This is a genomic window from Chryseobacterium sp. SSA4.19 (assembly GCF_022601875.1).
GTDB lineage: Bacteria > Bacteroidota > Bacteroidia > Flavobacteriales > Weeksellaceae > Chryseobacterium.
In genome coordinates this window covers 1-57,671 of sequence record NZ_JAKVIP010000001.1, presented here as the reverse complement: position 1 = coordinate 57,671, position 57,671 = coordinate 1, and the positions used below count along the sequence as shown (strand labels likewise).

Annotated in this window: 49 protein-coding genes and 1 pseudogene; 30 read left to right on the top strand and 20 right to left on the bottom strand. The window is 37.4% G+C overall.

Annotation, left to right across the window (positions count from 1 at the left end; all coding sequences use genetic code 11):
• Positions 1–110: 110 nt before the first annotated feature.
• Together MKJ01_RS00250 and MKJ01_RS00245 are read right to left on the bottom strand one after the other, a co-directional pair.
• Positions 111–461 carry a hypothetical protein gene (locus tag MKJ01_RS00250; RefSeq protein ID WP_241610829.1) on the bottom strand — a complete coding sequence of 117 codons (351 nt, stop codon included), beginning with the start codon at positions 459–461 and terminating at the stop codon, positions 111–113.
• A 238-nt stretch (positions 462–699) separates the two neighbouring features.
• Positions 700–1,143, bottom strand: coding sequence for a hypothetical protein (locus tag MKJ01_RS00245; protein WP_241610828.1), 444 nt, complete (start codon positions 1,141–1,143; stop codon positions 700–702).
• Positions 1,144–1,401: 258 nt separating this feature from the next.
• Between MKJ01_RS00245 and MKJ01_RS00240 the strand changes: the two genes are divergently transcribed.
• From MKJ01_RS00240 to MKJ01_RS00210, 7 genes are all read left to right on the top strand, one after another.
• Positions 1,402–1,941 carry a YMGG-like glycine zipper-containing protein gene (locus tag MKJ01_RS00240; protein ID WP_241610827.1) on the top strand — a complete coding sequence of 180 codons (540 nt, stop codon included), beginning with the start codon at positions 1,402–1,404 and terminating at the stop codon, positions 1,939–1,941.
• Between the two features lie 268 nt (positions 1,942–2,209).
• Positions 2,210–3,280, top strand: coding sequence for a chorismate synthase (gene aroC, locus MKJ01_RS00235; RefSeq protein ID WP_241610826.1), 1,071 nt, complete (start codon positions 2,210–2,212; stop codon positions 3,278–3,280).
• An 18-nt stretch (positions 3,281–3,298) separates the two neighbouring features.
• Positions 3,299–3,862 (top strand): thioredoxin family protein, encoded by a 564-nt coding sequence (locus MKJ01_RS00230; protein ID WP_241610825.1) that lies wholly within the window; start codon positions 3,299–3,301, stop codon positions 3,860–3,862.
• Positions 3,863–3,879: 17 nt separating this feature from the next.
• Positions 3,880–4,419 (top strand): TlpA disulfide reductase family protein, encoded by a 540-nt coding sequence (locus MKJ01_RS00225; protein ID WP_241610823.1) that lies wholly within the window; start codon positions 3,880–3,882, stop codon positions 4,417–4,419.
• A gap of 81 nt (positions 4,420–4,500) precedes the next feature.
• Complete coding sequence (locus MKJ01_RS00220) at positions 4,501–4,848, top strand: YkvA family protein (protein ID WP_241610821.1); 348 nt, start codon at positions 4,501–4,503, stop codon at positions 4,846–4,848.
• 174 nt (positions 4,849–5,022) lie between these two features.
• Entirely contained in the window at positions 5,023–6,381 is a 1,359-nt protein-coding gene (gene pyrF, locus MKJ01_RS00215; RefSeq protein WP_241610819.1) for an orotidine-5'-phosphate decarboxylase, read from the top strand.
• Positions 6,382–6,489: 108 nt separating this feature from the next.
• Positions 6,490–9,273, top strand: coding sequence for a hypothetical protein (locus MKJ01_RS00210; RefSeq protein WP_241610817.1), 2,784 nt, complete (start codon positions 6,490–6,492; stop codon positions 9,271–9,273).
• A gap of 9 nt (positions 9,274–9,282) precedes the next feature.
• Here the strand turns inward: MKJ01_RS00210 and MKJ01_RS00205 are convergent, their stop codons facing one another.
• Both MKJ01_RS00205 and MKJ01_RS00200 read right to left on the bottom strand, forming a co-directional pair.
• Positions 9,283–10,152: a lamin tail domain-containing protein gene (locus tag MKJ01_RS00205; protein ID WP_241610815.1), complete on the bottom strand. Its 870-nt coding sequence runs from the start codon at positions 10,150–10,152 to the stop codon at positions 9,283–9,285.
• Between the two features lie 147 nt (positions 10,153–10,299).
• Positions 10,300–11,079, bottom strand: coding sequence for a T9SS type A sorting domain-containing protein (locus tag MKJ01_RS00200; RefSeq protein WP_241610813.1), 780 nt, complete (start codon positions 11,077–11,079; stop codon positions 10,300–10,302).
• Positions 11,080–11,251: 172 nt separating this feature from the next.
• Here MKJ01_RS00200 and MKJ01_RS00195 point away from each other — a divergent pair, with 172 nt between their 5' ends.
• Together MKJ01_RS00195 and dusB are read left to right on the top strand one after the other, a co-directional pair.
• Positions 11,252–14,476: a hypothetical protein gene (locus MKJ01_RS00195; RefSeq protein WP_241610811.1), complete on the top strand. Its 3,225-nt coding sequence runs from the start codon at positions 11,252–11,254 to the stop codon at positions 14,474–14,476.
• Positions 14,477–14,583: 107 nt separating this feature from the next.
• Positions 14,584–15,585, top strand: coding sequence for a tRNA dihydrouridine synthase DusB (gene dusB, locus MKJ01_RS00190; RefSeq protein ID WP_241610809.1), 1,002 nt, complete (start codon positions 14,584–14,586; stop codon positions 15,583–15,585).
• 52 nt (positions 15,586–15,637) lie between these two features.
• Here dusB and deoC read toward each other — a convergent pair whose 3' ends face one another.
• The 5 genes from deoC to MKJ01_RS00165 form a co-directional block, all read right to left on the bottom strand.
• A complete protein-coding gene (gene deoC / locus MKJ01_RS00185) occupies positions 15,638–16,381 on the bottom strand; it encodes a deoxyribose-phosphate aldolase (RefSeq protein ID WP_241610806.1) in 744 nt (247 codons plus the stop codon).
• 4 nt (positions 16,382–16,385) lie between these two features.
• On the bottom strand, positions 16,386–16,856 hold the full coding sequence (locus MKJ01_RS00180; RefSeq protein WP_241610805.1) for an Lrp/AsnC ligand binding domain-containing protein: 471 nt from the start codon (positions 16,854–16,856) through the stop codon (positions 16,386–16,388).
• 26 nt (positions 16,857–16,882) lie between these two features.
• Positions 16,883–17,818: a hypothetical protein gene (locus tag MKJ01_RS00175; RefSeq protein WP_241610804.1), complete on the bottom strand. Its 936-nt coding sequence runs from the start codon at positions 17,816–17,818 to the stop codon at positions 16,883–16,885.
• Positions 17,819–18,192: 374 nt separating this feature from the next.
• The gene (gene trmD, locus MKJ01_RS00170) at positions 18,193–18,864 is read right to left on the bottom strand and encodes a tRNA (guanosine(37)-N1)-methyltransferase TrmD (RefSeq protein ID WP_241610803.1); all 672 of its coding nucleotides are present in this window, start codon (positions 18,862–18,864) and stop codon (positions 18,193–18,195) included.
• Positions 18,861–20,123: an NAD(P)/FAD-dependent oxidoreductase gene (locus tag MKJ01_RS00165; RefSeq protein ID WP_241610802.1), complete on the bottom strand. Its 1,263-nt coding sequence runs from the start codon at positions 20,121–20,123 to the stop codon at positions 18,861–18,863. Before MKJ01_RS00165 ends, trmD begins: the two co-directional genes overlap by 4 nt.
• Positions 20,124–20,188: 65 nt before the next feature.
• Here MKJ01_RS00165 and MKJ01_RS00160 point away from each other — a divergent pair, with 65 nt between their 5' ends.
• A complete protein-coding gene (locus tag MKJ01_RS00160) occupies positions 20,189–21,052 on the top strand; it encodes a glycoside hydrolase family 25 protein (RefSeq protein WP_241610801.1) in 864 nt (287 codons plus the stop codon).
• Here the strand turns inward: MKJ01_RS00160 and MKJ01_RS00155 are convergent.
• Positions 21,049–22,695: an alpha/beta fold hydrolase gene (locus MKJ01_RS00155; protein WP_241610800.1), complete on the bottom strand. Its 1,647-nt coding sequence runs from the start codon at positions 22,693–22,695 to the stop codon at positions 21,049–21,051. The genes MKJ01_RS00160 and MKJ01_RS00155 overlap by 4 nt on opposite strands.
• A gap of 122 nt (positions 22,696–22,817) precedes the next feature.
• On the bottom strand, positions 22,818–23,954 hold the full coding sequence (locus tag MKJ01_RS00150) for an 8-amino-7-oxononanoate synthase (RefSeq protein WP_241632401.1): 1,137 nt from the start codon (positions 23,952–23,954) through the stop codon (positions 22,818–22,820).
• A gap of 150 nt (positions 23,955–24,104) precedes the next feature.
• Between MKJ01_RS00150 and MKJ01_RS00145 the strand changes: the two genes are divergently transcribed.
• The gene (locus tag MKJ01_RS00145) at positions 24,105–26,006 is read left to right on the top strand and encodes an ABC-F family ATP-binding cassette domain-containing protein (protein ID WP_241610798.1); all 1,902 of its coding nucleotides are present in this window, start codon (positions 24,105–24,107) and stop codon (positions 26,004–26,006) included.
• 70 nt (positions 26,007–26,076) lie between these two features.
• On the opposite strand, the gene MKJ01_RS00140 is transcribed toward MKJ01_RS00145, so the two are convergent.
• Entirely contained in the window at positions 26,077–27,135 is a 1,059-nt protein-coding gene (locus MKJ01_RS00140) for a Gfo/Idh/MocA family oxidoreductase (protein ID WP_241610796.1), read from the bottom strand.
• A 165-nt stretch (positions 27,136–27,300) separates the two neighbouring features.
• On the opposite strand from MKJ01_RS00140, the gene MKJ01_RS00135 reads away from it, so the two are divergent.
• The 3 genes from MKJ01_RS00135 (at position 27,301) to MKJ01_RS00125 (ending at position 30,826) form a co-directional block, all read left to right on the top strand.
• Positions 27,301–29,481: a TonB-dependent siderophore receptor gene (locus MKJ01_RS00135; RefSeq protein WP_241610794.1), complete on the top strand. Its 2,181-nt coding sequence runs from the start codon at positions 27,301–27,303 to the stop codon at positions 29,479–29,481.
• A gap of 85 nt (positions 29,482–29,566) precedes the next feature.
• Positions 29,567–30,082, top strand: coding sequence for a PepSY domain-containing protein (locus MKJ01_RS00130; protein WP_241610792.1), 516 nt, complete (start codon positions 29,567–29,569; stop codon positions 30,080–30,082).
• 150 nt (positions 30,083–30,232) lie between these two features.
• Positions 30,233–30,826, top strand: coding sequence for a hypothetical protein (locus tag MKJ01_RS00125; protein WP_241610790.1), 594 nt, complete (start codon positions 30,233–30,235; stop codon positions 30,824–30,826).
• A 108-nt stretch (positions 30,827–30,934) separates the two neighbouring features.
• Here MKJ01_RS00125 and MKJ01_RS00120 read toward each other — a convergent pair whose 3' ends face one another.
• Positions 30,935–31,570 carry a peroxiredoxin gene (locus tag MKJ01_RS00120; protein ID WP_241611170.1) on the bottom strand — a complete coding sequence of 212 codons (636 nt, stop codon included), beginning with the start codon at positions 31,568–31,570 and terminating at the stop codon, positions 30,935–30,937.
• 98 nt (positions 31,571–31,668) lie between these two features.
• Between MKJ01_RS00120 and MKJ01_RS00115 the strand changes: the two genes are divergently transcribed.
• Positions 31,669–32,553 carry a mechanosensitive ion channel family protein gene (locus tag MKJ01_RS00115; protein ID WP_241610787.1) on the top strand — a complete coding sequence of 295 codons (885 nt, stop codon included), beginning with the start codon at positions 31,669–31,671 and terminating at the stop codon, positions 32,551–32,553.
• A gap of 66 nt (positions 32,554–32,619) precedes the next feature.
• Here the strand turns inward: MKJ01_RS00115 and MKJ01_RS00110 are convergent, their stop codons facing one another.
• The 3 genes from MKJ01_RS00110 to MKJ01_RS00100 form a co-directional block, all read right to left on the bottom strand.
• Positions 32,620–33,135 (bottom strand): hypothetical protein, encoded by a 516-nt coding sequence (locus tag MKJ01_RS00110; RefSeq protein ID WP_241610786.1) that lies wholly within the window; start codon positions 33,133–33,135, stop codon positions 32,620–32,622.
• 185 nt (positions 33,136–33,320) lie between these two features.
• Positions 33,321–34,511, bottom strand: coding sequence for an ADP-forming succinate--CoA ligase subunit beta (gene sucC / locus MKJ01_RS00105; RefSeq protein ID WP_241610784.1), 1,191 nt, complete (start codon positions 34,509–34,511; stop codon positions 33,321–33,323).
• Between the two features lie 171 nt (positions 34,512–34,682).
• The gene (locus tag MKJ01_RS00100; RefSeq protein ID WP_241610782.1) at positions 34,683–35,963 is read right to left on the bottom strand and encodes a chloride channel protein; all 1,281 of its coding nucleotides are present in this window, start codon (positions 35,961–35,963) and stop codon (positions 34,683–34,685) included.
• A gap of 312 nt (positions 35,964–36,275) precedes the next feature.
• Here MKJ01_RS00100 and MKJ01_RS00095 point away from each other — a divergent pair, with 312 nt between their 5' ends.
• Genes MKJ01_RS00095 through MKJ01_RS00080 form a run of 4 tightly spaced genes read left to right on the top strand, consistent with a single transcriptional unit; the run spans position 36,276 to position 41,348 of the window.
• Positions 36,276–36,953, top strand: coding sequence for a TetR/AcrR family transcriptional regulator (locus MKJ01_RS00095; RefSeq protein WP_241610780.1), 678 nt, complete (start codon positions 36,276–36,278; stop codon positions 36,951–36,953).
• 10 nt (positions 36,954–36,963) lie between these two features.
• Entirely contained in the window at positions 36,964–38,637 is a 1,674-nt protein-coding gene (locus MKJ01_RS00090; protein ID WP_241610778.1) for a peptidase domain-containing ABC transporter, read from the top strand.
• Between the two features lie 4 nt (positions 38,638–38,641).
• Complete coding sequence (locus tag MKJ01_RS00085) at positions 38,642–39,961, top strand: HlyD family secretion protein (RefSeq protein ID WP_241610776.1); 1,320 nt, start codon at positions 38,642–38,644, stop codon at positions 39,959–39,961.
• Entirely contained in the window at positions 39,942–41,348 is a 1,407-nt protein-coding gene (locus MKJ01_RS00080; RefSeq protein WP_241610774.1) for a TolC family protein, read from the top strand. The genes MKJ01_RS00085 and MKJ01_RS00080 overlap by 20 nt, the downstream gene beginning before the upstream one ends.
• Before the next feature lie 47 nt (positions 41,349–41,395).
• Here MKJ01_RS00080 and MKJ01_RS00075 read toward each other — a convergent pair whose 3' ends face one another.
• The 3 genes from MKJ01_RS00075 to MKJ01_RS00065 all read right to left on the bottom strand — a co-directional run bounded on the left by MKJ01_RS00075 (position 41,396) and on the right by MKJ01_RS00065 (position 43,599).
• Positions 41,396–41,782: a DUF423 domain-containing protein gene (locus MKJ01_RS00075; RefSeq protein WP_241610772.1), complete on the bottom strand. Its 387-nt coding sequence runs from the start codon at positions 41,780–41,782 to the stop codon at positions 41,396–41,398.
• An 81-nt stretch (positions 41,783–41,863) separates the two neighbouring features.
• Positions 41,864–42,232, bottom strand: a complete 369-nt coding sequence (locus MKJ01_RS00070; RefSeq protein WP_241610771.1) for a four helix bundle protein — start codon at positions 42,230–42,232, stop codon at positions 41,864–41,866.
• A gap of 35 nt (positions 42,233–42,267) precedes the next feature.
• Positions 42,268–43,599, bottom strand: a complete 1,332-nt coding sequence (locus MKJ01_RS00065) for a hydroxymethylglutaryl-CoA reductase, degradative (protein WP_241610770.1) — start codon at positions 43,597–43,599, stop codon at positions 42,268–42,270.
• A 146-nt stretch (positions 43,600–43,745) separates the two neighbouring features.
• Here MKJ01_RS00065 and MKJ01_RS00060 point away from each other — a divergent pair, with 146 nt between their 5' ends.
• The 6 genes from MKJ01_RS00060 to MKJ01_RS00035 all read left to right on the top strand — a co-directional run bounded on the left by MKJ01_RS00060 (position 43,746) and on the right by MKJ01_RS00035 (position 49,637).
• Complete coding sequence (locus MKJ01_RS00060; RefSeq protein ID WP_241610769.1) at positions 43,746–45,005, top strand: putative DNA modification/repair radical SAM protein; 1,260 nt, start codon at positions 43,746–43,748, stop codon at positions 45,003–45,005.
• 208 nt (positions 45,006–45,213) lie between these two features.
• A complete protein-coding gene (locus MKJ01_RS00055) occupies positions 45,214–45,972 on the top strand; it encodes a TIGR03915 family putative DNA repair protein (RefSeq protein WP_241610768.1) in 759 nt (252 codons plus the stop codon).
• Positions 45,973–46,114: 142 nt separating this feature from the next.
• Positions 46,115–46,978 carry a DUF4846 domain-containing protein gene (locus tag MKJ01_RS00050; RefSeq protein WP_241610767.1) on the top strand — a complete coding sequence of 288 codons (864 nt, stop codon included), beginning with the start codon at positions 46,115–46,117 and terminating at the stop codon, positions 46,976–46,978.
• An 83-nt stretch (positions 46,979–47,061) separates the two neighbouring features.
• Complete coding sequence (gene pfkA / locus MKJ01_RS00045) at positions 47,062–48,048, top strand: 6-phosphofructokinase (protein WP_241610766.1); 987 nt, start codon at positions 47,062–47,064, stop codon at positions 48,046–48,048.
• A gap of 28 nt (positions 48,049–48,076) precedes the next feature.
• Entirely contained in the window at positions 48,077–49,087 is a 1,011-nt protein-coding gene (gene gap, locus MKJ01_RS00040; protein WP_241610765.1) for a type I glyceraldehyde-3-phosphate dehydrogenase, read from the top strand.
• Between the two features lie 82 nt (positions 49,088–49,169).
• Positions 49,170–49,637 (top strand): hypothetical protein, encoded by a 468-nt coding sequence (locus tag MKJ01_RS00035; protein WP_241610764.1) that lies wholly within the window; start codon positions 49,170–49,172, stop codon positions 49,635–49,637.
• On the opposite strand, the gene MKJ01_RS00030 is transcribed toward MKJ01_RS00035, so the two are convergent.
• Entirely contained in the window at positions 49,634–50,530 is an 897-nt protein-coding gene (locus MKJ01_RS00030; protein ID WP_241610762.1) for a hypothetical protein, read from the bottom strand. The genes MKJ01_RS00035 and MKJ01_RS00030 overlap by 4 nt on opposite strands.
• A 136-nt stretch (positions 50,531–50,666) precedes the next feature.
• Here MKJ01_RS00030 and MKJ01_RS00025 point away from each other — a divergent pair, with 136 nt between their 5' ends.
• The 5 genes and pseudogenes from MKJ01_RS00025 (at position 50,667) to MKJ01_RS00005 (ending at position 57,442) form a co-directional block, all read left to right on the top strand.
• Positions 50,667–51,863 carry an oxygenase MpaB family protein gene (locus MKJ01_RS00025; protein WP_241610760.1) on the top strand — a complete coding sequence of 399 codons (1,197 nt, stop codon included), beginning with the start codon at positions 50,667–50,669 and terminating at the stop codon, positions 51,861–51,863.
• Positions 51,864–52,056: 193 nt separating this feature from the next.
• Positions 52,057–53,064, top strand: a complete 1,008-nt coding sequence (gene recA, locus MKJ01_RS00020; RefSeq protein ID WP_241610759.1) for a recombinase RecA — start codon at positions 52,057–52,059, stop codon at positions 53,062–53,064.
• Positions 53,065–53,132: 68 nt separating this feature from the next.
• On the top strand, positions 53,133–53,846 hold the full coding sequence (locus MKJ01_RS00015; RefSeq protein WP_241610757.1) for a phosphodiester glycosidase family protein: 714 nt from the start codon (positions 53,133–53,135) through the stop codon (positions 53,844–53,846).
• Positions 53,847–53,949: 103 nt separating this feature from the next.
• A complete protein-coding gene (htpG, locus tag MKJ01_RS00010) occupies positions 53,950–55,842 on the top strand; it encodes a molecular chaperone HtpG (protein ID WP_241610755.1) in 1,893 nt (630 codons plus the stop codon).
• Between the two features lie 271 nt (positions 55,843–56,113).
• Positions 56,114–57,442, top strand: a pseudogene (locus MKJ01_RS00005) (serine hydrolase).
• Positions 57,443–57,671 lie beyond the last annotated feature (229 nt).

Sequence of the window (57,671 nt, the reverse complement as noted above, 5' to 3'; positions counted from 1 at the left end):
GAAATTATCTTGGAATGAGTATTGATATTTAGAACTATTTTTTAAATAAAACTCCTCATTGCTGAGGAGTTTTTAAAAAGGGGTATGGGGTCTAAAAAAGTATTCTTGTTTTATCTTGTTGAATTACTTCCTGTACCTGTAGTCCCAGAGCCAGTTCCCGTATTTGTAGCACCGGTACCTGAAGAATTTTGTGCACCTCCTGGATTAGATCCATTGTTCTGGTTCGGAGTTGTTGTCTGATCAGTAGTTCCGGTTCCTGTGCCAGTCCCTTGATTCATTGCACTGTCACGAACACTTGCGGTAGTATCCATTTCTGTTCCCGTTCCGGACATGTCACCGGACATAGGAGCTGAAGTGGAAGCCGAATCACTTATCGTGTTATTTTCATTTTGCGTTTCCTGTTTTTTACAGCTTACTGCAAAAAGACTTATTCCCAGCATTAATAGCATTACTTTTTTCATATAATTATTTTTGATGTCTTATTATTCACAAAATTAGCAACTTAAAAGAGTCTACAATATGAGCCGGATCATAAGATACTGAAAATTATACCCTACATAATAAATGGCCTCTATCAGGGAGCCATTAAGTAAGTGGTAAAATTTTCCATTAATAAGTACAGACATTACTTACCTGAAAAATCTATATGAAACAGATACATTCATTGCATAAGCCGGTAATTAAAACTTCAATCTGGAATTACTCTTCCCAAACAATAGGAACATATACAGTAATGTAGCCATCCTGATCTACCTGTGCATCAGAAACTGCTCCTGTAACAGAACCATATCCTACCCAGCCACCCTGCCCCTGCATAGCAGTAAATGTATACGTTCCGGTAGGAATTCCTTCACTATATTTTGGTAACGACTGGAATCCGCCACCCGCATAAGTTTCAAAAGATTCTCCGGTAATCGTGTTGGTAGCGACAAAACTTCCAATGTCATAACTTCCGGTAAGAGTCTTCGTGCCATTCTGGGAAACAAGACCATATCGGACGGTATAAGTCTTTGTTTTTGAAGTTTCTTTTGCCGGGGTTTGACTGGAAGCATCCTTATCAAGCAAATCTTCATTGGATGAGCACCCTGTCAGAATACCCATCAGTCCTGACATCAACAGGACCTTAAAAACTGAAATTTTCATAATATTGTAATTTGATTTACCGAAGGTAACAAATTCACATCGATCAAACAAAAATGATAGATTAAATAATCATTATTCATAATATATTCACAGATTAACAGATTTATTGATGAGATTAAAGGCCTATAAACTCCGTTAATAGTAATGATTTCTCAATAATCCATAATATTTAACATTACTTAACTTTGTTTGGCTTCATAATTGGAATAATATGTCATCAATGTTATGCTTTTAGCATCTTATATTAAAATTTGAATTATGAAAAGTATAGTGGTAACAGGTTTGGTTTCAGTTTTTTTACTGACTGCCTGTAAAAAAGATGATCAGATTGCTGAAAAATCCCTGGAACAACAAAAAGTTGAATTCCAGATGAGACAGCTTGAAATTGAAAAGCAAAAGTTAGCTATTGAAAAAGAAAAAATGGCTTACGAAGCTCAGAAAAAAGCAGACAGCATTACTGAAGTTCAGAAAGCAAGGACTGCTGCTGCCAATTCTAAGCCGCAGGTAATCAGGGAGACACGTACCGTATATAGAGACAGACCTAGCTCCAGCAGCAATAATGGGACTTATGCAAATAACGGCAGCAGTTCCTCCCAGGGTACTACTCAAAGAAAAGGTATGAGTAAAGCTGCAAAAGGAACTATTATCGGTACAGTAGGTGGAGCAGCAGCCGGAGCTATTATTGCGAAGAAAAACAGAGGACTTGGTGCAGTAATCGGCGGTGTGGTCGGTGGTGCAACAGGATATACTATTGGTAGAGCCGGTGACAGAAAAGACGGAAGGGTTCAGCCAAGATAAAAATATAATTTTAACATATATAGATAGAAAGATTGCTTTTTCAAGCAATCTTTTTTATGCTGTTAGTTTATGGAATTCATTCTATGTTAACTTCCAATTCTCTAAAATTCTAAATCTTAAGGTAAAAGAAAAAACGCAATATCTTGAAATTGATCCGAAAGATGACTCGAAACCGGAGATATAACGATTATCTATCCTGCTAAAAATCATATCTACAGAACAAATCAAGTATTCTTTACATCTGAAGAAAAAGCTGTAAATTTACCTCATGTTAAATACTTTAGGCAATTTACTCAGCCTTACTACATTTGGAGAAAGCCATGGTCTTGCGTATGGCGGAATCATCAATAATTTTCCGGCTGGCTTAACGGTTGATCTTGAAGCTATTCAAAATGAACTGGACCGCAGGAAGCCCGGGCAGTCTGCTATTGTTACCCAGAGAAAGGAAAGCGATACCGTAAAATTTCTTTCAGGTATTTTTGATGGAAAAACAACGGGAACTCCTATTGGTTTTATCATAGAAAACGAAAATCAGAAGTCAAAGGATTATGACCACATTGCAGAATCCTACCGTCCAAGCCATGCAGACTTCACGTATGACAAAAAGTTCGGACTGAGGGATTATCGCGGCGGCGGGAAATCTTCTGCACGGGAAACCATTAACTGGGTAGTTGCCGGTGCCTTGGCAAAACAGCTGTTATCAGACATAGAAATCAATGCCTATGTATCTTCCGTAGGAGAAATCTTTTGTGAAAAACCTTACCAAGCTCTGGATTTTACCAAAACCGAAAGTAACGAAGTACGCTGTCCCGATGCGGAAACTGCCGAAAAAATGATTGCCAGAATCAAAGAAATCAAAAAAGAAGGCAACACGATCGGCGGCACGATTACCGGCGTGATTAAAAATGTTCCCGTAGGAATCGGAGAACCTGTTTTCTCAAAACTTCAGGCAGAATTAGGCAAAGCTATGTTAAATATCAATGCGGCCAAAGGATTTGAATACGGGAGCGGATTTTGCGGGGCAAAAATGACCGGTAAAGAACACAACGATCTTTTTAATGAAGATTTCACCACTAAGTCTAATCTTTCAGGAGGAATTCAGGGAGGAATTTCCAATGGGATGGATATTTATTTCCGCGTAGCTTTTAAACCTATAGCAACCATTTTAAGGCCTCAGGAAAGTATTGACAAATATGGAAATCCTGTTATCGTGGAAGGGAAAGGGCGCCACGATCCCTGTGTCCTTCCAAGAGCAGTTCCTGTTGTGGAAAGCCTGGCAGCTTTTGTGTTGGCAGATTTATTTTTGATCAATAAAACAAGAAACATCAATAATTTTTAATCATAAAAAATTTTAGTAATGGAAAATTACTGGGAGAAAAGTATCTCTTTCGAAGAGTATATGGAAATCGGAAAACAGAGATTGGCCAATCCTGTAACACCACAGGACATTGAATATAAAAAATACTATGGATTAGGTCTTCAGAGAATTGACAGGACCTTAAAGAAATATGTTCCGAATGAAGATCAGTTAAAGGAACTCGAAGCCAGAAATTTTAACGGAAAGATCATGATTATTTCCGAAGTATGGTGTGGCGATGCCAGTGCTACCGTTCCGGCTCTGGTTAAATTTTTTGAAGGTAAAAATGAAGTCAGAATATTCCTCAGGGACAGTGATAAGAGCTTAATTAATCAGTTTTTGACCAACAACACGGAATCTATCCCGAAAGTGATTATTCTCGATCAGGATTTCAAGGTAAAAAATTCTTGGGGGCCACGTCCGCAATACGGTAAAGAACTATTGATGAAGTATAAAGCAGATCCCGAAGCCTATCCAAAGGAAACTTTTTATAATGACCTGCAGTTGTATTATGCCAAAAACAGGGGAAAAGATGCTGTTCAGGAAATTTTGGAATTGCTGTAATCCTATTCAAAAATAAAATGAAAAAAAATATAATTTATCTTATTCTGATTGCCATTATTGGCGTAATCGTCTTTGTTCCGGGAGTGAAGGAAAAATTGCAGGATACCTTTTTTCCGATTGCGACCATTGAGAATGCAGTTCATGTGAGTGATGAAGATTATGATGTTGAACTTCAGGGAATCAATACCCCGAGCACCAATCTTAAAAGTTTCAAAAACAAAGCTGTTTTTCTGAATTTCTGGGGAACATGGTGCCCTCCATGCAGAAAAGAATGGCCTTCGATCCAGAAATTATATGATACCAGAAAAGATCATGTGGATTTTGTCTTAATCGCCATGAACGACCAGGAAGAGGCTGTAAGGAAATTTCTGAAGGACAACAACTACAATGTTCCTGTTTATATCGCACAAAGCCCGATCTCTGAAAAAATCCTCCCGAAAGTATTTCCTACTACTTATCTGCTGGATAAAAACGGAAGGATCATTATCAAAGAAGATGCGTCAAGGGACTGGAACACAGAATCCGTACATCAATTTATTGATAATATTATTAAATAATACTTTAACTAAAATTGTGAGGAGTTGGTACAGAATTTGAGAAACTTACAGTTTTAAAGAATTATTTAATCAACACCAAAAATGAAGTATTCAAAATTGAATCTGGCGAAAGAAGCGATCAGCCATAAGGGATTTGTCAGAAAGATTCCTGACATTTTCAGGATGGTGAGAATGTGGAAGAGAGGACAATATCCGATGAGATCCATTGATATAATCCTGCCTATGTTAGGAATGCTGTATGTGGTCTCTCCTATTGATATTCTTCCGGATTTTGCTTTGCCTGTTTTAGGAATTATGGATGACTTAGCGGTATTATCTTTAGTGATCCCGAAACTGATCAGAGAAGTAGACAAGTTCCTGATATGGGAAACTGAAAGAAAGTACAGTACAGCCGGTACGAAAGTTATCGACGCTGAAATCGTAAAATAATGAACCATCCTTCGGGATGGTTTTTTGTGAACGGTACTAAAGCAATCTGCTTTATTTCACTTTGAATAATAATTGTTTCTATTATTGTTTTATAAAGTAAACTTCATAATTGACATTTGAACCTTTCAGTCTTCACATCAAATCCTTAAATTTGCAACATCTAATAAAAAATTAATGGAAAGTAAAAAAGAATTCTTCCTGGAGTGTTATAAGCTGGGCATCATCAAATTTGGTAGATTTACCTTAAAGAGCGGTATTGAAAGTCCGTTTTATGTAGACCTGAGACCTTTGGCTTCAGATCCTAAAATACTGAAAAACCTGGCTAATTATTTATTGGAAATGCTTCCGTTGGATAATTTTGATCTGATTTGCGGTGTTCCTTATGCTGCACTTCCTATGGCTACCGCCATGTCTCTGGAAAGTTATATTCCGTTAATTATTAAAAGAAAAGAAGCGAAAAATTACGGTACCAAAAAACTGATCGAGGGAATTTACCAGAAAGGACAGAACTGCTTGCTGGTAGAAGATGTTATTACGTCAGGAAAATCTTTGATTGAAACGATTGCTGAAGTGGAGCAGGAAGACCTTAAAGTAGCTGATATCGTAGTTGTTTTAGACAGGGAACAAGGCGGAAAACAACTTCTTGAGAGAAAAGGCTATAAGGTTCATACGCTTTTTAATATTACGGAAGTGTGCGGAATTCTTAAAGAAACCGGTGAATTAACAGATGATGAAGTAAAAAGGATCCAGGACTTTTTACAGGGAAACCATATTAATTTTGAAGAAAAAGTAAGATTTTCTTATGAACAAAAACTGGAAACTGCGCAGCATTCTGTTTCTAAAAAACTGCTGGAAACCGCTTTAGCCAAACAGTCTAACCTGATTGCTTCTGCAGATGTGACAACTACACAGGAACTGCTGGCTCTGGCTGATCAGGTAGGACCGCATATTATTGCTTTAAAAACCCATATCGATATCATCTCCGACTTCGAATACGAAAAAACCATTACTCCACTGAAGGCATTGGCTGCACAGCATAATTTCCTTCTGATGGAAGACCGTAAGTTTGCCGACATCGGCAATACCCAGGAACTTCAGTTCACGAGCGGTGTTTTTAAAATTACAGATTGGGCAGACTTTGTCACGTCCCAGGTAATCGGTGGTTTTGAATCTTTAGACTGCTTTAGGAATGTAGGGGTGGTGGCCATTATAGGAATGTCTTCTAAAGGGGCTTTAACAACTTCAAGTTACCGGGAGGAAGCATTAAAGGTGGCGTTATCACATCCTAATGTAATCGGAGGCGTTTCCCAAAACCCGCTTCCTGAAGAAATGCTTTTGTTTACTCCTGGAGTGAACTTAGCAGATTCAGGCGATGGAAAAGGACAGCAGTACAATACACCTGAACATGTATTCAAAATGCTTCATACCGATTTCATTATTGTAGGAAGAGGCATATACAAATCTGAAAATCCGGCCGAAGCTGCTATCATGTACAAAAATGAAGGCTGGAGCGCATATATTAATTCTTTATGAAAAAAATCAATTCACAGTTGAATGCCGGATTAATTTCTGAAAAATTAAGTTATATTTGATGCTTTATCAGGAATATTGAAAAGGATCAGCATTTGTCTTATTTTGTTTTTGGGCGTAGCAGAAGCTTCTGCCCAGAAAGACAGCATCTCTATTGAAGCCAGACTTTCTTCAGATAAAAAAATACTGGATGTCAGTCAGGAGCTTGTGTATTACAACCATTCCGGAAAAGAACTGGATACGATAAAGCTTTTAAACTGGGTTTCGGCTTATCGCAAAAGAGGAACTTCCCTGGTTTACAGAAAACTGGAAGACCGGAATACAGACCTTCATTTTGCTAAAAAAGATGAGCTTGGAACATTAATACGTTTAGAGGTAAAAAATGCTGATGAGAAAATACCTTTCAGTTCTCTCTCGGATGAAAATCTCCGGCTTCCGCTAAAAGAAGCATTGCCGCCCGGAGAAAGAATAAAGCTTCAGCTGCAGTATCAGGTTCAGCTTCCTGACCGGAAATTTACCGGTTATGGAACATCCGATACTCAGACCGCACTAAAATACTTTTTTATTGTTCCGGATCATTTTGATCCGGACAATAATATTCCGAGAAATTATGTTGATATTGAAGAATCCGTAAATTTCAATACATTCTGGACGGTTCATTTTGATCTTCCGGTAAATTATTTTATTGAAAGCAACCTGCAGCAGGTTCAGATAAATTCCTTTAAAGGATATCTTGATTCAGATCCTGAATTTCTGATTTCACAAAATCAATACCCTTCTGTGCGGATCAATATCGACGGCACTGATACCGAAGTAAAATTCGGATACAGTTTAACGGCTCAGGAAAAGCAGAATCTGGAGTTTTACCTGCCTTTGCAGTTGAGATTCATTAAAGAAAAAATCGGCTTTATTCCGGAAAGGCTTTTTATTTCTGAGAAATTCAGAGCCAAGGAAGACTTTTTCGGGAACAATGATATCTCTGTCTGGAAATTCAGGTTCAGGTTATTTACCGACGCAGAAAAAACCGACCTCGATTATTTCGGGATCATGGCTAAAAAGATTTTAGATGAAAGCATCATCACAGACAAGCAGGATAATCACTGGTTTAAAAACGGATTAAAATCTTATCTTGAAATTCAGTATTTAAAAAAATTCTATCCGCAGACCAAGCTTTTAGGCACCCTGCCTGAAACAAAAATTTTCGGAATAAAACCTTTAAAACTATTTCATGCCTCGAATGTAAAACTGATCGAACGGTACGGTTTGGCTTACCAGTACATCATGGCTCAAAATTTAGATCAGAAAATTGATGAGAAATATGCCGTTCTGAGTAATTTTAACGATATGGCGATCAGTAATTTTGAGACCGGAACCTTATTCAGCTATTCAGCGGATAAAATGGGACATGAAAATTTTGATACCACAGTCCGTGATTTCATTTCAAAGAATACTGACAAACAGCTTAACCCAAGAGATTTTCTAAAAGAATTAGCTGAAAAAGATAAAAGGACGGCTTATCTGGAAGATTTCATCCAGCATAAAAACAGAGTAAATTTTAAACTCAGACGATTCACCAAAGACGGTGATTCCCTGAATGTTAAAATCAGTAAAAATACATTGGCCGATATTCCCGTAAAGCTGGAGACCGAAACAAGAAACGGCGAGAAAAAAGAATACTGGACAAATACCGGCAGCGATTCAAAAACGCAAACGGTATCAATTCCGGCGCTGGATGTTTACAAAATTACACTGAATGATGATTATATCTTTCCGGAAGCTAACTACAGGGACAATTTTCTTTATGCAAAAGGCGTATTTTCAAACATGAGGAAAATCAAACTCAAACTGATCAAGGATATCCCGAACCCTGAATTCAATGAAATCTATATAAATCCGAGAATACGGTTCAATAATACCTATGATAAATTCCTGATCGGATTTAATTTTAAAAATCAGTCGCTTTTCGATCAGAAGTTCCTCTACTCAATTACCCCTACATACAGTACGGGAACCGGGAAGCTGGTAGGTTCAGGAGCGGTAGCCTACTCTTTTCTGCCTGCCGAAAGCATGATCAGAAGTTTAACCTTTGGGATTTCAGGCTCTGTTTTCCATTATGATCACGATCTGGCATACCGAAAAGCCTCAATTTATTCAAATATTAATTTCAGGAAAAATCCAAGAAGTACGGTGAGCCGCGGCATCGGTATCTCTTATAATTATTTTGAAAGAGATCTTAACCAGGAAATGATCCTTAAAAACGATTATGACCATTATAATCTGTGGAGTATAGGATATGGATATTCGGACAATCAGAGTATCCATGAAAAAAGTTTAAGCCTGAGCACACAAGGAATGGAAGATTTCAATAAAATCACGGCAGAAGGCTTCTACCGTTGGGAGTTTGCTCCGAAACAGAAACTGAGCGTAAGACTGTTTGCAGGATATTTCATCAGAAACAATACGAGAAACAATACTTTTAACTATGGAATTTCAAGGGTTTCAGATTATTCTTTTTCTTATAACTTATTAGGACAAAGTGCCACGGGAGGTATTTTATCACAGCAGTATGTGCTGGCAGACGGAGGTTTCAAATCCTTTATCCCCGGAACAGTAAACAAATGGCTGACTTCTGTTAATGTAGACACCAGTGTCTGGAAAATTTTTCATGTCTATGCAGATGCCGGCGTCTATCAAAACAGCGGCCGGCCTACAAAGTTCATCTGGGACAGCGGCATAAAAGTAAGGGTTATTCCGGATTTCCTTGAAATTTACTTTCCCGTACAATCTTCTTTAGGATTTGAACCGGCTTTCAAGGATTATGCAAAACGTATAAGATATACCCTGATTCTTAACCTGAGTTCTATCATTAATGCAGCCAGAAGAGGATGGTATTAATAGTGCTCGTCAGTCTCTGACAATTTTTTGGGAAACCGGTGCGTTATTGATCATTCCCGTTACTGTATATTTTCCTTTGGGTAATTCGGTAAGATCAAGTCCGTGGGAAATCTTGGTTGGCGAAGTCATGACCACTTGTCCGAATTCATCATACACCTTCACATTCTGAACTTCGCCCCCGAAAACAATATCATTATTGTCTTTCACAAAAGGATTGACAATAAAATTAAATTTTGAATAATTCACATCCACATCAGCGATGGTCGTACTGCCGTTTATACTCATTGAATTTACGAGACTTGCAGGTGCAATCACAAAATCAGGTACATTGGAAGGTGTATTTTCCATTCTTTTGAATGAAGTAGCAGCAGTAGGTGTAATTCCCGCTCCTGTACCGGCAAATCGTACAGTACTTCCATAGTTTACAAGATCTATGATCTGAGGATCATTAGGACTGATCACCTGTAATGCATTACCTGCCAGTACTACCCTGCCGGAAATCCTGTCAATGTCCAGACCTTCAGATGAACTTTGTGAGCCGTCGAAATTCATAATGTTTGCTGCCATAAAATCAGGAGCCGGGAGATCCGTGGTTCCTCCTCCGCCTGATCCTTCCTGAATAAGATAACTTTGACCGGGAGATAAAGTAATATCAGGCAGTGTATGATATTGAGCAAAATTTTTATTTGAAGGTGCATACTGTAAAGTAGCTCCTTGTAAAGAAGCAGTTTCAGTACCTATATTTTTAAGGATAATATAATCATTTTTTAAGGTAGAACCCGCATCTCCACCTCCGCCATATATTTCACTGATGATGATCTGGGCTTGAGCCAGTACACTGAATGAAACAAAATCTATAAGAGTAAATATTTTTTTCATAAAAATGCATTTAGTGTATCAAAAATTACAAAAAGGGTACCATGTTTAACAAAAATGCTTCATAAAAGCATAAAAATCAATATGCCTTCAAGCACATAAAAACCTCCGCTTCAATGAAGCGGAGGCTGTATTTATATGCGTTTTATATTAATCTTTTAAGATTTTTTCAGAAACCGGTTTGTTGTTTACTATTCCTGTAACAATGTAATTTCCTTTCTGTAGTTCAGCAATGTTTAATGATTCGTTTTCTTTTACAGAAGCTGTTTTTACGATCTGTCCAACCATGTTATAAATTTTTACATCTTTAACTGGAGCCCCAAAAGAAATCTGTTCAGTAGTGACAAAAGTATTTTTTACAAAACTTCCTTTTTTACCTGCTAAGTCAGAAACTGCTAAAGTTCCGGCGGCAGTCCATGAAACATCATCAATTGTTATTTGCTTATTACCAGATGCAGTACCTGTAGGATAAGATATTCTTATTGTAACAGGTCCGGAAGTATTAACGGTCGTGTTAGAAGTATATACTGTAGGATCAGCACCTGCAGCACCAAATGCAGGAATTACTGTTGTTTGAATTCCATTTATAAAAACAGCTAAAACTCGGTTATTTGTACCTGCTGTAAATGCTTTTCTATATTTGAAGGTAAAAGTACCCACTCCATTTGGGATGACAAATTCTACAGAGCTCGGCTCATCTGATCTTCTTAACAGAATTCCTTTACCATTGATTGAATAATTATCAGAAGTACCTGAACCTTCATCTCTCGAATGTACATAGTTTACAGTAACACCAGAAGTCTGTCCGGCAAAAGAACCGTTTGCATAAGAGCTTGTCAAAGCAGTCTGGGCTTCAAAATTTTCACTTCCCTGTCCGAATGCTGTAGTTGAGAAAACAGCAGCTGCCAATAAAGAATAAATTTTTTTCATGATTTAAAATTTAATATTAATAATTTGTATGGCAAAATTATAGCATTTTTTCAGCTTAACGCAATAAAGAGATTAATTTTTTGTTAATACTACTAAAACCCTTTCCGTTAACATTTTTTGGTTATTTTTACGGATTATTTTAAAAGGCTTGCGAAATTATATCCTGATATTCGTGTTGTTTTTTATAGGCATATTTTCAGGTAATGCCCAGGTATTTACGTGGAAAAATCCCAATCTTCCACAAGACAGCCTAAGGCGTGACAGTATTAACCAGGACAGCATTCTCGCTTTCAGATTCGAGCAGGATATTTTTGCAAAAGATACGCTGGATTTTGTAAAAAACAGCAACAGAATTGTTGTTGACGAAGCCGTTCTTGCCAGAAATGATAAAAAAAGATTTTTAGGAGAATTGAATTCCAAAGGATCCATCATCAAAGGGATTACTTTCGGCAATAACCAGGGACAGTCGGTTCAGAGTTCCATGGACCTTCAGATTTCAGGAAGACTATCTAAGGATGTGACCATTTTAGCCAGTATTTCCGATCACAATCTTCCGATTCAGGCGGACGGATATACCCAGACGCTGGAAGAATTTGACAAAATTTACATGCAGCTTAATATTAAGGATAAATCGATCCTTAGGGCCGGCCACCTTGATTTGGTAGAAGCAAAAAATTATTTTGCCAAATATCAGAGACGCAGTATGGGGCTTGAGTTCCAGACAGAGTTTGGAAAAGAAAATAAAACATTTGTAGATGTTTCTATGGGCGTCGCGCGAAGCGAGTTCCACAGGATCCGTTTCCAGGGAATTGAAGGCAATCAGGGGCCTTACCGTTTAACCGGAAAAAACGGAGAACAGTTTATTACGCTGATCTCAGGTTCTGAACAGGTTTTCATTGACGGTATTTTGATGAAGCGTGGAGAAAATCAGGATTACGTTATTAATTACAATACGGGGGAAGTCACTTTCACCAGTTTCCGTCCGATTTTCCAGCAGAATTTCATTACCATTTCCTATAATTATACCAACAGGAATTACTCAAGATACTTATTTACCGGAAAAGTTGAACACAAGAGAGAAAAACTGAAGCTTGGACTGAACTGGTTCATGGAGAATGATAATAAAAATGCACCGCTTGCCCTGAATCTCTCTGCGGAAGACCAGCAGATTCTTGCCGAAGCGGGAAATAACCCTAACCTCATGTACGCTCCATCCGGCGTTGTTACGGAATATGATGTAAATAAGATCCTCTATCGGATGGTTCAGAGCCCTGGAGGGAATTACTATGAGTTCTCAACGGATTCTTCCCAAACATTGTATACGGTTTCCTATACCTATTTCGGAGCTAATCTCGGAGATTATAAAATTACCCAGACAACCAATAATGGTCGTGTATTCGCCTACGCAGGCCCGAATATGGGTGATTACAGAGCAGTAAGAAAGCTGCCTTCCCCGGAAAAATCCCAGGTATATTCATTGAATTCCGAATATCTGTTAAAAGACGGAAAAATAGGTGCCGATATTTCCTTGAGCAATTATGACCTGAATTTATTTTCCTCAAAGGATTCGGATCAGAATATAGGGTATGCCTGGAGAATTTTCGGAAATAAAACATTCACAAAAAACAATTGGAAAGGAACCCCGAATTTTGAATATCAGTATATCGACCGGCAATTTCATATTTTAGACAGGATCAATGACGTAGAATTCTCTAGAGATTTCAACTTAGCCCAGGAATTCAGTGGCAGGACACAGAACCGGTTTATTTTCAGCTTTCTGAATAAATGGAATAACAAATCAACATTAAACTACAGAATCAATTACCTTGATGAGCAGGATACTTATAAAGGGATCAAGAATGATCTGGATTTCGGATGGATCAGCGGCAAATTTTTCACCAAAGGAAATTTATCTTATCTGAATACAAACGCCGTTTTTCAGGACACCAAATTCATCCGTGGTGGTGCCTCTACCGAATACACCGGTAAAAAAGGAAGCTGGGCAGTAGGCGGAAGTATGGAGCACAATGAAAAAAAATATAATGATACCCAGCTGATGGATGTCACCAGTTTCAGCTGGAAAGAAGTATTTGTCCAAAAGAAAATCGGTGACAGCACAAGGACAAAACTACTGGCGAAAGTGTATATGCGCGATAATGATTCCGTCCGCGATAACAGGCTTCAGAGCATGAATAATATTTTAGGTTTTATGGCGGAAAGCCAGCTCATCAAAACTGAAAAAACAACGTTAAACGCTCTTTTGCATTACAGAAAATTTTTCTATCAGAACCAGGATGCCGATATGTCCAGAAATAATGATTTTGTAGTCGGGAATATTCTTTACAACCAGCAGCTTTTCAGAAACGGGATGCGTCTGCAGGCATTTTATGAACTTGGAAACGGACAGGAAGCCCAGAGGGAATTCCAGTATATTAAAGTGACAGACGGCCAGGGCATTTATAAATGGACAGATTATAACGGTGATGGTGTTCAGCAGCTGGATGAGTTTGAAATTGCAGAATACTCTGATTTGGCACAATATATACGGGTGTATACCAATTCCGTAAGATATATTCCGTCCAACAAAAATAAAATTCAGCTGGCGTTATTTGTTAATCCTTCTGTTGTATTTAATTCTGAAAACAAGTTTTTGAAGCGGTGGAACTTCAACGTTTCATTAAATTCCCAAAACTCATTCTATAAAAAGGATAAGGTGCTTGTGCTGAATCCATTTGAGAAAAGTGATGACCAGATTCTTAAAAACCAGAATATTTTAGCATCAGTTCAGTTCAGCCCGACTGATAAATCCGGATGGAACGGAAACTATCGTTTTATATCCAATGACAACCTCATCAATGCCAATTTCAGCAATGAAGAACGGGAACAGGTTTCTCATTTTCTAAACGTCGGGTATTGGTTCAATAAAGAATTCAGGATTGACTGGGAAAACTCCGTGCACGATATCCAGAACTCCTCTCAATTATTCGCCACGAGAGATTACCGGCTGAATAATTTTGAAACGAAGCCAAAAGCGACGTATAAATTTACGGATGCTATTCAGGCTGAGCTCTCTTCTGCTTTCCGCCAGAAAGACCGTGTGGATGGAGAAGAGCTTCTGAAAGCATTTGATGTGACCGGAACCATCCAGTGGGAGCGCAGGAAGACTTCTATCAGAGGAAACTTTTCATTCATCAACAACAATTTCAACGGGAATAATTTCAGTATTGTCGGAAACCAGATGCTGGACGGTCTGAAACCTGGCAAGAACCAGGTCTGGAGCGTATTTATCCAACAGGCAATTAATTCTTTCCTGCAATTGAATTTAAATTACGAGGGGAGAAACTCCGGAGAACGGACCATCCATATAGGAAGCATGCAGGTGAAAGCGAGTTTCTAATACCAATCCGTTTGAACAGTTAAATATAAATTTTCGCCTTAAATCCATCCATCACATTAATAGATATTATCATATTCTCAAAGTTTATAATTTTGTAAATTTGCACCATGATAAAAATTGGCAATATAGAACTGCCGGAATTTCCGCTTTTATTGGCACCGATGGAGGATGTGAGCGATCCGCCGTTCAGAAGGCTGTGCAAAATGCATGGTGCAGACATGATGTATTCAGAGTTTATCTCTTCTGAAGGCTTGATCCGTGATGCGATGAAGAGCCGAAAAAAGCTTGATATTTTTGACTATGAGAGGCCCGTAGGAATCCAGATTTTCGGAGGTGATGAAGAAGCCATGGCTATGTCTGCAAGAATTGTGGAAACCGTGAACCCTGATCTTGTAGATATCAATTTCGGCTGTCCTGTAAAAAAAGTGGTATGTAAAGGAGCCGGAGCAGGCGTTTTGAAAGATATTGACTTGATGGTCCGCTTAACGAAAGCCGTAGTAAGCTCAACAAGCCTGCCGGTAACCGTAAAAACACGGTTAGGTTGGGACAGCACTTCCATTAATATCGATGAGGTGGCGGAACGTCTTCAGGAAACCGGGATCAAAGCACTGACGATCCATGCAAGAACCCGCGCACAGATGTATAAAGGGGAAGCCGACTGGGAACATATCTCAAGAATTAAGCAAAACCCTAATATCGAAATTCCTATTTTTGGAAACGGTGATATTGATTCTCCTGAAAAAGCGTTGGAATACAAACAGAAATATGCGTGTGACGGAATTATGATCGGCCGTGCCGCAATCGGGTATCCCTGGATCTTTAATGAAATAAAACATTTCTTTAAAACCGGAGAACATTTGCAGGCACCTAAAATTGAAGACCGTTTGCTTGCAGTCCGCCAGCATGCGGAATGGAGCGCGGAATGGAAAGGTGAAAAACTGGGACTGATTGAAATGAGGCAGCATTACAGCAATTATTTCCGTGGTGTGCCACACTTCAAAGATTTCAGAAAGAAATTCCTGGAAGTGTTTACTTTAGAAGAAATGGATGCTCTGATTCACGAAACCCAGGCATTTTATTCAGATTATCTGGCACAGCAGCAGGCATAAAATATAAAACCATCAACATTACCTGATGGTTTTTCACTTTATTATCTGCTTGTTAATATCCGTTTGTTCCTGCCTGGTCTTTTATTAAGGCCAATGCTGAAGAGGTGCCAATTCTTTTCACGCCGAGGCTGATCATTTTTTCCGCGTCTTCAGGGGTTCTTACTCCTCCTGATGCTTTTACAGACAGTTTTCCTGCATGGGCAAGCATTATCTTTATCCCCTCGAATGTAGCTCCGTTTGGCTTTCCATCTGCCGTTTGGTAAAATCCGGTAGATGATTTGACAAAAATTTCCGGAAGATCATCTTCAGAGAAATTGTCTTCTGCCCAATCGGAAATATGCTGCGTAAGATCTGCGATCTGCTCATCGGTAAGTGCTGCGATCTCAATAATCCATTTGGCAACTTTATGATGTCCTAAACAAAGCTGTGTACACTTTATGAATTCTTCCTGGACAATGTGTAAATCTCCCTGCAGATAGGCAGAATAGTTGATAACAAAGTCCAGCTCGTCTGCTTCATCAGCAATCGCTTTGGAGGCTTCTGCAAATTTTTCGTCTAAAGAATACGTGCCTTCATGAAAACCGATAACCGTACCCACCACAACACCGGATTTTTTTTCTTTGATATATTTTTTAATATCTGCCACGTAATCCGGACGGATCATCACGGCAAAAAAATTGTGGTCAATAGCTTCCTGAGTAAGATCTATATCTTTCTGTAACGTTTCCTCATGTGATAGTCCTGACTGTTGAGGAGTTTTCAAATAGGTTGAATCCAAATACTGGGCAATATTCATACTGTTATACTTTCAATTGTCTGTAAATACCTTGTTCCAAAGATATGAAAGTTTCTGTTCTTGTAACTCCTTTCAACTTCTGAAGTTTACTGAGTATCTGCATCAGGTGATCATTGTCTTTACACAGGACTTTCAGGAAAATGGTATAATTTCCTGTGGTATAATGAGCTTCCACCACCTCATTGATATCTTTGAGAGACTTTACCATATCGGGATAATGGCTGGGTTTATCCAGAAAAACACCGATATAAGAAATAACTTTATATCCTATTTTATTAGGATTGAGAAAGGAGATGGAGTTTTCAATAACGCCTGCCTGTTCAAGTTTCTTAATCCTTTGGTGAACGGCAGTAGTTGATATGCCGATATTTTTAGAAATGTGGGCCAAAGATGTTTTGGCATTATCCATCAGCATATAAATAATTTCTTTGTCAATTGAGTCTAACTGATAGCTCATGTCATCTGAATTTTTCATACTTTATTTATGTTTTTTGTATTTTATTATTTGGCTCCGAATTTTACAAAAACCGGGAAATGATCGCTGTATCCGCCTAAATAGCGAGTCCCGGAATAGGTACGGAAAGGCCGGCCTTCAAACTTCCGGTCCCGGCTGCTGATCTGTGGTGGGCTGAATACCTCAGCACTATGAAAAGGCAATATACTGTCAATACTGAAAAATGATTTTGACAAAATGATCTGGTCAAAAAGCAATCCTGATCTGTAATGGAAAGTAGAATATTTTCTTGCTGAGAATAATAGCTGAAAAGGGTTCTCCAGTACTTTCTCGTGCCCTGCATTGTAGAGCATTTGCACCAAATTTTCATCGGTTGGATTTTCATTAAAATCACCGCATAGAATTATATTCTTTTCGTCGTCATTGATGATACTTAAAATCTTCTTCCGTATTTCGTGCAGAATATGGATTCTTTTCGGACCATTAATTTTTTTTTCCCGCTGAGAAGGAAGATGAACCACAAAAACATCGATTTCCTTTTCCTTATATCTCACTTTTGAATAAAGTACATCCCTGGTTGTGCCGTAACTTTCTGAATTTTTATTTTCTGGTTCGAATAAAAAAGTGATGGCTTCTGAATGCTTAACCTCAACTTTATTTTTGTCATACAGCAATGCAACATCCACCTTTCTTTCATCTTTAGAATGGTAATGAACGATTCCATATTCAGAATTAAAAGGCTCGATTTTCACAAGATCATCAAGTACCTGTCTTCCTGAAACTTCCGATAAGCCAATCATAAATGGCAGTATCCCCTTATCTTCTTTTATCAGTCTGAAAACGTGTGATATTTTGGAGAGCTTGCTCTGATATTTTCTCTCATCCCAGTTTCTCAGGCCCGAAACTGTAGGGTCTGATTTATGTTTAGGCTTGGGATCGGGTAAAAATAAATTTTCAACATTGTAAAAACTGAACAGCTCCATTAACACACTTTTGCTAAAATTTAATAAAGACTATTTACTTCTGCATGTAAATTTATTATTTTATTTAATACTCGATTAATATTTTTATGCAATTTTCAGATTAATTTTATATTTAAAATCTAAAAAATACAAGGAAATTTTAAATTAAAACAATTATAAACATTCATTTTTTTTACTTCTTTAAAACAGAAAAGACTAAGGGAAATAAGAAATATTTCTATAGAAAATCATTTTTAACAATCCCTATACTTTAATTTAAAATAATTAATGAATATTTTTAGGTAAAATTTAAATCTTGAAAAATTGTTATTCCGTTTATTTGCATTAGAAAATAAAAATCAAACAATAGAGAATAAAATATCAGTTTTCGCTTTTTATAATAAATCGGGACGCTTTTCCTTCGTAATCCGTACCGCTTCATCATGGCGCCATTCTTCAATTTTAGGAAAATTTCCGCTTAAAAGAATTTTAGGAACTTCCAGCCCCTGATATACTTCAGGACGCGTATAGATTGGCGGTGAAAGAAGATCATCCTGGAAGCTGTCCGTCAAAGCACTTTGCTCATCATTCAGAACGCCGGGAAGCAGGCGGATCACAGAGTCTGCCAGAACGCAGGCAGCCAATTCGCCTCCGGTGAGTACATAATCTCCAATAGAAATTTCTCGGGTAATATGCAGGTCTCTCACACGCTGATCAATCCCTTTATAGTGCCCGCACAGGAAGATCAGGTTATTTTTAATAGAAAGGGTATTGGCAATCTTCTGATTTAAAGTAACACCGTCCGGTGTCAGGTAAATGATATCATCATATTCCCGTTGGGACTTTAGTTCGGTAATGCACTTATCGATAGGTTCTACCATCATCACCATTCCTGCTCCGCCTCCGTAAGGTTCATCATCAATCTGCCGGTGTTTATTAACGGCCCAATCCCTCAGCTGGTGGAAATGCACTTCTGCAAGCCCTTTGTCCATGGCTCTTTTCAAAATAGAAGTTCTGAACGGGCTTTCCATGAGATCAGGGAGCACGCTTATAATATCAATTCTCATTGTACTGTTTCGTTTTTCTTATTCGGTAAAATAATGAGTCGTAAGGAAGAATCTTTGTTAAAATAGCTCCACATCCAGTTAAAAAACACAGCCAGCTTATTTCTTACACTTAAGATCAGCATTAAATGCAGAAACATCCAGAAATACCAGGCAAAAAGGCCCTGAAATTTCACAAAAGGCAAATCAACTACGGCTCTGTGCTTTCCGATGGTGGCTAATGATCCTTTGTCATCATATTCATATTCTTCCCACTCACGAATGCTTTTCTTTAAAAAATTCTTCCCTAATTTTTTTGCCTGATTAATGGCTACATTGGCGACCTGCGGGTGGCCCTGCGGATACTTTGGTGTTTCCATATAAGAAATATCCCCTATGGCAAAAACGTTGTCATATCCTTTTATCCTGTTATACCGGTCCGTTATATATCTGTTCCTTACTAATTTTTCCTGGGGGAATCCATCCACTACATTTCCGGTTACTCCGGCTGCCCAGATGACATTATTAGATGGGATGGTTTTACCGCTTTTCATATAAACCTTGTCTCCGTCATAATCGGTAACATATTCCTGACTGAGGAAAACGACTCCCAGATCTTTCAGATACTCTTCAGATTTTTCCTGGGCTTCTTTGCTCATGACTGCCAAAGGCTTTTCGGTAGAACTCACTAAAATAATCTGCAGATGGTCAAAGTTCATGTACGGATAATCCCGAGGAAGGATTTCTTTTTTCATTTCAGAAAAAGCACCTGCCAGCTCTACGCCTGTCGGTCCGCTTCCAACAATAACAATATTCCAGTTACCGTCGTCACTTCTGCTTTTTTCAATAATCAGTTTTTCAAAAGTCATCAAAACATGGTTTCTGATACTGATGGCTTCCTGGGTATTTTTCATACCAAAAGCCTTTCCTTCAAGGTCTTTATTTCCGAAAAAATTTGTTTTACAGCCTGTCGCAATAACCAGTTTATCATAGCTGAATTCAGCTTCATCGGTAATGACCTTATTATTGGCGGTATCTATTTCCCGGACTTCAGTCAAACGGAACTGGGTATTTCTGGAACGCTGAAAGATTTTCCTGAACGGGAAAGAAATATTGGAAGGTTCGATCCTCCCGCACGCTACCTGATAGAAAAGAGGCTGAAACATATGATGGTTTACCCGGTCTAAAACAAGCACTTTCTTGTTTTTATTATTTAATGTTTTCGCAAGCTGCAGCCCCGCAAAACCTCCTCCTATAATGATGATCTTTTCGCGTGTTTCCATAGTAGACAAATTTACTGATTTTATTTAGCATTTGGCAGGGGAAAAAGTTAGTTTTGCAAAACTTTATGTCCCAAAAGAAATACAGCAAAAAAACCGCCAGAAAGATCCATCAGAACCGCCGGAAAACTTACTTTTTCCGGCGCAAAGTGATATTGGGCATCCTAATTATTGCACTGCTCGGGACAGGTTTCTACCTGAAACAGTCTGTTACTTACTATTATGCACTGTACTTCAATAGAACCGTTCATAAGAAGCTTCGCAACACCGAAAAAGAGTCTCAGAGGATTCAGAAAATTCTTTCAGATAATCTTGACAAAACATACGGATTTGATATTTCCCATTACCAGAATACTGAAGATATCAGCTGGGACAGCCTGAGCATCGGGAATAAAACCATTTCCCTGGAATTTGTGGTAATGCGCGCTACTATGGGAAACCGAAATGCCGATAAACATTTTAATGAATTCTGGGAACAGGCAAAAAAACATGATCTTATCCGGGGAGCTTATCATTTTTACCGTGCTGATGAAGATCCTGTGATCCAGGCCAGGAACTTTCTTGAAAATGTAAAGCTGGAAAGCGGAGACCTTCCTCCTATCCTGGATATTGAAAAAATCCCTAAACGGAAAACCAATCAGAAATTAATTGAAGACCTTAAAGTCTGGTGCAGGATTGTAGAAGAAACATATGGCGAAAAGCCTATCATTTACACGTATTACCATTATTATAAAGACTTCCTGAAAGGTGAATTTGATGACTATCCGTTATGGCTGGCGAACTATAATGATGTTCCGGCTCCTTCTCCTGAGAGTAACTGGAATTTCTGGCAGTTTACGGAAAATGGAATTGTCCACGGAATCAATACCAAAGTAGACCTGGATATATATAATGGCAGCCTATGGTCTTTGAAGGGACTGACTCTGGATTAATTTCTGATAAAATCAATAACGTCTTTATTCATCTCATCTGCAGCTTCGAAAGGAACATAATGTGACGCCTTAGGATAGATTTTAAGTTTTGCTGCAGGCAGTTCCTTGGCTAACATTTCCGTATGCTCTTTTTTAATCACGTCATTTTCACCAGCTATGACAAGGACCGGATTTTTGATCTGATGTAAGGATTTTGCGTTGATATTCGGGTGATTCAGCATTAATTTTAGCAGCCTGTATTCTGTTTTTTGCTCTTTTTCACCGGCAAGCTGTACCATTTCAGCTTTTGTTTTAAATTGTTTCAGGAGGCTTTCATCCACACCCTTAGGAAATGCATTGGCTCCGACTATGATCATCTTATTCAGATTCTGAGGATATTTTAAAGCAAATTCGAGACCTGTATTTCCGCCATCGCTCCAGCCCAGAATGTTAACTTTATTTAATTTCAGGTTGTCCATTAAAGCCTTCAGGTCATCAGCAAAAATTTTATAATTCAGCTCTGCTTCGTTATGATCTGTACTTTTACCCTGTGCTCTCGTGTCAACGGCAACTATTTTAAAATGCTTTGAAATTTCAGGAATCTGTCTGTAAAACTCTTTAATGCTCCCTCCGTTTCCATGAAGCAGGACCAGCGGCTCTCCCTCTCCGTAAATTTCGTAATATATTTCTGCATCTTTCAACCGCAAAGTATTTCCAACCGTATCATTTTTCCCGTAAACTGAATTTTCAGCCTCAATCGTATAACGGCTGATATCAGGTGCCAGCATGGAAGCACGGTCATTACTGTCCTGTGCTTCGTCTGCAACATTTTTCCCGTTTTTATCTACCTTTACATCTATATTAATAGCAGGAGCGGCGATTGTCATTTTTTTCCAGTCCCCGTAAAATTCTCTGATATAGCCGGTTCTGAACAATGCTGCACTGATCGTGATTCGGCCTTCAAACCTCTTTAGGAATTGGATCCCGACGAAAAACTTTCCCTGTACCCAGATGTTCCTGTCATTAACATCTAAAGTAAAAGTTCCGTCTTTGATCATGTCTTTTGTCAGCGCTACTGTAATTTCATCATCTGCTATATTTTTATCCGGAAGACCGTTTTTTTCACTGTAAATACTATAGCGCATCATAACAGGCTGACCAGAATTATAGCTTGCGATATTCAGGTGGATATTTTTGATCTTCGCCCGTTTGTTGGTATTGAATCCTAAGGCTGTTTCGCCCAGGAAATTACTGTTTTCCAAATCAGGGTTTACAGAATACATCACATGTTTTGTTTTTGTATTGACACCCCAGTTTTTATCGACTAATTTTTTCGGAGATATTTTTACCTCCTGAATGTTTTTTACTTTTTCTGTTAGAAAAATTGTTTTTGGATTTTGCTTGATAAAGTCGTTTACGTTTTGGGTAAAGCTGTTATACCCTGCCACCTCTATTTTTATAGTCTGAGAAACATCTGTTTTTGACAAGTCGATGGTGAAATTTCCTTTGTCATCTGAAATGGTACCTGCCGTGGTTTTTTCAACACCAATCTTTGCATAAGGAACCGGGCGGTTTTCTTCCTTGGAAATCACAGTTCCGGAAATGACCTGCGCATTGAAACAAACAGCAGCGTATACAGTAAATAAAACAATAATCTTTTTCATGGTAAAAGTTTGACACAAAAATCAATATTTCACATGATAAATACTCACAAAACCTTATTAAAATTAATCCGGGTTTAGTTAAATTTATTTTAAAAAATCAGAGACAGAATAATTTGGAGAAATTATTTAAAAGGTTTCCTCTGGATCCAATCTGTTTCAGGAGAAACGTAAGGGAATATATTTTTCATAAAGTAATTGATGAGAGGATGGCGATGCTTAATCAGTCCGAAGATTTCAGTAGGTTCCGCTCCTATAGTAGATTTTATTTCCAAGGCCGTCCTTCCGAAAATAATTCTTGAAAACCTGTTATTGATTCCGAATTCCACCATATCCAAAAGCATATTCAGATACAGCTGCTTTTCCTTCTGAAGGAGTTTATCATAACCTAAAAAATAGGTATCGATATCACGGTTATTCAAAATTAATGTATAAAAACCAATAAGCTTTTCTCCTGAAAAATATCCGAAAACCCTGAATTTCTCATTCATATATTCTTTCATAGATTCAAAATGATCCTCTGCCAGAAAGAACGTATTGAAGGATGCATTTTCAGCCACATTCTGATACAGAATATTCATTTCTCTCCGGTAAGCATGGATTTGACGAAGACTTAATTCTGCTTTTTCAATATCTATATTCTTTTTCCTTGCAGATTGAGCCCTGCTTCTGTATTTGGTAGAAAAAGCATTTATATAATCTTCGGAATCCATCCAGTTTTCCTTAAGTCTCAGTATCATATTGGGCTGCACGGAGAACCTGAAATACTTACTATGGCTTTTCCCCTGAAAATATCTGATAAAATCCGGTTGATAATCTTTATAAATAACCATCGCCGTTTTTCTTATTTCTTTTTGCATTTTCTGAACAGCTTCTTCTAGAAGCAGAATAACTTCTTCTACAGTAATTCTGGAAGTATCAAAGTAAAAACCGTTTTGCCCTGTCAGCATATTATTTCCTAAGATCAGGATATCCTTATTAAACCATTTTGTGAAAAAATTCCTGACACTGTACAAAAATCCGCTTTCCTGAAAAGTCTGATGTCCGATAAAATCCAGGTACTGAAACAAAGCACCGCCCACCAGTTCTTTATCACCATCACTGAAAACCGCCATGAAATAACATTTCATATTTTTGGGACAGGAAATTTCAAGAATATTAAAATATTCTCTGGAAAGCATAATGTTATGCTTTCCTATTACTGAGTTCCAGCTCTCCGGCAGTTCAGAAGCTGTACGGTATATTTGTAAATGATATGACATAAAAAGACCAGACAAAAATAGCGTTATCTCTTTGATATCTGACATTAATTTTAAGAGACCAGCCCACCCAACCCATTAGCCGGTTTTTTTATTGTTCCATTTTTGTACTTTTGCAGCTCAATCTAAGTTTCAACCCAATCATCAGTTTCAATGAATTACGTTTCTGCAGATAATCTCACCAAATCATACGGCATCAAAGTTTTGTTTAAAAATATTTCCTTCCATATTAATGAAGGAAACAAAATTGCCATCGTTGCCAAAAACGGAAGCGGAAAATCCACACTCCTGAAAATTTTAATGGGAAAGGAAATTGCAGACAGCGGAACCGTCACTATCAATAAAGATATCCAGGTAGTACTTTTTGACCAGGAGATTGATTTTAATCCGGAATTAACGATTGATGAATTTATGATGGCTCTTGATTCTGCCCCGATCATGGCGTTGAAAAACTATCACCAGTCATTGCATTCTACCGATAACGACTTCATCGAAAAAGCCTTGGCAGATATGGAAGCCCATAAAGCATGGGATCTGGAAAATGAAATGAAGCAGATTCTTTCCCAGCTTAAAATTACAGATCTTGAAGCGAAAATGGGAACACTTTCGGGAGGGCAGATTAAACGGGTTGCGCTGGCTAAATTATTAACGGAAACCAGAGCAGAACATCGCCATACCTTACTGATAATGGATGAGCCGACTAACCACCTTGATGTAGAAATGGTAGAATGGCTGGAAAACTACCTGAGTAAAGCAAAAATCACTTTGTTATTGGTTACACACGACCGCTACTTCCTGGACAGCGTCTGTGATACCATCTGGGAAATGGAAGACAACAATTTGTACGTTCACAACGGCGCATATGCAACATATCTTGAAAATAAGATGATCCGCGAGGACAATATGAATGCAACCATTGATAAAGCCAACAACCTGTACAGAAAGGAGCTGGAATGGATGCGCAGACAGCCGAAAGCGAGAACGACCAAATCAAAATCCAGGATTGACTCTTTTTATGAAACGGAAAAAGTGGCCAAAACCGATACCCGAAAACAAAGCCTGGAATTGGATTTTGAAATGAAAAGGCTGGGAAATAAAGTCCTTGAGCTTAAAAATATTGATAAAAGCTTCGGAAGCAAATTATTACTGAAAGATTTCAGCTACCAGTTCCAGCGTGGAGAAAAAGTAGGTATTGTAGGGAAAAACGGTGCCGGAAAATCTACTTTACTGAATATTATTCAGGGATTTGAAAAAGCTGACAAAGGGGAAATTGAAACCGGCGAAACCATTCATTTCGGATATTTTTCTCAGAAAGGGCTTCAGTATAAAGAGGATGAAAGGGTTATTGATTTCATTAAAGAAGTAGCTGAATATTATCCTTTAGCTAACGGAAAAAGCCTTTCCGCCTCACAGTTTTTAAGGTTATTTTTATTTGATGACCAGACGCAGTACTCTCCTATTTCCAAACTTTCGGGAGGCGAGAAGAGAAGGCTCCATCTGATGTATATCCTTTACCAGAACCCCAATTTTTTGATTTTTGATGAGCCGACCAATGATCTGGATCTTCCGACACTTACCGTTCTGGAAAACTTTTTACAGCAATTCCAGGGCTCTTTAATTATTGTTTCTCACGACAGGTATTTTATGGACCGTATTGTCGATCATGTTCTTGCTTTTGAAGGCGAAGGGAAAATCCGGGATTTTGTAGGAAATTTCTCAGAATACCGTGAAGCAAAAAGTCGTGCAGAATCTTCAGAAAAATCAGTTTCTCAAAAAACAGAAGCTGTAAAAGAAACTGTCTCATCTCAAAGCACCGTTCAAAGTCCTGTAAAGAAGAAAAAACTTTCTTTCAAAGAGCAGAAAGAACTTGAAAACATTGAAAAAGAAATTCCGGAATTGGAGGAAAAGAGAGCAGTCCTGTTAGAACAGCTCAATAATGAAGCTGATTATGAGAAAATTTCAAAACTTTCTGCAGAATTAGAAATCCTTTCAGAAAAGCTTGAAAGCCACGAGATGAGATGGCTGGAGCTTCAGGAAATTTTAGGAGAAGGATAAAAAAGGATAAGCTTGGAGTTATAAGTTATGAATATAAAAAGATTCATAACTTATAACTTATCATTTATAACTAGGTCAACTGAACAATCCGGCTTTCCCTGGAGCTTTCCATAGCTGCATCAATAATCTTCATATTCTGAATAACTTCTCCTCCGGGTGACGGCAAATAATATCCGAAAACAATATGTTCGTAGATATTCTGATAATAATTCATGTAATTTCCCGGTTCGCTGGAAGTTAGAACTCTTTCGGTTTCCGAATGTTCATTTAAAAAATTAAGGATTCCGTCAGCTTCTTTTAAAGGCAGAGTCCAATCCTGTCCGTAAACGGGAATAGCTCCGGCAGCTAATTCATTCTCCTGATTATCGGTTCTTTGCTGAAGAAAACTTCCGTTTTTTCCATGCAAACTATAAGCATAATGCGCTTCTTTGGTAAAAACAGAAGATTTTAGCCGAACCCTAAGCTGATCAGGATAGTATAAGATGATTTCAAAATAATCATTGGCATACGCTCTTCCTTTCATGGAAAATACATCGGCAAAAAGCTTTTCGGGAAACCCGAAATACTGCACTGCCTGATCTACCAGATGCGCACCCAGGTCATGTAATGATCCCGAACCTGTAGCTTCAGGATTTTCCTTATGGTTTTTACCGCTGGGTTCTGTCCGGAACCTGTCAAAACGGATTTCCGCTTCCTTAAGAGTTCCCAGCTTTCCTTCGCTCATAATCTTTTGAACCTGTAAATAATCACGATCGAATCTTCTGTTTTGGTACACACTCAGAAACAAACCTTTTTCTTCAGCGAATTTTACCAATTCTTCTGCTTCAGAAACATTTACCGTAAAAGGCTTTTCAACAATCACATTTTTCCCTGCTTCCAGGGCCATTCTGGTATATTCAAAGTGTGTCTGAACCGGAGTGTTAACGATTACCAGTTCTATATCTGCTTTTTCCAGCATTTCCTCTACTGAAGAGTAAATGGTTGCATCAGGATATTTTTCTTTAGACTCTTCCTTGCTTCTTTCAACAATAGAAGATAAAAAGAATCCCGGATGTTCTTTTAAAAAGGGAGCATGAAATATTTTCCCGCTCATTCCAAAAGCACAAAGCCCTGTTTTGATCAATTGCATACGATTATTTTTAACAAAGTTATTGATAAAGTCTGCAATTCACTGACCAAAACCAAATCGATTATTAGATCAATATGATATATATCAGGAATTAATTTTTATTAATTCTAAATAATAATATATTTTTGCGCTTTATTTAAAACTACTCTAAATAACAGTAAACTCATGAAAAAACAACTGGTAGCCTTAGTTTTATTATTCACAGCCGTATCCTTAAGTGCTCAGATGAAAAATACGGAAGCTGATACCATCAGAATCCAGACCATTGAAGATGTTACCCTTCATAAAACCGGAAACCCCAACCAGGCAAAGCCATTATCCACAAAATCCAATCTTACGGTAATGGAAACACCACAACCCATTGCCATCGTTACTCATGAGATTATTGAACAGCAGCAGGCTAAACAGTTGAGTGATGTGATAAGGAATGTAAACGGACTTTATCTTACCTCAGCAAGAGGTGGATCCCAAGATAGTTTTGGAGGGCGTGGTTTTACATTTGGAAATGATAATATTTTCAAAAATGGAGCAAGAGTCAACAGCGGTGTGTTTCCTGAAGTTTCCGGATTGGAAAGAGTTGAAGTATTAAAAGGTTCCAATGCCATGCTATATGGAAATGTAGGGCCTGGCGGAATTGTAAATCTTATTACAAAAAAGCCGAAATTTGAATTTGGAGGAATGGTAGGCTTCAGTGCAGGGAGCTGGAATTCATACAAACCAACAGTAGATATTTACAGTCCTTTAAGTAAAAATATTGCTGTTAGGGTAAACGGAGCATATGAATATGCAGAAAGTTTCAGAGATCTTGTACAGTCGAAAAAAAACTATTTCAATCCATCACTTTTATTTAATCTAAGCGAGAATACTCAGTTAATTGTGGAAGGAGATTATTTATATCATACTTTCACACCTGATTTTGGGATTGGAAGTGTTACCGATAATGCGACAGGCATTTCAAGATTGGCTACTGAAATTAGCAGGAATCAATTCTTGGGAACCAATTGGCAATATCAAACCAACCAACAGGCGACAACTGATGTTATTTTAAACCATAGAATAAATAATAACTGGTCTTTGAATGCTGTAGCATCCTATCAAAACTATACAAAAGATTATTTTTCCACAGAAAGGGTACAATGGAGCTATGATTCTTCAAAAAACAATTTAAATCCCACATGGATAAGACCGGTTGGTAAAAGTTATACCGAACAGAATTACACTTCTTTACAGATTAATCTAAATGGTGAGTTTAAAACAGGCCGTTTCAATCATAAAATTTTAATCGGGACGGACGGAGATTATTTACAGGCAGATGTCACTTCCTATACTACTTCCAACTTGGGTACTTTACAACTGAATAATCCTTCTACATGGGTAAATGACACCCAGATACCTGATTCTCAATTAACTTACAGAAGGAGAATACCTACAAAAAGATTAGGCGTTTATGTTCAGGATCTTATTGAATTAACAAAATCAGTAAAATTATTGGCAGGACTTCGTTATTCTTATTTAACAAACGGAGAATCTTCGGACCTTTTACTCATGCAGGATCTTAAAATTCCCGCTTTAAGCGCAAAAACTGAGGACAATGCCTTGTCTCCAAAAGTTGGCTTAATCTATAATCCAAATGAAAACCTATCGGTATTTGCAACGTATACCAATTCTTTTGTCCCGAATACAGGATTTGATCTTGATACGCGTGCGGCCTTAAAACCATCTACAGTTGATCAATATGAAATTGGTATTAAAAAGAATTTATGGAACAACGCAATTGCTGTTAATGTATCAGTTTATCAAATCAACAATAATAATACTTATACAACACCCATAATTAACCCGACAGGTGATTCGACACTAAAAATTTATGCGGGGGCAGTGAGAAGTCGTGGTGCAGAATTAGACATTACGGGAAACCCAATGAGCAATTTATCATTAATTGGCGGTGTTTCATACAATAATGCGGTTTACACAAAAACCCCGGATGGCGGCTTTGTGGAAGATCAGAGATTAGTAAGGACCCCTGCTGTTACTGCGAACGCTTCCGCTTTCTATACATTTACAAATTTTGCAAAAGGTTTAAGGGTTGGGGCAACAGCATTCTACACAGGAGACAGAAAAGCGGGCTGGAATGATGTAAAAGGTCAAAAACAGTTGACCAGAATGATCGATGTTGAAGGTTTTACCACTGTTGATTTCAGTTTAGGATACGAATTTAAAAAATTCTTAATACAGGGAAAAGTGGCTAACGTATTTGATGTTCTCAGCTACAATGTTCATGAAAATTATTCCGTAAACCCGATTACTCCAAGAAACTATTATGTTACAGTAACGTACAAGCTTTAAAAAATTTTAATATATTCTTCAATCAAAGTGGGAATTGCATCTTTGCAGTTTCCACTTTTGAAATTTTAAAAACAAACAAAACGATATGGATAAGATCAAAGACACGAGAACTTTCATGAGGATTACCCACCGCTATCTGGGATTTTTCCTTGCTGGTATTATGGCCGTGTATGCAGTCAGCGGTGTTCTGCTGGTATACAGGGATACCGATTTTCTTAAAAAAGAAAAAAAATATGAAAAAACAATCGGCAAAAACCTTTCTGAAAAAAACTTAGGAAAGGAACTGAAAATAAAAAATTTTGAAGTCCAGAAAACTGAAGGTTCTGTCTTAAAATTCAAACAGGGAATATATAACGCCGCTACAGGAGAAGCAAAATATACTAAAAAGGAACTTCCATTTATTTTAGATAAAATGACGAAACTTCATAAATCACAGTCGAAAGATACTTTGTCGCCATTAAATACTTTTTTTGGTTTCGCTTTATTCTTTTTTGTGATCTCCAGTTTCTGGATGTTCAATCCTAAAACCAAAGCTTTCAAGCGCGGAATGATGTTTACCGGTGCCGGACTTGTGGTTGCAATTATTTTACTTTTGATATAGAGGCCTGGTAACTCATACCACAAAATCCCGGAAAACGGCCTTTATTATTGGATTATAAGAATCTGAATTCACTATACTTTGAAGAGTCTGGCACATTTATTGTTTTTCTGATAACACAAATAATAAGCATAAAATATTAAATTATAAATTATGAAAAAATTAATTTTATCAGGAATATTGGCTGTTGCAGGCCTAACTACAACTGCTAATGCTCAGATTCAAAGAGGCAACTGGATGGTTGGAAGCAGTATTTTATCCAGTAACTTTGGATTGAACACAGGTGGTGGATATAACATTGCATTGCAGCCAAAAGCAGCTTACTTCATTGAAGATAATGTAGCTGTCGGTGGTTATGTTAACTTAGGTTTCAGTAAAGTAACTAACGGAAGCCCTACAAGATTTGACTACGCAGTAGGAGGTTTAGGACGTTATTACCTTTCACCTGGAGAAAACGGAGTTGACAATTTATTAAATCACGGACGTTGGTTCTTCGAAGGAAATATCGGAGTTGGAGGATCTTCTGTTGAAAACGGAAATTCTACAAGCGGTTTAGACTTCGGTGTTGGTCCTGGATACTCTTACTTCATTACTCCTAACATTGGTGTAGAAGGTTTAGTTAAATATCAGGGGCAGACAGGATTCGGAAATGAAGGTTTAAACTCTAATATCACTTTCAATGTTGGTTTCACTATTTACATTCCTACCTCCAAAGGAAGAGAAGTAGTAAACGATGTAAAACAATAATCAGAATCACTTCACACAACATATCACGTATTACACGTACATTTGAAATCGCCGCAGAAATTTTCTGCGGCGATTTTGCATACAAATTAAAACTAAAAATCAAATCAATTATATATTGGGCTGAGGCGTATATCTCAGATAAGGTTTTATTTCTTTTACTCCTTTCGGGAATATATTTTTTGCGTCTTCTGTAGAAATAGCAGGCGGCACAATGACATCATCCCCATTCTCCCAATTGGCAGGCGTTGCAATTTTATGGGAATCCGCTAACTGGAGAGCATCCAATACTCTTAAAATTTCATTGAAATTTCTTCCTGTTGAAGCAGGATATGTGATGATCAGCCTTACTTTTTTATCAGGATCAATAATTAACAGCGAACGGACTGTTGCACTAGCAGAAGCATTAGGATGAATAAAATCATAGAGCTCTGAAACTTTCCTGCCTTTATCTGCAATGATCGGAAACAGTACTTCAGTATTTTGAGTTTCATTAATATCCCGGATCCAGTTCTGGTGGTCTTCTACTCCATCTACGCTTAAAGCCAGTACTTTCGTTCCTCTTTTATCAAATTCTACAGTAAGCTTTGATGTATATCCCAGCTCAGTAGTACATACGGGAGTATAATCTGCAGGATGTGAAAACAGAATTCCCCATGAATTTCCCAGATATTCATAAAAATTCAGATCTCCTAAAGACGTTTCTGCAGTAAAGTCAGGTGCTGTATCTCCTAGTTTAATTGACATCATATTTCGTTCTTATTAGTCTACAAATTTAGTAGAGTTTTTGAGACTGGCAAAATTTTTGTTGAAAAATTGTACCTTCAAATAAAAAAATTATATTCATGGAGAAAAAGGGTTTAAGTTATATCGATGTTGTATACAATGTCCTGGAAAACTGGTATCTGAAATTTGCACAGCTTACCCCGAAACTGATCGTAGGTATCGCCGTTTTTTCTTTTTTTCTATTGACCAGTAAATATTTAAGCCTGTTTGCTGTAAAATTATTCCACAAGTTGTTCCCGAAAAGCAAAAAAGAGAGTTCGCTTGTCACACTGATCAGTATTTTCCGGTTTTTGATCATGATCATGGGAAGTTTTATTGCGCTCGAGATTATGGGATTCAGCGGTTTCCTCTGGAAATTCATCGGAAGCCTGGGAGTTGCCGGGGTGATTGCCGGAGTTGCCCTGAAAGACCTTGTATCCAGTATATTTTCCGGACTGCTGATCGGGATTGATAAGGCTTTTAAAGTGGGTGATTATATATCCATAGGAACCAATTCAGGAACAGTTTTAGAAATCGGATTTTTAACTACTAAAATTATTACGGATGACGGAAAAAAAGTATATATCCCGAATCAGGTTATTTTTAATGCTCCTTTTTCAAATATCACAGCCTCACCACAGCGAAGGATTTTTTTAAATTTTGAAATCCCTGCCGACGAAGATATCAATAAAGCCCGCGAAGGCGTGCTGGATGTACTTAAAGACCTTGAGCATGTTGACCGCCTGGACGCTGCCGAAGTTATTTTTACTGATCTGAAACAGGGTGTATTCAATCTTCAGGTAAAATTCTGGATGGAAACAGGAGCGAATATGGGATTCCTGAAAAATGATGCTTTCCTTAAAATAAAACAGCGCCTTGACCGGGACGGAATTCAGCTCGTAACACCAACCAGCATCAATATTTCTGAAGGTACTTTAAATACCCTGATTAACAGTAAGGAATAATAAAGCTGAACAACGTATTTGCAATTAACAGACTTTTCTTACAAAAGCCTATTAAATTCCGGACAGCTATTTCTTAGAAGACTTTTTTTTCAAAGCAGTGCTATCACTTTTGTGAATTTTCGTTATTGAATCATCTTCAAGTATAGGAATTTCACCCATTATGAAATCCTGGTTTTTAAGATTATCCTGCTCTGTATCCGCTACCTTGACTTCTGTTCCTTTGGTTGCTTTTTCTGTGTTTGCTGTACAGGCCTTTTTTTCCTTGGAGCAGCCTATCAAAAACAGGATCAATGAAAATAAAGTCAATAATATCCTGTTATTTTGAAAATTTTGAGGAATATAATCAAAAAACCGAATCTTAAGTTGATCAGATGTACCTGAATTATGTAACTGATGATGATAAAATCTTCCGCATATCTTTTCATTTTTCTTTTCAATAAAAATCTGCTGGATTTCATGTTGCTGCTTCTGGGTAAAATCGATGACACATTTACTGCAGACAGAACAAAATCTTCCTTTTTCCTGAGGAGACATGGTTTCCCATTTTTCTGAACACGGATTTGGTATCTGAATATTTTCCATCACAAATTATTTAAAAATAAAATTAAATAAAAAATATATTACTTCGGTTGTTTTTAAAATGATTAAACTCCGAATGAAATCAATCCCACAACTTTCTAAATATCAAGGTTTTGCCATTTTAAAAATTGAAATAAAAAAACCGTTTCACAAATGAAACGGTTTTTATGTATATGAAAATTTTAGTCTTATGCTAAAACTTCTTTTACTTTATTCGCAGCTTCTTCTAAAGTAATTGCTGAATGTACAGGAAGTCCTGATTCATCAATTAATCTTTTAGCTTCAACAGCATTGGTTCCCTGTAATCTTACGATCAACGGAACAGGAAGGCTTCCCATCGCTTTGTAAGCATCTACAACACCTTGTGCTACTCTGTCGCATCTTACGATACCTCCGAAGATGTTAATCAGGATCGCTTTTACGTTAGGATCTCTTAGGATAATTCCGAAAGCTGTCTGTACTCTGGCAGCATCAGCAGTTCCACCAACGTCAAGGAAGTTGGCAGGATTACCACCTGATAATTTGATGATATCCATGGTCGCCATCGCAAGACCTGCTCCGTTTACCATACACGCAACGTTACCGTCCAATTTTACGAAGTTAAGACCTGCTTCACCCGCTTCAACATCCATCGGATCTTCTTCTCTCGTATCTCTCAATTCAGCTAAATCTTTGTGACGGAACAATGAGTTGTCATCCAAAGTTACTTTAGCGTCAACGGCAATAATTTTATTATCTGAAGTCTTTAAAACAGGATTGATCTCAAAAAGAGAAGCATCAATTCCTGTATACGCATTGTATAAAGATGCGATGAATTTTGTGAATTCTTTAAAAGCATTCCCTTCAAGACCTAAGTTGAAAGCAATTTTTCTTGCCTGAAACCCCTGAAGACCCAACGCAGGATCAATGATTTCTTTATGAATCAAATGAGGCGTTACCTCAGCCACATGCTCAATATCCATACCGCCTTCAGTAGAATACACGATGGTATTTTTACCTTCAGCCCTGTCTAAAAGAATAGAAACATAAAATTCTTTAGTTTCAGTTTCTCCCGGATAATATACATCTTCCGCAACCAAAACAGAATTTACCAATTTGCCTTCAGCAGAAGTCTGAGGAGTGATCAGCTGCATTCCTATGATATTCTGAGCGTTTTCTTTAAGCTTATCCATGTTTGGAGAGAACTTTACACCTCCGCCTTTACCACGTCCACCTGCGTGAATCTGAGCTTTCACTACCCATCCCTGAGCTCCGGTTTCAGCAGTCAGTTTTTCAGCAGCCGCTACAGCTTCGTCTACGTTGTTTGCTACGAAACCGCGTTGGATAGCCACTCCATACTTTGATAAAATCTCTTTTGATTGATACTCGTGAAGATTCATATTATTTTTATTATTTTATTTTAATAGTTAAAGGTTGACAAATTTACTAAAAAGACCCGGAAGTTCAAGTTTATTCCCTTAAAAATTAAAACTGCATTTATATTTTCAAATAATACCTTCTAAAACCATTAGGATATTGAAGGCCCCTCACACAATAAATGATGGTAATGACTATTCTTCATGAGATAATTTTTCCGACTGCGAGCCGATAAACGGAATTTTAGGAGCCAGAAAATACCCGGTCAGGCTGGCAAAAAGAATGGGCACAAAATAAGTAAAACCTGTTAATGTACCCAAAATAATCGTAGTACTCATCGGTGTCCTTGTTACACAGGCATTGATTGCAGCCATGCAGCTTACAATAGCCAACGTTGTATCAACTGACGGGAACAACTGATGGATAATCATTCCTAAAGTGGTGCCTACAAAGAAAAGAGGAATAATAAAACCACCTCTCCATCCCGAAGTTACGGTAACGGCAATGGCAAGTATTTTAAAAATCAGGATAATGATTAAAAAGTTCAATTCAAAATTCCCGTTGATCAGCTGATTGATTTCATTATGCCCGAAATACCTCGTCAGCGGAAAATAGAAAGCAATGATACCCAACACAATCCCTCCAACAAAGGTTTTAATGTAAATCGGAAACTTTCTGTATTCAAAAACTTTCTTGAAAAACTTGACAACAAAGATGAAAATCCACCCAAACAATGTCCCGACAATTCCAAAAGCTGTTGCATAAGCGAAATCATACACTCCATGATAATGATATGCTTTCAGATCCCATGTCGCTCCGATTCCCAGATGGATTATCAGAGCAAACATCAGGTAACTGAAACAACTTGCCACCAATGCAGGAATGATTGCCTTGTAATATTCTACCGCATGTTTATGATGGAGGATTTCAAGCGAAAAAAGACTGCCTCCGAGAGGAGCACCGAATAATGCCGTAAAACCTGATGCCATCCCGGCAATACTCAGTGACCGAAGCTCTTCGCCTTTCAGCCGGAAAATTTTCCCGAGCAATGTGCCGGTAGAGCCTGTTACCTGAACCAAAGGCGCCTCGGGTCCCAAACTTCCGCCTGAAGCCACACAGAAAAGTGATGAAAGAATCATGGAAGGATTATTTTTAGGATCCAGTTTTCCTTTGTTAAATCTGATATTATTAACAATCAAATGGATTTCTCCCGGATCACCAATAAAATGAATCACCAGGCCGGCCAGCAAACCGCAGATTGCCATTGTCGGAATGACCATCCAACCCTGAAACTCTGCCAGAAATTCCGTGAAATGTTCAAGGACAATCCAGTAGAGTCCTGCAATACTGCCACCAACCAATCCTGTAATAGCCCACATAAAAAAAGTACGGCTGAATACAAAGGGATTGAATCTGATCGGCTGGTCCAAAAGATTGAATGTGCGTATTAATCGCCTTCTCCTATTAATTTTCATTATTTTATATTTAGTGAGTAAGAAGGAAATTTTGAAGCTAAGAAAGCTTTTCTTCCGGAGATACTCAAATTGTTTCTACGATATTACATGTCAGCATTTATGAATTAATCTTTTTTATAATTTGGAATAAATAAGACAATCAAAACCTGTAAATAATTTACTGCAAAGATAATTTTTAGCTTAAAAATAAACAGTCTTTTATCTTTTAATTAATTCAAAAATCCAACATAATAGTATTACTATCAAAAATTATAATAAAACATTTTATGGTATCTATTTTGCTATCAAAAAGAATAGTTATTTTAATGTAAAATGGAATTTCAAGTAAAATTTAAAGTTAACGAACATCTTTACCTCAAAGATCCTGAAAACAGTGAGATCGGACGCGCCATTGTAAAAAATTCTATTGAATTGATCCATGAAACCGGTTTTGAAAGCTTTACCTTCAGAAAATTAGCCTGGAAAATAAGCTCCACGGAAGCTACGGTTTACAGATATTTTCCGTCAAAACATAAATTATTGACCTATATTCTTAACTGGTACTGGTCTTATATCGAATTTATTTCTAAACTGAGACTGCAGGAAATGAAGGAACCTCAGCAAAAAATGGAAAAAATTCTTGAAATCATCACCCATAATGATAAAACAGATGATAAAATTGAAGATTACGACCTTACTAAACTTCACAGTATCGTCATTGCAGAAAGCAGCAAGTCTTATCTGGTGAAAGAAGTAGACGAAATTAACAAAGAGATGGTTTTCAGTCCGCTAAAAAGTCTCTGTAATTTTTTTGGCGAAATTATTTCACAGGCAAAACCTGATTTTCCATATCCGAAATCGTTTGCCAGTACTTTACTGGAAACTTCACACGACCAGCAGTTTTTCAGCGAACACCTTCCAAAGCTTACCGACAATCATATTGATAAAATAGAACACAAAAAGTATGTTTTGAATTATCTGCGCTTTATCACCTTCAACCTTATAAAATAATAAGACACAAATGGAAACCACTCCTAAACAGCACGGTTACAATCTTTTCAAATACATTACCAAAGAAAAAAAAGATGTTACCAATATTTACTTTTACGCCATTCTGAACGGTCTTGTACAACTGAGTGTTCCGCTTGGGATCCAGTCTATCGTCAGCTTTGTAATGGGTGCAACGATGGCGACTTCCATTTACATCCTGATTGCTTTTGTGGTTTTGGGAACCTGGCTCGTAGGATATTTCAGGCTGAAGGTAATGCAGATTATTGAAAAAATCCAGCAGAAAATTTTTGTTGAATTTTCTCTTGCTTTTGCCGAAAAGCTTCCGAAAGTAAATCTTTCATCCACAAGAAAATATTATCTCCCGGAACTGGTTAACCGCTTTTTTGACACCCAGAATCTTCAGAAGGGAATTTCTAAAATATTACTTGAAATTCCGACGGCTTTAATCCAGATCCTCTTCGGAATCCTGCTTCTCTCCTTTTATCATCCCTGGTTTTTGGTCTTCGGAGCTTTGGTGGTCATCTGCGTTGTGATTATTTTCAGATTTACTATGGAAAGCGGGATCAAATCAAGTATTGAAGAAAGCGACAAAAAGTACGAAGTGGCTTCATGGATCGAAGACATTGCTGCTTCCATCAAAACTTTTAAGCTGAATTCCAAAACAGAAGCCCATCTTTCCGGGACCGATGAAAGAGTGGTAAAATATCTGGATGACAGAACCTCACACTTCCGAGTGCTGGTTTTCCAGTACAAAACAATTGTTGCCTTTAAAGTTATTATTACTTTGGTCATGCTGGTAATCGGGACTTACCTCCTGGTAAACCAGCAATTAAATATCGGTGCATTTATCGCTACGGAAATCGTAGTGCTGAGTATTATGGCAGCTGTAGAAAAACTCATCATCAGCCTGGAAAGTTATTATGATGTCATCGCATCACTGGCAAAGCTTCATAAAGTGACCGATCTGCCGGAAGAAAAAATGGGTACAATCAATTTCGACCGCCATCATGAAGGTTTTGAAGTTGAGTTTAAAGATGTAAGCTTTGCCTTCAATAATCATTATAATATTTTAGAAGATGTCAACTTTAAAATCCCCGAAAATACTTTAACCATTATCTCGGGGCAGCTGGGATCGGGGAAGTCGTTACTGCTCAACATGATAACAGGGTTTTACGAACCGGCTTCAGGAAGTATTCTTTTTGATAAGATCCCACTTAAAAATATTGATAAAATATCACTCAGAAACCAGATTGGGATGTATCTGGAAGACATGACGATTATTAAAGGAACAGTCTATGAAAACATCGTTCTGGGGCAAGATGAAACATCCGCAGAACAAATTCTGGAAATTGCAGATAAAATAGGCATTGAAGACTTCTCAAGCCAGTTCAGCAATGGGTTTTTCACCAACATCAGCGAGACTGACACTGAAATTTCATTCAGTGCCAAAAAGAAAATTCTTCTTCTGAGAGCTTTGGCGGTTGAAAGAAGATTGCTGATCCTCGAAGATCCTCTGGACGGGATGAATGATGAATTTAAGGCAAAAATGATGGAATATCTTTTAAAATTGAAAGCCAGAACAACCATTATTATTGTTTCGCAAGATCAAAAACTTATTCTGGAAGCCGATCAGCACCTTCAGGTGGAAGACGGAAATGTGAAAAAATTATTTAACAAAAATTAAAAAGATGGAACTGCAGTCAGTGAATAAAATATATCAGATTCACAAAAAATCAAGGGTTAAAAGATGGTTTTTTTTCATCTTTATCGGAGGCATTATCGTCCTTTTTCTTCCGTGGACACAAAATATAAAAGTGACCGGCAACGTGAGCACCCTTTATCAGGAACAGCGTCCGCAACAGCTTAATTCACCGATTCCCGGAAGAATTATCAAATGGTATGTAAAAAACGGAGATTATGTAAAGAAAGGCGACACGCTTCTTCAGCTTTCCGAAGTAAAAGAGGATTACCTGGATCCACTCTTGGTGAAAAGGACCGAAATACAGGTGGAAGCCAAAAAAGGAGTGAGAGATTATTACGAAGCCAAAGTAGGAACGACCAACAGCCAGATGCAGGCTTTGAATGCTGCAAGAGATCTGAAACTGAACCAGCTTAAGGTAAAAATCAGTCAGTTGAATAATAAACTGGCAGGAGAAGAAGCCGAACTGGAAGCAGTAAAAAATGAACTGAAAATGACTTCCGATCAGTACGAAAGACAGAAAAAAATGTACGACGAGGGCCTGGTTTCGCTTACCCAGTTTCAGCAGCGAAACGTTTCTTATCAGAATGCTTTGGCAAAAAAGACGGCAACTGAGAATAAATTAGCACAGACAAGACAGGAAATCGTGAATGTAAACATCGAACAAAATGCCACCATTCAGGATTATAACGAAAAACTCAGCAAAACAGAAGGTGAACGCTTCCAGAGTATGGGACAAATTGAAGGCAGCGACGGTGATATTGCCAAGCTTGAAAATCAGGTAGCCAATTACAAAGCAAGACAAGGCTTATATTTTGTGATTGCTTCTCAGGACGGCCAGGTGGTACAAATTAACAAAGCTGGTATCGGAGAAATTCTTAAAGATGGCGAAAGCATTGGAATTATTGTTCCTGAAAAAGTAGATTATGCCGTGGAAATTTACATCAAACCCGTTGATCTTCCCCTGGTAAAAGAAGGACAGCGCGTCATGTGTATTTTCGACGGGTTTCCGGCAATTGTCTTTTCAGGATGGCCCAACTCAAGCTACGGAACTTTTGCAGGAAAAGTAATTGCCGTAGAAAACAATATCAGTGCCAACGGAATGTTTAAAGCTTTGGTCGTTCAGGATAAAAACGAAAAACAATGGCCTCCAAAGATCAAGATGGGAACGGGTGTTCAGGGAATTGCTATTCTGAATGATGTCCCGGTCTGGTACGAACTATGGCGAAACATCAACGGATTTCCGCCGGATTATTATGAAGTAAAAACTGAAAAATCTGTTACAAAAGATGAAAAGTCAAAAAAATAAATTTTCAGTGCTTCTCATTCTGTTTTGTATTCAGTTGTCTTTTGCACAGGATTCACTGAAATTATCTCATCAGGAGTTTCTGAATATTGTAAAGAATTATCATCCGCTGGCTTTCAAATATCAGCTTCAAAATAAAATTGCCAATGCAGAAATTACCAAAGCAAAAGGAAATTTTGATCCGGTAATTGCAGGAAAGCTCGGAGAAAAAAACATTGACGGAACCAGATATTACGAGCAGAAAAACATAGAGCTCGGAATCCCGACCTGGTACGGAATCGACATTACCGGAAGTTATAATCATATTGAAGGAGAAAGACTGAACAGCAGCGAAACACCGGGTGGACTGTACCAATTCGGAATTACGGTTCCATTGGCAAAAAATCTTCTGTATGACAAAAGAAGAGCGCTGCTTGACCAGGCACAATTCGGACTGAAAATGACGGAAGCGGAACAAACGGTTCTTACCAATGAATTATTACTGGACGCTGAAAATACATATTGGGAATGGGTGAAAAATTATGAGATTTACAGGTTACAGAAATCTGCCGTAGGAATCAACAGAAAAAGACTTGAGCTCACCAAAAAAACCTATGAATATGGAGAACGGCCGGCGATTGATACAATCGAGGCAGCTTCACAGCTGCAAAGTTTTGAACTTCAGGAAAGAGATGCTTATCTGAGTTTTGTGAGAAGTACACAGGAACTTCAGATGTATCTTTGGAAAGAAAATCAGGAGTTTTATGAAATTTCACAGCTCATTTTTCCGTCCTCCGGTCTTGATGAGCATTCCGGATATACCGACTATGAATTTCTGGTTCAGAGCATAGAACCGAAACGGCTCCAGAATCACGCTTCGCTGGAATATTATTTCCAAAAGCAGAATATCCTGGAAAGTGAAAAAAGGCTGAAGTGGCAAAGTTTTCTTCCAAAGCTGGATTTTACGTATAACTTTTTCAATAAGGAAAACTACCGTGCAGACTTTCTTCCTTTGTTTGATAACAATTTCCAGTACGGACTGAAACTTGAGATCCCTATTTTCATGAGGCAGGCAAGAGCAGATTATGAAATTGCCAAACTGAAAATTTTACAAAACCAACAGGATTCTCAACTGAAAAGCCGTGAACTGAGCACAAAAATTGAAACGTATAAAAATGAAGTGAATAATTATTTCATCCAGATTGATATTTCTACAAAGAATCTGAATAATTATCAAAAACTGCTTAATGCTGAAGAAATGAGATTCAGCAACGGAGAAAGCTCTTTGTTTCTGATCAATTCAAGAGAAAACAAACTGTTGGAGGCCAGAGAAAAAAATATCGAACTGAAAGCCAAGTTCCTGAAAAGCTACAATAAACTGAAATGGCTGAACGAAAATTTTTTGAGATAATACACGAAAAAGGAATTCTGAATCAGAATTCCTTTTTTATTTTTATATTAATTTTTCATTTTAACGAAATAGAAAATCAATAAAGCCCAACTCAGGATCATAAACAAACCTCCAAGCGGAGTGATCGGCCCGAGAAACTTTAAGTTCATCCCGAAGTAATCCTGCATACTCAAACCGTAAATACTGAAAGAGAAAAGGATGGTTCCGGTAATCATCAGAATGGAAATCCATTTTTGCGATGAAGTATCAAATTTTAAAATGTATCCTACGATCAGTAAGAAGAATGCTGCATACATCTGGTAGCGTACGCCTGTTTCAAAACTTTCCAGTCTTTCCACAGATAAAATTTTCTTTAAAGCGTGTGCACCGAATGCTCCTAAAATAACGGATAACATTCCGTACACGGCACCAAAAACTAAAGTAATTGTTTTCATCTCTTTTAATTATAATTTTCAAATTACGAATTACGCCACTATAATGATCATGCAACATATGACATAACTAGGGCTTCTTACTCATTTTGATATTCCTAATTTTATTTTAAGCGTTTTTTGTATAGAACCTATGATTCTTATTAGTTCATCTGCATCATTCAATAGGTAATCTGCTTTTTCTTTTTCCAGATAATAAGAAAACTTTAAAAGTTTTATCCAGTAAATTGTTTCACGCATTTCTTTGTAAGAAATAGTTATTTTCATGAAAAAGTCTTTATCCGTTTGAGCACCAATTGCTTCCTCAATATTAGCTCCAACAGAAGTTCCGCTTCTTAATAATTGCTTAGACATTATAAATTCACGTTTTTCTTCTTTAAGATATTTATAGATCTCAATAATTTTTAATGCAAAATCAAAACTCTTTGTTTGAACAACATTATTTTTTTTCATCTTCTAAAACGTAATTTCTAATTTCTAATTCATAATTAATTACTTTCTCTCATTCTGTTAAACTCACTGATCACCTCGTGATGGGTAACCGTTTTATCTTTAAAGTAGGTAACGAAATGTTGTTTTTCTTCCTCGGTTGCCCCCATCTGGTTTAAAATATTCAGCAAGTGCATCTTCATATGACCTTTCTGGATTCCTGTGGTTACCAGAGAACGTAACGCCCCGAAGTTCTGGGCCAGTCCGGAAACGGCCAGGATGCTCATCAGTTCCTGTGCAGAAGGTTTCCCTAAGAGAGCAAGGGAAAACTTTACTAACGGGTGAAGATTCGTCAAGCCGCCTACAACCCCTACAGAAATCGGAAGATCAATCCAGAATCTGAAAATTCCGTTATCGATTGTACAGTGTGTTAAAGAAGAATATTTACCGTTTCGGGCTGCATAAGCATGCGCACAGGCCTCTGTTGCACGGAAATCATTTCCTGTGGCAATCACGACAGCATCTACTCCGTTCATAATGCCCTTGTTATGTGTCGTTGCGCGGAACGGCTCAATTTCAGCAATGGTTACCGCCTGTTTGAACTTTCTTGCAAATTCTTCATTTGAGATCCCGCTGTCATCCTTCAAATCATCAATCTTACAGGAAACTTCAGCTCTTACGATACAATCCGGCGTAAAATTGGAAAGAATATTCATAACGATCTGTAGCGAGTTTTTTTCCTCCTGCGAAAAAGCTTCACTTGTCGCCACTTCCTGTTTCAATGTTTTCCCGAACTGTTCCAGGCAAGAATTAATAAAGTTGGCTCCCATAGAATCAACCGTATCAAAACTGGCTTTGAGCTGGTAATAATTGGGCATTTCAGCAGTTTTATCAATTAATTTTATATCCAGGATTCCGCCACCTCGATTCCTCATGTTTGCCGTAATGTCATCCGTAGCTTCAATAAGTTTTTTCTTCAGATTGAAGTTAAAGAAATTAAGAAGCTTATGAGATTCAACATTAAAGATAAAATGGGTATGTCCAAGCTTCTCGTTGTTAATAATAGTGGTTTTAAAACCTCCTTTGTCAATCCAGAATTTAGCAGCTTTTGAAGCCGCTGCTACCACCGAACTTTCTTCCACTGCCATCGGAAGCGCAAATAATTTCCCGTCAATTAGGAAATTCGGGGCAATCCCGTACGGCATATAAAAATTGGAAATCGTATTTTCAGAAAATTCATCATGAAGTTTCTGAAGATCAGGATTTTCGTTCCAGTATTGATTTAAAATATTTTGGTAGTCACTGTTTCCTTCAAGGTATTCGCTAACAAGCCAGTCGATTTTCCCCTGCTTGGTAAGCTTTGAAAAACCTTCAATCGGTTGATGATTCATAGTATAACTTTAATGAAGCGTAAAGATAGTGATTTTATGACTTTCAGTTGTTTATAAGTTCAATCGAAAAATATTGATTTTTATTAATTTTGGACTTACATTTGAATGTTTTCTTAAACCTAAAATTAACACTATCAATCCATCATATGAATTTTGACCGCCTTAAAGAAAAACTCGAAATCCTTGCTGATGCAGCGAAATATGATGTTTCGTGTTCGTCCAGCGGAGGTTCGAGAAAAAACAAAAAAGGCGCATTGGGAGACAGTTCTGCAAGCGGGATCTGCCATACCTATACGGAAGACGGCCGTTGTGTTTCGCTTCTAAAAATTCTCCTGACCAACCACTGTATTTATGATTGCGCGTACTGCGTTTCCAGAAGTTCTAATGATATCAAAAGGGCGGCTTTTACGGTAGAAGAAGTAGTCGATGTAACAATCAATTTCTATCGAAGAAATTATATCGAAGGCTTATTTTTAAGTTCAGGTATTTTTAAAAATGCCGACACGACTATGGAGCGCTTGGTAAGGGTGGCAAAAAAGTTACGTTTAGAAGAAAATTTTAACGGATATATCCATTTAAAATCAATCCCGGGGGCTAGTGACGAATTGATGCAGGAAGCCGCTTTATATGCCGACAGATTGTCTATTAATCTTGAAATCCCTACTGAAAGCGGGCTGAAACTTCTCGCTCCTGAAAAAAACAGACAGGATATGCTCAATCCGATGAAATATATCCAGAATGGGATTGCACAGTATAAAGATGAAAAGAAAATTTTCAGAAAAGTACCGAAGTTTGCGCCGGCAGGACAGTCAACACAGATGATTGTAGGCGCCACCAATGAAAATGACCTACAGATCATTAAAGTAGCGGACCATTTCTATAAAAATTTCAATTTAAAAAGGGTTTATTATTCCGGTTATGTTCCGGTATTAGAAGATAAAAGATTACCTTCATTAACCACAGAAGTCCCGATGCTTCGTGAAAACCGCCTCTATCAGTCGGATTGGCTGATGCGTTTTTATGGTTTTAAAGCCGAAGAAATCCTGGATCCGAACATGCCTTTTTTAGATCTTGAAGTTGACCCCAAAATGAGCTGGGCACTGAGGCATCTTGAAGAGTTTCCGGTAAACCTTCAGACAGCAGATTATCAGATGATTTTAAGAATTCCGGGAATCGGCGTAAAGACTGCTCAGAAAATTGTAAGCGCAAGACGGTTTCAGGTGCTTACGATGGACCACCTGAAAAAACTGGGAGCCGCAGTAAACCGGGCCAAATATTTCATTGATTTCAATGCGGGAAATGCCTATTTAAGATATTTAACGGATAAAAATTTCAGAAAGCTGATTATCGGAGGAAGCTCTTCCAAATTTCACAATCAGTTTTCACAGCAGCTGACGTTGTTTTAAGAACAGCCTTTGGCAATTAGCTTTTATTTGGTTTAATATATCTTATAGCCTGTTTATATTGAAATGAAATATGATTTTTTAGTAGATTTTGTAGATTATACAAAGTTAATACAGATGAAAAATCAGAGAGGGAAAGTTAAATCGTTTACAACGAAAAACAGTTCCTAATTATTACATCCTCAAATTATATAATTCTCAAATTAAACCCATGACTACCCTACTCTACGACGGAAGCTTCGATGGACTTTTCACTGCAGTATTTGAAGTTTTCGAATACCGTTACAAAGAGGTGGAAATCATCAGCAGTACGAATTTTCATCAGGAAAATATTTTTGCAGAAATTCATGAGACCATCACACAACCGGATAAATCTAAAAGGGTATTAGATAAGCTGGAGCAAACCATCGGGAAATCAGGTATTCACGAGCTGTTAAAGGTATACTTATCAGAAGATCCTCAAATGGAACAGCTTATTCTATCTGCCGTGCAGCAGTCTGTTAAACATCCGGGAGAAAATATCCTGCAGAATTATGCTGATCAGGATATTCTCAGGATTTCTAAAATCTGCAAATCCGTAAGCCGTGAAAGACACCGGATGACTGCGTTCGTGCGTTTTGAAAAGATGAAGGACGGTGTTTTTTTTGCCAAGATTGATCCTGACTTTAATGTTGTACCGCTAATACGGAAACATTTCCGGGACCGTTACAGGGACCAGCGATGGATGATCTATGACCTGAGAAGGAATTACGGAATCCTATATGATCTTGAAACCTGTGATTTTTTCTATCCTGACGAAAAATTGGATCTGAAAGCATATCATCAGAAATTTCACGATGAAGAAAAGAATTACCAGACCCTTTGGCAACGTTATTTTACAAAAACCAATATTGTGGAAAGGAAGAATCTGAAGCTTCATATTCAGCATGTTCCGAGAAGATACTGGAAATATTTAACGGAAAAAAATTAGTTTCTTTTCTCTAATTTTCTTTTGTCTTAAACAAACAGCGGGAACTTATAACGGATTAAATATCATTTTAAACATTCAATTTTCCTGCATCGTTTGAGTCAGGAATCTTTTATATCTTTCAGGTAAGATTAAAACCAATTGTATGAAAAAGATTATTTGGGGAATTATTATTTTACTATCTGTTTTAAATTGTCACAATGACAAAACCTCATCAAAACCCAATTCTGAAAATGAAAATTCTGAAAATCCAATTCGCATCAATAAAGACAAAAACACGATAAAGGAAAGATTTTTGACACCAGAAAATTATACATGGATTGAGGAAAAACCGGATTCTTTCGGATATTTTATTGAAAATTTCAGACTCAAAGATTATGGAAGCAAGATTTTGAAGTATGATGGATCACCCATCTCCACGCAACATCTCCATGAAGCTGTTTTCGATATAGATACCGGAAGTAAGGACCTTCAGCAGTGTGCTGATGCAATCATTCGCCTGAGAGCAGAATATCTTTTTAAATCCAAACAGTTTGACAAGATACAGTTTCATTTTACCAGCGGCGACCTCGTTACCTGGAATGATTATAAAAACGGAATAAGAGCTTTTGTAAACGGTAACTCCGTGAGCTTCAGAAAGACAGCTGTATTTGACGATTCGTATAAGAATTTCAGGAATTATTTGGATCTGATCTTTAATTATGCAGGAACCATTTCATTAAACGAAGAAACAAAACCTGTCATTAAAAACTCTGATTTGAAAACAGGAGATATCCTGATTACACCAGGAAGCCCCGGACATGTAGTTTTTATTTCAGGAGTCTGCAGCAATGCACAAGGTAAAAAATTGTTTTTATTGGGTGAAGGCTTTACGCCGGCTCAATCTCTTCATATCCTCTCGAATCCTTTTAACCGAAGGATTTCGCCATGGTATGAGCTGGATATTGATCATCCTGAAACCCAAACCGCAAGATATATTTTCAAACCCACAAATTTTAGGCAGTTTTAATCATTTGTATTCAAAACTCTTATCAAGTTACTGCCTTTATCTGAACTTGTTTTTGTAAATTTGTGTTCGAAATTTTTTACCAGATGAAAGAAAGTGCTGTAAAAAAAATTGCCGTTCTAACTTCGGGAGGTGATTCTCCGGGTATGAATGCAGCATTAAGAGCAGTCGTAAGAACTGCCAATTATTACAATATCGAATGTTATGGTGTGAGGGAAGGTTATAATGGCCTTATCCACGGTGATTTCCTTAAAATGGGGCCACGTTCCGTAAAAAATATAATCAACCAGGGCGGAACCATTCTTAAGTCTGCCCGATCCATGGAATTTAAAACGGCAGAAGGCCGGCAGAAAGCTTACGACAATTGTGTTAAGCTGGGAATTGACGGATTGGTATGCATCGGTGGAGACGGAACGTTTACAGGTGCAAAAATCTTTAATGAAGAGTTCGGAATCAGGGTTGTGGGTGTTCCCGGAACAATTGACAATGATATTTTCGGAACTGATAATACCATCGGCTATGATACGGCCCTGAATACCGCTATGGAAGCGATTGACAAGATCCGTGATACCGCAACTTCACACAACAGGGTATTCTTTGTAGAAGTGATGGGACGCGATGCCGGATTCATCGCTTTAAACAGTGGCCTGGCAGCCGGAGCTTTGGATATTCTGATCCCAGAAAGAAAAGACAGCATTGATGAATTGTTTGCCAATTTCAGAAATGCAGAAAAAACGGGTAAAGCATCAAGCATTGTAGTAGTTGCAGAAGGTGAAAAACTGGCTAACATCTATGAACTTGCGGAAAAAACAAAAAAAGAATTTCCTGATTATGATATCCGTGTTGCCATTTTAGGGCATATCCAGAGAGGAGGATCGCCAAGCTGTGCAGACCGGGTACTGGCCAGCAGATTGGGCTATGGGGCCGTAACAGGATTGATGGCCGGCCAGACCAATGTCATGGCAGGCATGCGTTCCAATGATCTCGTGTATACACCCATTGAGGAAGCCATTAAGAAACATAACGAAATCAATAAAGACCTCTTACTGATTTCAGAAATTTTAGCAATCTAATATTTTAATATAATTTAAACAAACTATTATGTCAACAATCAAAGTAGGTATCAACGGGTTTGGTAGAATCGGACGTCTTGTATTCAGAGCAATGACTGAAAGAGATAATATCGAAGTAGTAGGAATCAATGACCTGATTAACGCAGAATATATGGCTTATATGCTTAAATATGATTCTGTACACGGTATTTTTCCGGGAGAAGTTTCTGTAGAAGGAAATGATCTTGTAGTAAACGGAAAAAAAATCAGAGTTACTGCTGAAAGAGACCCGAATAACCTGAAGTGGAATGAAATCGGAGCTGATTATATCGTTGAATCTACAGGCTTATTCTTAGATAAAGAAAATGCTACAAAGCACATCAACGCAGGAGCAAAAAAAGTAATCCTTTCTGCTCCGTCTAAAGACGACACACCAATGTTTGTAATGGGAGTAAACCATACCGAACTTACAGACGATATCAAGATTTTATCAAACGCTTCTTGTACGACTAACTGTCTGGCTCCTTTAGCTAAAGTGATCCACGATAACTTCGGAATTGAAGAAGGCCTTATGACAACGGTACACGCTACAACGGCAACTCAGAAAACGGTTGACGGTCCTTCCATGAAAGATTGGAGAGGCGGTAGAGCAGCGCTTAACAATATCATTCCTTCTTCTACCGGTGCTGCAAAAGCGGTAGGAAAAGTAATTCCTTCATTAAACGGAAAATTAACAGGGATGTCTTTCAGAGTACCGACTGTTGACGTTTCCGTAGTGGATTTAACAGTAAGACTTGAAAAAGCAACTTCTTACGAAGAAATCTGCGCAGCCATCAAAGCGGCTTCAGAAGGAGAATTAAAAGGTATTTTAGGATACACGGAAGATGCGGTCGTTTCTCAGGATTTCGTAGGAGATAAGAGAACCTCTATATTCGATAAGGATGCAGGGATTATGCTTTCTCCTAAATTTGTAAAACTTGTTTCATGGTATGACAATGAAATGGGATATTCCAACAAATTGGTAGATATGCTGATTCATGCGGCTTCTTTATCTAACTAATGAGCAATCAGCAATGAGTAATATAAAACCTTCCGATTTGGAAGGTTTTTTTGTTTTTTGTAATTTTAGTTTATTATTTTTTATGGATGACAGAACTTTTCAGGAAAAATCAGGCTTTCCTAAGGCCTTTGCCATACTTCTCATCTTTCAGGCTATCGTGGGGAGCTTTATTCTCGTGAAAGACAATGAATCACCTTTAACCGTTATTGTTATTACTATTCCATTGACCTTATTGTTTTTATGTTCAGCATTAAAGTTAAACCTAAACTCTCAATATTTTGAATATCATTTTTTCCCTTTCATCCTGAAGCGGAAAAAGATCAGCTGGGATGATATTAAAGAAATACAATTCATACATACAGACCCTATTTCAGATTTCGGAGGCTGGGGAGTAAGACTTTCAAGAAAATATGGGAAAGCTTTTATCACAGGCGGCCGGGAGATCATTTTTTTAAAACTGAAAAATGGTAAAAAAAGATCTTTCTCTGTAAAAAATAAAGAAAAGCTGTTGGGATTTTTGAACGAGAACAAAATTAAATACGGAATTTAAAATATTTTATATCCTACTCCAATCCCCAACCAAGGCTTTTTATTGTGATTCCAGATTTCAGCATCCTGGCCAATGGCGTAATCAAAACCTAGAAAAGCACCTAAATTAATACTGTTGTATGAATAAGTAAATCCGAAAGCTATTGATCCTAAGCCTTTCGTAAATTCTGAATCATCAAGAATCGGAGTATTGGATAAATTGGTATTGGATTTATTCAGTTTTACAGAAGAGGCGCCAAATAAAATACCTCCTGTAATTTTCCAGTTATTTTCCTTGGTCCCTACTTCTTCCTGGTAAAAAAAGGTGGTTCCCCCTAAAGAATAACCCACAAAAAGATTACCGTTAATACCTGTAGAAAAATCCTCTTTAAGACCGTTTTTACCCTTAAATCTGTATTTTACAGGTATTGTAATACCATTTACTGTCCAGTTCTTTGTTTTAAGCTTAATACTCTGCCTATTTTCCAGTTTGTAAAAATATATCGTATTGTTCTTATCGTTGGAATTACTTAACAAGTATGGATTAACAATTAATTTATTTTTAGATATAGCCACCATAGCTTTGGTTTTATGCTTTAAATCTACCTCCACAGTCTCACTTTTGGTTAAGGTGTTGAAAAAATCTTCATTCACAGTTACTTCCTTTATGACTTCCAATTCTTTACCCGAAACATTAGCTTTTTGTACTATTTTTATTTTTTCACCAAGTTTATACCCTTTAGTAAGTTCTTCTTTTCCTTTCTGATCAAGTTCTTCATATTTTTTTTGAACCTCTTTTTTAAGACTGTATCCATGAGTAGCAGATGGAATTACATAGTATTTTTTAAATTCTTCCTGCCCAAACATTACACATGCAGTATTTAGCAGTAACAGTAATAAAATTTTTGTTTTCATAATAATTATTTTTATACAAATTTTCAAATTCCATAAACACAAAAAAATTACCCGTTTGTAGTATTTTTTTAGCATTTATGCTAGCAGTGATAAATCTCACGCTCTGTTCGGCGCAAAACTTGTAATTTTATGTTTAATGGAGAAAAATATAATGCAACCGCGATTTAAAGATTCACCACATTTTAAAAATTTCTGGACGAAAGGCAATGGGAAACAACTCATTGAGTTTTCCGAAGCCGAAGTAGGCTTCACCGATTTTGAAAAGTTTGCTCCTTATTTTTATGATGTAGATCGTATAGGAGACCAAGTAGTAAGAGATATTTATTTAACTAAAAGCTTTCAGGAAGCTTCCAGAGAGCTGGAAAAATATATCAGAAATGGAATTGCTGATCATGATGCTGTTCCGGGAAGTATAAAAGAAATGTTTTCTCAGACCCAGAAGATTCCCAACTGGCTTGATCATGACCTGCTCAGAAGCGGTGCAGAATTATGCATGAGAAGCAACCTTGATGCACTTATTTCCCTTCGGGATTACTGCCTGATGGGCGGTTATGATTATGCTTATCTAAATAAGCCGCTAATCATCACAGAAGCGTTAAAAAAGGGTGCTGTCAAAAGACTTTCAGAAACCCTTGATTTCTGGGTCAATGTGACCCGGTACAATGCTCTGGAAATTCATAAAAAAGGATACGAATTTGCGATAAAGACCAGAATGATTCATTCTTATGCAAGATTATCCATTAAAAAACACTATAAAGAATGGGACACTGAAAACTGGGGTGAACCTATCAATTCCTGGGATATGATGGCAACCTATATTGGGTTCAGCCTTGTCTTTCTTCATAGCCTGCATAAACTGGGAAATACCTTTTCCTCCAATGAAGAAAAAGGGCTTTTTCACCTTTGGAAATATGTTGGTCACCTGCTGGGAATCCCTGAAAACCTCTTACCGAATGACAAAAAGCAGGCTACCGAATATTTCTATTTATGGACATCCGTACAGCCCCCTGCAGATAAAGACTCCATTCTTCTGGCTCATTCCTTATTGAACGAATCTCTTGAAAATCCTATTCTGAAGTATTCCTTTCAAAAAAAAAACCTGCGCTATCTTCACATCAGCTGCACCTGGTTTCTTCTCGATGCTGAAGTCTGCAGAAGACTTCATATTCCTGAAATTCCCTTTAAGAATGCTTTCCCAAAAACCAAACGGGCCGTAAATCAGGTATACGACCGCCTGGTCAGCCGCAAAGCCAGAATTGAAAAAGGAAATAAAGACCAGATGAAAGTTCTGAGTGACTATCTTAACATCACTCAAAATTCAAATTTTCATTAAAAATCCTTTACTGACACTCAATTACAAATACTGAATTCCAACGAGTTAAACATCAAAATTCAAATTGGTTATCTGATCATTAATATCTCAAAATTTTATACTTTTTTTAACTATGAAATCAGTTTTTAGTGGTATATAATATTAGTTTATCAGTGTATTTTTTCGTAAATTTGATTATTAATTTAAAAGACAGATGAGTAATATAGACGATAAGAAAAAAGCGCTTTCATTGGTGCTTGACAAGTTAGATAAAACATACGGAAAAGGAACGGTAATGACCCTTGGTGACAGTACAGTTGACACTACTATTGAAGTTATTCCTTCCGGATCTTTGGGAATTGACATTGCCTTAGGTGTTGGCGGTTATCCCAGAGGAAGAATTATTGAAATATACGGGCCTGAATCTTCCGGTAAGACTACGCTGACACTGCATGCTATCGCAGAAGCTCAGAAAGCGGGAGGTATTGCAGCATTTATTGATGCCGAGCATGCTTTTGACAGAACATATGCGGCAAAATTAGGAATCGACTTAGAAAACCTGATTATTTCCCAACCCGATAATGGTGAACAGGCTTTAGAAATTGCTGATAACCTGATTCGTTCAGGAGCGATTGATATTGTCGTTATTGACTCAGTGGCTGCCCTGACTCCTAAAGCGGAGATAGAAGGTGAAATGGGTGACTCCAAAATGGGTCTCCACGCACGATTGATGTCTCAGGCATTAAGAAAATTAACGGCCACGATCTCCAGAACAAAATGTACGGTTATTTTCATTAACCAGCTGAGAGAAAAAATCGGTGTCATGTTTGGTAATCCTGAAACCACTACCGGTGGTAATGCCCTTAAATTTTATGCGTCCGTGAGAGTAGATATCAGAAAGGCCAGTGCACCAATTAAAAACGGTGACGAAGCTATAGGAAGCCGGGTGAAAGTAAAGATTGTAAAAAACAAAGTGGCTCCTCCTTTCAAACAGGCTGAATTTGACATTATGTATGGTGAAGGAGTTTCCAAAACAGGAGAAATCCTTGATCAGGCCGTGGAACAAGGCATCGTGAAGAAAAGCGGCTCATGGTTCAGCTATGAGGAAACGAAACTGGGGCAGGGTCGTGATGCTGTGAAAGATGTCTTAAAAGACAATCCTGAACTTGCTGAAGAACTGGAAAACAAAATCAAAGAGGAGCTGAAAAATAAAGTAAAATAGTTTTTCAGGTTATTTATAATTTAAGACAGCTTTCGGCTGTCTTTTTTTTGCAATTTTATATAAAATTCATGAAGCTGAAACTGATATTTTTTCCGATATTGATCATCTTATTTTCCTGTAGCACAGATAAGGAGATCAATAGTGATTTTGTCATTTATCCTGTCAATTCAAAAAGCGATAGGATTGAATTCTTCTGGAAAGATAATCATAAACAGCCTTTCAGAAGCCTTCAGAATTTAGAAAAATACATCAATTCCGGAAACAAAGATTTGATATTTGCCATGAACGGAGGAATGTTTATTCAACACAATATTCCCAAAGGATTATATGTAGAGAATTTTAAAACTTTAAATCCTATTAACACTCTGGCTGGCAAAGGAAATTTTTATCTCAAGCCGAACGGTATTTTTTATGTTACGAAATCGAATGAATCTGCTATTGTTTCTACTGAAAATTTTAAAGCTAATCCAAAAATAAAGTTTGCGACCCAATCCGGTCCCATGCTGATTATTGATGGAAAAATTAATCCTGCTTTCCAAAATCATTCCCGTAATTTAAATATAAGAAACGGTGTTGGGATATTGAAAAACGGCAGTCCGGTGTTTGTTATGTCTAAGAAAGAAATAAACCTTTACAGCCTTGCATCATTATTCAAAAGCCTGGAGTGTGAAAATGCATTGTACCTGGACGGTTTTGTATCAAGAACCTATTTTCCGAAAGGAAACTGGATTCAGAAAGATGGCGATTTTGGAGTAATAATAGGCATAATAAAAGAAAAATAGCAACTGGCTATGGATGCCTCAGTATAAATAATGTCAAATTGTCACTTTCTTTCAAACGGTATTTTTTTTGAGAAGATTAATCAAATTAAAAACAAAAATTATTATGACTAAAGGAAATATTAACGTATCGGTTGAAAATATTTTCCCGCTTATCAAAAAATTTCTTTACAGTGACCACGAAATCTTTTTGAGAGAATTAATTTCCAATGCAACGGATGCCACCTTAAAGTTGAAGCACTTAACAGGTATTGGCGAGGTAAAAGTTGAGTATGGAAATCCAAAGATTGAAGTTAAGGTAGACAAAGAAAATAAAACACTCCGTATTATTGACCAGGGAATTGGGATGACTGCTGAAGAGGTTGAAAAATACATCAATCAGGTAGCTTTTTCCGGAGCTGAGGAATTTCTTGAAAAATATAAGGACAGTGCAAAAGATTCAGGCATTATCGGGCATTTCGGACTTGGATTTTACTCTGCCTTCATGGTAGCTGAGAAAGTGGAAATTGTTACCAAGTCGTATAAGGATGAGCCTGCGGTTCGCTGGATCTGTGACGGAAGTCCGGAATTTACATTAGAAGAAACAGCCGATAAAACAGACCGTGGAACGGAGATTATTCTTCATATTGCAGAAGATTCCGCCGAGTTTCTGGAAGAAGGAAAAATTCGTGAACTTTTGTTGAAGTACAATAAATTCATGCCGGTTCCTATTAAATTCGGAACTAAAACACATACTCTGCCATTACCGGAAGATGCTGCAGAAGATGCAGTAGCAGAAACAGAAGAAGTAGACAACATTATCAACAATCCGACTCCGGCCTGGACATTGGCTCCGAGCGAGCTGACCAACGAGGATTATATGAAGTTCTACCATGAGCTGTATCCGATGCAGTTTGAAGAGCCTTTATTTAATATCCATCTGAATGTAGATTATCCTTTTAACCTGACAGGTATTTTGTTTTTCCCTAAACTGAACAACAGCCTGAATATTGAAAAAGATAAAATACAGCTGTACCAGAACCAGGTTTTCGTAACGGATGAGGTAAAGGGTATCGTTCCGGATTTCTTAATGCTTCTTCGAGGAGTTATCGATTCTCCGGATATTCCGCTGAACGTTTCCCGTTCGTATCTGCAGGCAGATGGTGCGGTAAAGAAAATTTCTTCTTACATCACGAAAAAAGTAGCCGATAAAATGGCTTCCCTGATCAATGAAAACCGTGAGGATTATGAACAGAAATGGAATGATATTAAAGTCATTATCGAATACGGAATCATAACTGAAGAAAAGTTTGCGGAAAAAGCCGATAAATTCACCCTCTATCCTACTACTGATGGAAAATATTTCCTATGGAACGAATTAGAGGAAAAAATCAAGCCAAATCAGACCGATAAAGACGGTAAACTGGTTATCTTGTATGCCTCCAATGCTGATGAGCAACACGGATATATCCAGTCGGCAAAAGATAAAGGCTATGAAGTATTGCTTTTTGATTCCCCGATTATCCCTCATGTTATCCAGAAACTGGAAACTTCAAAAGATAATGTTTCATTTGTAAGGGTTGATGCAGATCACATCAACAATCTGATCAAAAAAGATGAGCCTGTTATTTCCAAATTAACGGAAACGGAAAAAGAATCATTGAAAAAGAATGTTGAAGAAGCAGTAAACGACAAGAAATTTACTGTTCAGCTTGAAGATCTTGACAGCACGGATGCTCCGTTTACCATCACTCAGCCTGAGTTCATGAGAAGGATGAAAGACATGCAGGCCACGGGCGGTGGCGGAATGTTCGGCATGGGCGGTTTCCCGGAAATGTATAATCTGGTAGTGAATTCCAACAGTGAGTTTGCAGATCAGATTTTAAAAACTGAGAATGCGGACGAAAAGGAAAGCCTGATCAAGTACGCTTTGGACCTGGCTAAGCTTTCCCAGAATTTGTTGAAAGGAAAAGATTTGACGGATTTTATCCAAAGAAGCTACAAGCAGTTAGAAAAGTAATTTGAATATTTTATATTGAAACTCGGCGAAGCCTTGCTTCGCCGAGTTTTTTTATGAATGAATTTAGCTTAAAAAGTTAATTTTATATTCCGGAAATAATAATTCACAAAAAATATTCAACAAAGATGTCATAAAACAAACGGGAAGTTTGTCATAATAATAACGAAATCAAAAATATGCTACCATGAAAAAACTCAACTCCATCTTTTTTATATTCTTATCATTACATATTTTTGCACAAAATATAAATGAAAAAATCAAGATATTTTAAATCGATCTAAACCATTGGGATACATCGAAAACTAAAAAATCGACTTTAAAAGATAGAATGACATTTTATAATGCAAATGCTGTAAGTATTGCAGTCATTAAAGATTATAAAATAGAATGGGTTAAGGCATACGGTTATGCAGATACTTCCGAAAAGAGAACCGCTACTCCTCAGACACTTTTTCAAGCGGCATCCATCAGTAAATCGATCAACAGTCTGGGAATTTTAAAACTTATTTAGGAAGATAAATTAAGTTTGGATGATGATATTAATAATTATCTTACATCTTGGAAATTTCCGTACAATGATGTATCAAAAGGAAAGAAAACCACTCTTGCTCACTTATTATCTCACAAAGCAGGATTGTCTGTACACGGTTTCGGAGGTTATGAAAAAGGAATAGAATTACCGACACTTAAACAAATTCTTGATGGAGAAAAGCCTTCCAACTCGATTGCCGTTCGGTCGATATTTGAACCCGACTTAAAGTTTGAATATTCCGGAGGCGGAACTACCGTTTCACAATTAATTCTTGAAAATACTACAGGAGAGAAATATGAAGATTACATGTTGAAAAATGTTTTGACACCGTTAGGAATGAACGAAAGCTCTTACGATCAGCCACCTTCTAAGGATAAAGAAAAATTACTTGCAACAGCCTATAATAACGGGGAAAAAGTAAAAGGCAAATATCACATTTATCCCGAAAAAGCAGCGGCAGGTTTATGGACAAATCCAAATGATTTGGCAAAATATATCATTGAAACACAGTTGTCATTAATTGGGAAATCAAATAAAATCTTGTCAAAAGAAATGTCTGTAAAAAGAGTGGAAAATAATCTTGGTGTATTTCTGAATGATTTTAAAGGGACAAAATATTTCGGTCATAGTGGTGAAAATGAAGGTTTTGTTTGCTACTATATTGGAAGTGTTGACGATGGAAACGGTTTGGTTGTGATGACTAACGGAAACAATTTTAAACTAATAGAAGAAATTCTTTTAAGTATTGCCAGCTTGAACCAATGGAAGAATTATCCCATTGAGCCTCAAAAAGAATCTATTGCTTTAACCATCAGAAAAGAATGCTATAAAAAGATTGACAAAGGTATTGAACTGTATAAAAAATTGAAAACAAACAAACCAGATCACTATAATTTTTCCGATGAAAATGAATTAAATAAGCTTGGTTATGAATTTTTAAAAGATGGAAATGTAGATTCAGCTATTAAGATTTTTGGTTTGAATGTTTCTCAGTTTCCAAATTCTGCTAATGTTTATGATAGTCGCGGTGAAGCGTATTTTAATAAGAAAGAATACACACTATCGTAAAAAGATTATCAAAAAGTGTTAGAATTGGAACCGACACATCAGAATGCGAAAGACATGCTTTTGAAAATTGAAGAGGTATTGAAAAAGAAATAAATATACTGATGGTTATTTAACAGGTTTCAGGGCGACAAAGTCGCCCCTAAACTATTTTAACGACACTCTCCCACAAAGTGTGTAAGTTAAAAAGTCAGGGCTTAGATTTTATAATCTGAGCCTTTCTTCAAAAATA

Excerpts from the sequence above, each read along its gene's own strand:
- MKJ01_RS00240 (WP_241610827.1), top strand. The coding sequence starts at position 1,402 with ATGAAAAGTATAGTGGTAACAGGTTTGGTTTCAGTTTTTTTACTGACT.
- MKJ01_RS00070 (WP_241610771.1), bottom strand. The coding sequence starts at position 42,232 with ATGAAAAAAAATAATGTTGTTCAAACAAAGAGTTTTGATTTTGCATTA.
- MKJ01_RS00125 (WP_241610790.1), top strand. The coding sequence starts at position 30,233 with ATGAAAAAATTAATTTTATCAGGAATATTGGCTGTTGCAGGCCTAACT.
- MKJ01_RS00205 (WP_241610815.1), bottom strand. The coding sequence starts at position 10,152 with ATGAAAAAAATATTTACTCTTATAGATTTTGTTTCATTCAGTGTACTG.
- MKJ01_RS00165 (WP_241610802.1), bottom strand. The coding sequence starts at position 20,123 with ATGGAAACACGCGAAAAGATCATCATTATAGGAGGAGGTTTTGCGGGG.
- MKJ01_RS00175 (WP_241610804.1), bottom strand. The coding sequence starts at position 17,818 with ATGGAGCTGTTCAGTTTTTACAATGTTGAAAATTTATTTTTACCCGAT.
- MKJ01_RS00075 (WP_241610772.1), bottom strand. The coding sequence starts at position 41,782 with ATGAAAACAATTACTTTAGTTTTTGGTGCCGTGTACGGAATGTTATCC.
- MKJ01_RS00245 (WP_241610828.1), bottom strand. The coding sequence starts at position 1,143 with ATGAAAATTTCAGTTTTTAAGGTCCTGTTGATGTCAGGACTGATGGGT.
- MKJ01_RS00090 (WP_241610778.1), top strand. The coding sequence starts at position 36,964 with ATGGAAACCACTCCTAAACAGCACGGTTACAATCTTTTCAAATACATT.
- MKJ01_RS00180 (WP_241610805.1), bottom strand. The coding sequence starts at position 16,856 with ATGAAAAATTCAGATGACATGAGCTATCAGTTAGACTCAATTGACAAA.
- MKJ01_RS00055 (WP_241610768.1), top strand. The coding sequence starts at position 45,214 with ATGACTACCCTACTCTACGACGGAAGCTTCGATGGACTTTTCACTGCA.
- MKJ01_RS00230 (WP_241610825.1), top strand. The coding sequence starts at position 3,299 with ATGGAAAATTACTGGGAGAAAAGTATCTCTTTCGAAGAGTATATGGAA.
- recA (WP_241610759.1), top strand. The coding sequence starts at position 52,057 with ATGAGTAATATAGACGATAAGAAAAAAGCGCTTTCATTGGTGCTTGAC.
- MKJ01_RS00110 (WP_241610786.1), bottom strand. The coding sequence starts at position 33,135 with ATGGAAAATATTCAGATACCAAATCCGTGTTCAGAAAAATGGGAAACC.
- pyrF (WP_241610819.1), top strand. The coding sequence starts at position 5,023 with ATGGAAAGTAAAAAAGAATTCTTCCTGGAGTGTTATAAGCTGGGCATC.
- MKJ01_RS00095 (WP_241610780.1), top strand. The coding sequence starts at position 36,276 with ATGGAATTTCAAGTAAAATTTAAAGTTAACGAACATCTTTACCTCAAA.
- MKJ01_RS00030 (WP_241610762.1), bottom strand. The coding sequence starts at position 50,530 with ATGAAAACAAAAATTTTATTACTGTTACTGCTAAATACTGCATGTGTA.
- MKJ01_RS00155 (WP_241610800.1), bottom strand. The coding sequence starts at position 22,695 with ATGAAAAAGATTATTGTTTTATTTACTGTATACGCTGCTGTTTGTTTC.
- htpG (WP_241610755.1), top strand. The coding sequence starts at position 53,950 with ATGACTAAAGGAAATATTAACGTATCGGTTGAAAATATTTTCCCGCTT.
- deoC (WP_241610806.1), bottom strand. The coding sequence starts at position 16,381 with ATGAATATTGCCCAGTATTTGGATTCAACCTATTTGAAAACTCCTCAA.
- dusB (WP_241610809.1), top strand. The coding sequence starts at position 14,584 with ATGATAAAAATTGGCAATATAGAACTGCCGGAATTTCCGCTTTTATTG.
- sucC (WP_241610784.1), bottom strand. The coding sequence starts at position 34,511 with ATGAATCTTCACGAGTATCAATCAAAAGAGATTTTATCAAAGTATGGA.
- MKJ01_RS00025 (WP_241610760.1), top strand. The coding sequence starts at position 50,667 with ATGGAGAAAAATATAATGCAACCGCGATTTAAAGATTCACCACATTTT.
- MKJ01_RS00225 (WP_241610823.1), top strand. The coding sequence starts at position 3,880 with ATGAAAAAAAATATAATTTATCTTATTCTGATTGCCATTATTGGCGTA.
- trmD (WP_241610803.1), bottom strand. The coding sequence starts at position 18,864 with ATGAGAATTGATATTATAAGCGTGCTCCCTGATCTCATGGAAAGCCCG.
- MKJ01_RS00065 (WP_241610770.1), bottom strand. The coding sequence starts at position 43,599 with ATGAATCATCAACCGATTGAAGGTTTTTCAAAGCTTACCAAGCAGGGG.
- MKJ01_RS00135 (WP_241610794.1), top strand. The coding sequence starts at position 27,301 with ATGAAAAAACAACTGGTAGCCTTAGTTTTATTATTCACAGCCGTATCC.
- MKJ01_RS00250 (WP_241610829.1), bottom strand. The coding sequence starts at position 461 with ATGAAAAAAGTAATGCTATTAATGCTGGGAATAAGTCTTTTTGCAGTA.
- pfkA (WP_241610766.1), top strand. The coding sequence starts at position 47,062 with ATGAAAGAAAGTGCTGTAAAAAAAATTGCCGTTCTAACTTCGGGAGGT.
- MKJ01_RS00120 (WP_241611170.1), bottom strand. The coding sequence starts at position 31,570 with ATGTCAATTAAACTAGGAGATACAGCACCTGACTTTACTGCAGAAACG.
- MKJ01_RS00085 (WP_241610776.1), top strand. The coding sequence starts at position 38,642 with ATGGAACTGCAGTCAGTGAATAAAATATATCAGATTCACAAAAAATCA.
- MKJ01_RS00140 (WP_241610796.1), bottom strand. The coding sequence starts at position 27,135 with ATGCAATTGATCAAAACAGGGCTTTGTGCTTTTGGAATGAGCGGGAAA.
- MKJ01_RS00100 (WP_241610782.1), bottom strand. The coding sequence starts at position 35,963 with ATGAAAATTAATAGGAGAAGGCGATTAATACGCACATTCAATCTTTTG.
- MKJ01_RS00160 (WP_241610801.1), top strand. The coding sequence starts at position 20,189 with ATGTCCCAAAAGAAATACAGCAAAAAAACCGCCAGAAAGATCCATCAG.
- MKJ01_RS00015 (WP_241610757.1), top strand. The coding sequence starts at position 53,133 with ATGAAGCTGAAACTGATATTTTTTCCGATATTGATCATCTTATTTTCC.
- MKJ01_RS00150 (WP_241632401.1), bottom strand. The coding sequence starts at position 23,954 with ATGTCATATCATTTACAAATATACCGTACAGCTTCTGAACTGCCGGAG.
- MKJ01_RS00035 (WP_241610764.1), top strand. The coding sequence starts at position 49,170 with ATGGATGACAGAACTTTTCAGGAAAAATCAGGCTTTCCTAAGGCCTTT.
- MKJ01_RS00200 (WP_241610813.1), bottom strand. The coding sequence starts at position 11,079 with ATGAAAAAAATTTATTCTTTATTGGCAGCTGCTGTTTTCTCAACTACA.
- MKJ01_RS00145 (WP_241610798.1), top strand. The coding sequence starts at position 24,105 with ATGAATTACGTTTCTGCAGATAATCTCACCAAATCATACGGCATCAAA.
- MKJ01_RS00080 (WP_241610774.1), top strand. The coding sequence starts at position 39,942 with ATGAAAAGTCAAAAAAATAAATTTTCAGTGCTTCTCATTCTGTTTTGT.
- MKJ01_RS00060 (WP_241610769.1), top strand. The coding sequence starts at position 43,746 with ATGAATTTTGACCGCCTTAAAGAAAAACTCGAAATCCTTGCTGATGCA.
- aroC (WP_241610826.1), top strand. The coding sequence starts at position 2,210 with ATGTTAAATACTTTAGGCAATTTACTCAGCCTTACTACATTTGGAGAA.
- gap (WP_241610765.1), top strand. The coding sequence starts at position 48,077 with ATGTCAACAATCAAAGTAGGTATCAACGGGTTTGGTAGAATCGGACGT.
- MKJ01_RS00130 (WP_241610792.1), top strand. The coding sequence starts at position 29,567 with ATGGATAAGATCAAAGACACGAGAACTTTCATGAGGATTACCCACCGC.
- MKJ01_RS00220 (WP_241610821.1), top strand. The coding sequence starts at position 4,501 with ATGAAGTATTCAAAATTGAATCTGGCGAAAGAAGCGATCAGCCATAAG.
- MKJ01_RS00115 (WP_241610787.1), top strand. The coding sequence starts at position 31,669 with ATGGAGAAAAAGGGTTTAAGTTATATCGATGTTGTATACAATGTCCTG.
- MKJ01_RS00050 (WP_241610767.1), top strand. The coding sequence starts at position 46,115 with ATGAAAAAGATTATTTGGGGAATTATTATTTTACTATCTGTTTTAAAT.